At 50.4% G+C, this 57,096-nt stretch carries 58 protein-coding genes (2 of these 58 only partly in view); 19 read left to right on the top strand and 39 right to left on the bottom strand.

The features are described from left to right. Positions 1-120 carry the 3' portion of an N-acetyl-D-Glu racemase DgcA gene (gene dgcA / locus ABJU74_RS12835; RefSeq protein WP_348384659.1) on the top strand. 867 nt of this gene lie to the left of the window's left edge, so 120 of the gene's 987 nt are visible here — the last part of the coding sequence; the start codon falls outside the window, past its left edge; the stop codon is at positions 118-120. Positions 121-140: 20 nt separating this feature from the next. On the opposite strand, the gene ABJU74_RS12840 is transcribed toward dgcA, so the two are convergent. Further along, positions 141-929 (bottom strand): hypothetical protein, encoded by a 789-nt coding sequence (locus tag ABJU74_RS12840; protein WP_348384660.1) that lies wholly within the window; start codon positions 927-929, stop codon positions 141-143. A 176-nt stretch (positions 930-1,105) separates the two neighbouring features. Here ABJU74_RS12840 and ABJU74_RS12845 point away from each other — a divergent pair, with 176 nt between their 5' ends. The 3 genes from ABJU74_RS12845 to ABJU74_RS12855 all read left to right on the top strand — a co-directional run bounded on the left by ABJU74_RS12845 (position 1,106) and on the right by ABJU74_RS12855 (position 4,901). Then, a complete protein-coding gene (locus ABJU74_RS12845; protein WP_348384661.1) occupies positions 1,106-1,759 on the top strand; it encodes a response regulator transcription factor in 654 nt (217 codons plus the stop codon). A 7-nt stretch (positions 1,760-1,766) separates the two neighbouring features. Next, the gene (locus tag ABJU74_RS12850) at positions 1,767-3,653 is read left to right on the top strand and encodes an ATP-binding protein (RefSeq protein WP_348384662.1); all 1,887 of its coding nucleotides are present in this window, start codon (positions 1,767-1,769) and stop codon (positions 3,651-3,653) included. 84 nt (positions 3,654-3,737) lie between these two features. Continuing rightward, positions 3,738-4,901: a cupin domain-containing protein gene (locus ABJU74_RS12855; protein ID WP_348384663.1), complete on the top strand. Its 1,164-nt coding sequence runs from the start codon at positions 3,738-3,740 to the stop codon at positions 4,899-4,901. Positions 4,902-4,910: 9 nt separating this feature from the next. Here ABJU74_RS12855 and ABJU74_RS12860 read toward each other — a convergent pair whose 3' ends face one another. Then, positions 4,911-5,633 carry a L,D-transpeptidase family protein gene (locus ABJU74_RS12860; RefSeq protein ID WP_348384664.1) on the bottom strand — a complete coding sequence of 241 codons (723 nt, stop codon included), beginning with the start codon at positions 5,631-5,633 and terminating at the stop codon, positions 4,911-4,913. A 366-nt stretch (positions 5,634-5,999) separates the two neighbouring features. On the opposite strand from ABJU74_RS12860, the gene ABJU74_RS12865 reads away from it, so the two are divergent. From ABJU74_RS12865 to ABJU74_RS12875, 3 genes are read left to right on the top strand one after another with little or no spacing between them, the layout of a single operon-like run. After that, positions 6,000-7,211 carry an MFS transporter gene (locus tag ABJU74_RS12865; protein ID WP_348384665.1) on the top strand — a complete coding sequence of 404 codons (1,212 nt, stop codon included), beginning with the start codon at positions 6,000-6,002 and terminating at the stop codon, positions 7,209-7,211. Positions 7,212-7,229: 18 nt separating this feature from the next. Continuing rightward, positions 7,230-8,150 carry a cysteine synthase A gene (cysK, locus tag ABJU74_RS12870; RefSeq protein WP_348384666.1) on the top strand — a complete coding sequence of 307 codons (921 nt, stop codon included), beginning with the start codon at positions 7,230-7,232 and terminating at the stop codon, positions 8,148-8,150. Then, on the top strand, positions 8,147-8,860 hold the full coding sequence (locus ABJU74_RS12875) for a dienelactone hydrolase family protein (RefSeq protein ID WP_348384667.1): 714 nt from the start codon (positions 8,147-8,149) through the stop codon (positions 8,858-8,860). Before cysK ends, ABJU74_RS12875 begins: the two co-directional genes overlap by 4 nt. Positions 8,861-8,919: 59 nt before the next feature. Here ABJU74_RS12875 and ABJU74_RS12880 read toward each other — a convergent pair whose 3' ends face one another. The 5 genes from ABJU74_RS12880 to hisI all read right to left on the bottom strand — a co-directional run bounded on the left by ABJU74_RS12880 (position 8,920) and on the right by hisI (position 12,601). Continuing rightward, a complete protein-coding gene (locus ABJU74_RS12880; protein WP_348384668.1) occupies positions 8,920-9,198 on the bottom strand; it encodes a hypothetical protein in 279 nt (92 codons plus the stop codon). A 165-nt stretch (positions 9,199-9,363) separates the two neighbouring features. Continuing rightward, a complete protein-coding gene (locus ABJU74_RS12885; RefSeq protein ID WP_348384669.1) occupies positions 9,364-11,166 on the bottom strand; it encodes an acyl-CoA dehydrogenase C-terminal domain-containing protein in 1,803 nt (600 codons plus the stop codon). Between the two features lie 55 nt (positions 11,167-11,221). Continuing rightward, entirely contained in the window at positions 11,222-11,659 is a 438-nt protein-coding gene (locus tag ABJU74_RS12890) for a MerR family DNA-binding transcriptional regulator (RefSeq protein WP_348384670.1), read from the bottom strand. Positions 11,660-11,696: 37 nt separating this feature from the next. After that, positions 11,697-12,230 (bottom strand): hypothetical protein, encoded by a 534-nt coding sequence (locus ABJU74_RS12895; protein WP_348384671.1) that lies wholly within the window; start codon positions 12,228-12,230, stop codon positions 11,697-11,699. Further along, complete coding sequence (gene hisI, locus ABJU74_RS12900; RefSeq protein ID WP_348384672.1) at positions 12,227-12,601, bottom strand: phosphoribosyl-AMP cyclohydrolase; 375 nt, start codon at positions 12,599-12,601, stop codon at positions 12,227-12,229. Before hisI ends, ABJU74_RS12895 begins: the two co-directional genes overlap by 4 nt. A gap of 198 nt (positions 12,602-12,799) precedes the next feature. Between hisI and purF the strand changes: the two genes are divergently transcribed. Both purF and ABJU74_RS12910 read left to right on the top strand, forming a co-directional pair. Then, complete coding sequence (gene purF, locus ABJU74_RS12905; protein WP_348384673.1) at positions 12,800-14,293, top strand: amidophosphoribosyltransferase; 1,494 nt, start codon at positions 12,800-12,802, stop codon at positions 14,291-14,293. A gap of 27 nt (positions 14,294-14,320) precedes the next feature. Next, positions 14,321-15,022: an SDR family NAD(P)-dependent oxidoreductase gene (locus tag ABJU74_RS12910; protein ID WP_348384674.1), complete on the top strand. Its 702-nt coding sequence runs from the start codon at positions 14,321-14,323 to the stop codon at positions 15,020-15,022. Here ABJU74_RS12910 and ABJU74_RS12915 read toward each other — a convergent pair. The 7 genes from ABJU74_RS12915 to ABJU74_RS12945 form a co-directional block, all read right to left on the bottom strand. Next, the gene (locus ABJU74_RS12915) at positions 15,015-16,250 is read right to left on the bottom strand and encodes a serine hydrolase (RefSeq protein WP_348384675.1); all 1,236 of its coding nucleotides are present in this window, start codon (positions 16,248-16,250) and stop codon (positions 15,015-15,017) included. The two genes, ABJU74_RS12910 and ABJU74_RS12915, sit on opposite strands and share 8 nt — an antisense overlap. 15 nt (positions 16,251-16,265) lie before the next feature. Next, positions 16,266-17,537 (bottom strand): cyclopropane-fatty-acyl-phospholipid synthase family protein, encoded by a 1,272-nt coding sequence (locus ABJU74_RS12920; protein WP_348384676.1) that lies wholly within the window; start codon positions 17,535-17,537, stop codon positions 16,266-16,268. 67 nt (positions 17,538-17,604) lie between these two features. Further along, positions 17,605-18,387: an SDR family oxidoreductase gene (locus ABJU74_RS12925; protein WP_348384677.1), complete on the bottom strand. Its 783-nt coding sequence runs from the start codon at positions 18,385-18,387 to the stop codon at positions 17,605-17,607. A 163-nt stretch (positions 18,388-18,550) separates the two neighbouring features. Next, complete coding sequence (locus tag ABJU74_RS12930; protein ID WP_348384678.1) at positions 18,551-19,942, bottom strand: deoxyribodipyrimidine photo-lyase; 1,392 nt, start codon at positions 19,940-19,942, stop codon at positions 18,551-18,553. Further along, positions 19,939-20,967: a metal-dependent hydrolase gene (locus ABJU74_RS12935; RefSeq protein ID WP_348384679.1), complete on the bottom strand. Its 1,029-nt coding sequence runs from the start codon at positions 20,965-20,967 to the stop codon at positions 19,939-19,941. The genes ABJU74_RS12930 and ABJU74_RS12935 overlap by 4 nt, the downstream gene beginning before the upstream one ends. Positions 20,968-21,185: 218 nt before the next feature. Next, the gene (locus ABJU74_RS12940) at positions 21,186-22,214 is read right to left on the bottom strand and encodes a 2-oxoacid:ferredoxin oxidoreductase subunit beta (protein WP_348384680.1); all 1,029 of its coding nucleotides are present in this window, start codon (positions 22,212-22,214) and stop codon (positions 21,186-21,188) included. Beyond that, positions 22,211-24,100, bottom strand: a complete 1,890-nt coding sequence (locus ABJU74_RS12945; protein ID WP_348384681.1) for a 2-oxoacid:acceptor oxidoreductase subunit alpha — start codon at positions 24,098-24,100, stop codon at positions 22,211-22,213. The genes ABJU74_RS12940 and ABJU74_RS12945 overlap by 4 nt, the downstream gene beginning before the upstream one ends. A gap of 211 nt (positions 24,101-24,311) precedes the next feature. On the opposite strand from ABJU74_RS12945, the gene ABJU74_RS12950 reads away from it, so the two are divergent. From ABJU74_RS12950 to ABJU74_RS12960, 3 genes are read left to right on the top strand one after another with little or no spacing between them, the layout of a single operon-like run. Continuing rightward, positions 24,312-25,256: an alpha/beta hydrolase gene (locus ABJU74_RS12950; RefSeq protein ID WP_348384682.1), complete on the top strand. Its 945-nt coding sequence runs from the start codon at positions 24,312-24,314 to the stop codon at positions 25,254-25,256. Beyond that, positions 25,253-25,741, top strand: a complete 489-nt coding sequence (locus tag ABJU74_RS12955; protein ID WP_348384683.1) for an RNA pyrophosphohydrolase — start codon at positions 25,253-25,255, stop codon at positions 25,739-25,741. The genes ABJU74_RS12950 and ABJU74_RS12955 overlap by 4 nt, the downstream gene beginning before the upstream one ends. Positions 25,742-25,772: 31 nt before the next feature. Continuing rightward, complete coding sequence (locus tag ABJU74_RS12960) at positions 25,773-26,723, top strand: DUF481 domain-containing protein (protein WP_348384684.1); 951 nt, start codon at positions 25,773-25,775, stop codon at positions 26,721-26,723. Positions 26,724-26,763: 40 nt separating this feature from the next. Here ABJU74_RS12960 and ABJU74_RS12965 read toward each other — a convergent pair whose 3' ends face one another. The 5 genes from ABJU74_RS12965 to ABJU74_RS12985 form a co-directional block, all read right to left on the bottom strand. Further along, on the bottom strand, positions 26,764-27,288 hold the full coding sequence (locus tag ABJU74_RS12965) for a tetratricopeptide repeat protein (protein ID WP_348384685.1): 525 nt from the start codon (positions 27,286-27,288) through the stop codon (positions 26,764-26,766). Positions 27,289-27,372: 84 nt separating this feature from the next. After that, positions 27,373-28,551 carry an RsmB/NOP family class I SAM-dependent RNA methyltransferase gene (locus ABJU74_RS12970; protein ID WP_348384686.1) on the bottom strand — a complete coding sequence of 393 codons (1,179 nt, stop codon included), beginning with the start codon at positions 28,549-28,551 and terminating at the stop codon, positions 27,373-27,375. Beyond that, entirely contained in the window at positions 28,548-28,757 is a 210-nt protein-coding gene (locus ABJU74_RS12975) for a hypothetical protein (RefSeq protein ID WP_348384687.1), read from the bottom strand. The genes ABJU74_RS12970 and ABJU74_RS12975 overlap by 4 nt, the downstream gene beginning before the upstream one ends. Before the next feature lie 11 nt (positions 28,758-28,768). Then, positions 28,769-30,235, bottom strand: coding sequence for an IMP dehydrogenase (gene guaB, locus ABJU74_RS12980; RefSeq protein WP_348384688.1), 1,467 nt, complete (start codon positions 30,233-30,235; stop codon positions 28,769-28,771). A gap of 62 nt (positions 30,236-30,297) precedes the next feature. Then, a complete protein-coding gene (locus ABJU74_RS12985; protein WP_348384689.1) occupies positions 30,298-31,812 on the bottom strand; it encodes a M20/M25/M40 family metallo-hydrolase in 1,515 nt (504 codons plus the stop codon). Between the two features lie 102 nt (positions 31,813-31,914). Here ABJU74_RS12985 and ABJU74_RS12990 point away from each other — a divergent pair, with 102 nt between their 5' ends. Beyond that, entirely contained in the window at positions 31,915-32,874 is a 960-nt protein-coding gene (locus ABJU74_RS12990; protein ID WP_348384690.1) for an SPFH domain-containing protein, read from the top strand. Positions 32,875-32,892: 18 nt separating this feature from the next. Next, positions 32,893-33,351, top strand: a complete 459-nt coding sequence (locus ABJU74_RS12995) for an NfeD family protein (RefSeq protein WP_348384691.1) — start codon at positions 32,893-32,895, stop codon at positions 33,349-33,351. 26 nt (positions 33,352-33,377) lie between these two features. On the opposite strand, the gene ABJU74_RS13000 is transcribed toward ABJU74_RS12995, so the two are convergent. Both ABJU74_RS13000 and ABJU74_RS13005 read right to left on the bottom strand, forming a co-directional pair. Next, positions 33,378-33,758: a hypothetical protein gene (locus ABJU74_RS13000; protein WP_348384692.1), complete on the bottom strand. Its 381-nt coding sequence runs from the start codon at positions 33,756-33,758 to the stop codon at positions 33,378-33,380. A 22-nt stretch (positions 33,759-33,780) separates the two neighbouring features. Beyond that, a complete protein-coding gene (locus ABJU74_RS13005; RefSeq protein ID WP_348384693.1) occupies positions 33,781-34,353 on the bottom strand; it encodes a DUF937 domain-containing protein in 573 nt (190 codons plus the stop codon). Positions 34,354-34,590: 237 nt separating this feature from the next. Here ABJU74_RS13005 and ABJU74_RS13010 point away from each other — a divergent pair, with 237 nt between their 5' ends. Both ABJU74_RS13010 and ABJU74_RS13015 read left to right on the top strand, forming a co-directional pair. After that, positions 34,591-34,953: a DUF3597 domain-containing protein gene (locus tag ABJU74_RS13010; RefSeq protein WP_348384694.1), complete on the top strand. Its 363-nt coding sequence runs from the start codon at positions 34,591-34,593 to the stop codon at positions 34,951-34,953. A gap of 50 nt (positions 34,954-35,003) precedes the next feature. Next, positions 35,004-35,657: a uracil-DNA glycosylase gene (locus ABJU74_RS13015; RefSeq protein WP_348384695.1), complete on the top strand. Its 654-nt coding sequence runs from the start codon at positions 35,004-35,006 to the stop codon at positions 35,655-35,657. Between the two features lie 24 nt (positions 35,658-35,681). Here ABJU74_RS13015 and aguB read toward each other — a convergent pair whose 3' ends face one another. The 6 genes from aguB to ABJU74_RS13045 all read right to left on the bottom strand — a co-directional run bounded on the left by aguB (position 35,682) and on the right by ABJU74_RS13045 (position 42,733). Beyond that, positions 35,682-36,533: an N-carbamoylputrescine amidase gene (gene aguB, locus ABJU74_RS13020; protein ID WP_348384696.1), complete on the bottom strand. Its 852-nt coding sequence runs from the start codon at positions 36,531-36,533 to the stop codon at positions 35,682-35,684. Positions 36,534-36,682: 149 nt separating this feature from the next. Continuing rightward, the gene (locus tag ABJU74_RS13025) at positions 36,683-37,540 is read right to left on the bottom strand and encodes a methyltransferase (RefSeq protein ID WP_348384697.1); all 858 of its coding nucleotides are present in this window, start codon (positions 37,538-37,540) and stop codon (positions 36,683-36,685) included. A 59-nt stretch (positions 37,541-37,599) separates the two neighbouring features. Further along, entirely contained in the window at positions 37,600-38,460 is an 861-nt protein-coding gene (locus ABJU74_RS13030; RefSeq protein WP_348384698.1) for a hypothetical protein, read from the bottom strand. A 73-nt stretch (positions 38,461-38,533) separates the two neighbouring features. Continuing rightward, positions 38,534-40,054 (bottom strand): FMN-binding glutamate synthase family protein, encoded by a 1,521-nt coding sequence (locus ABJU74_RS13035; protein WP_348384699.1) that lies wholly within the window; start codon positions 40,052-40,054, stop codon positions 38,534-38,536. Positions 40,055-40,142: 88 nt separating this feature from the next. Continuing rightward, positions 40,143-41,120: an agmatine deiminase family protein gene (locus ABJU74_RS13040; protein ID WP_348384700.1), complete on the bottom strand. Its 978-nt coding sequence runs from the start codon at positions 41,118-41,120 to the stop codon at positions 40,143-40,145. 20 nt (positions 41,121-41,140) lie between these two features. Continuing rightward, positions 41,141-42,733: a M28 family metallopeptidase gene (locus tag ABJU74_RS13045; protein ID WP_348384929.1), complete on the bottom strand. Its 1,593-nt coding sequence runs from the start codon at positions 42,731-42,733 to the stop codon at positions 41,141-41,143. 275 nt (positions 42,734-43,008) lie between these two features. Between ABJU74_RS13045 and ABJU74_RS13050 the strand changes: the two genes are divergently transcribed. Continuing rightward, positions 43,009-44,967: a S9 family peptidase gene (locus ABJU74_RS13050; RefSeq protein ID WP_348384701.1), complete on the top strand. Its 1,959-nt coding sequence runs from the start codon at positions 43,009-43,011 to the stop codon at positions 44,965-44,967. A gap of 68 nt (positions 44,968-45,035) precedes the next feature. On the opposite strand, the gene rpsD is transcribed toward ABJU74_RS13050, so the two are convergent. After that, positions 45,036-45,650: a 30S ribosomal protein S4 gene (gene rpsD / locus ABJU74_RS13055; RefSeq protein WP_348384702.1), complete on the bottom strand. Its 615-nt coding sequence runs from the start codon at positions 45,648-45,650 to the stop codon at positions 45,036-45,038. Positions 45,651-45,881: 231 nt separating this feature from the next. On the opposite strand from rpsD, the gene ABJU74_RS13060 reads away from it, so the two are divergent. Next, positions 45,882-46,193 (top strand): chorismate mutase, encoded by a 312-nt coding sequence (locus ABJU74_RS13060; RefSeq protein WP_348384703.1) that lies wholly within the window; start codon positions 45,882-45,884, stop codon positions 46,191-46,193. A gap of 12 nt (positions 46,194-46,205) precedes the next feature. Here the strand turns inward: ABJU74_RS13060 and ABJU74_RS13065 are convergent, their stop codons facing one another. From ABJU74_RS13065 to ccmC, 11 genes are all read right to left on the bottom strand, one after another. Continuing rightward, positions 46,206-46,937 (bottom strand): RNA methyltransferase, encoded by a 732-nt coding sequence (locus ABJU74_RS13065; protein WP_348384704.1) that lies wholly within the window; start codon positions 46,935-46,937, stop codon positions 46,206-46,208. Then, a complete protein-coding gene (nrdR, locus tag ABJU74_RS13070; protein ID WP_348384705.1) occupies positions 46,934-47,410 on the bottom strand; it encodes a transcriptional regulator NrdR in 477 nt (158 codons plus the stop codon). Before nrdR ends, ABJU74_RS13065 begins: the two co-directional genes overlap by 4 nt. Before the next feature lie 14 nt (positions 47,411-47,424). Continuing rightward, complete coding sequence (gene glyA / locus ABJU74_RS13075) at positions 47,425-48,714, bottom strand: serine hydroxymethyltransferase (protein ID WP_348384930.1); 1,290 nt, start codon at positions 48,712-48,714, stop codon at positions 47,425-47,427. Positions 48,715-48,755: 41 nt separating this feature from the next. Then, complete coding sequence (gene rpiB, locus ABJU74_RS13080) at positions 48,756-49,193, bottom strand: ribose 5-phosphate isomerase B (RefSeq protein ID WP_348384706.1); 438 nt, start codon at positions 49,191-49,193, stop codon at positions 48,756-48,758. 124 nt (positions 49,194-49,317) lie between these two features. Beyond that, a complete protein-coding gene (locus ABJU74_RS13085) occupies positions 49,318-51,258 on the bottom strand; it encodes a potassium transporter Kup (RefSeq protein ID WP_348384707.1) in 1,941 nt (646 codons plus the stop codon). Between the two features lie 152 nt (positions 51,259-51,410). Continuing rightward, on the bottom strand, positions 51,411-52,064 hold the full coding sequence (locus tag ABJU74_RS13090; RefSeq protein WP_348384708.1) for a cytochrome C biosynthesis protein: 654 nt from the start codon (positions 52,062-52,064) through the stop codon (positions 51,411-51,413). Then, complete coding sequence (locus tag ABJU74_RS13095; RefSeq protein ID WP_348384709.1) at positions 52,064-52,489, bottom strand: cytochrome c-type biogenesis protein; 426 nt, start codon at positions 52,487-52,489, stop codon at positions 52,064-52,066. The genes ABJU74_RS13090 and ABJU74_RS13095 overlap by 1 nt, the downstream gene beginning before the upstream one ends. Next, positions 52,486-53,013, bottom strand: a complete 528-nt coding sequence (locus ABJU74_RS13100; RefSeq protein WP_348384710.1) for a DsbE family thiol:disulfide interchange protein — start codon at positions 53,011-53,013, stop codon at positions 52,486-52,488. The genes ABJU74_RS13095 and ABJU74_RS13100 overlap by 4 nt, the downstream gene beginning before the upstream one ends. After that, positions 53,010-54,947, bottom strand: coding sequence for a heme lyase CcmF/NrfE family subunit (locus ABJU74_RS13105; RefSeq protein WP_348384711.1), 1,938 nt, complete (start codon positions 54,945-54,947; stop codon positions 53,010-53,012). Before ABJU74_RS13105 ends, ABJU74_RS13100 begins: the two co-directional genes overlap by 4 nt. Continuing rightward, positions 54,944-55,393, bottom strand: coding sequence for a cytochrome c maturation protein CcmE (gene ccmE / locus ABJU74_RS13110; RefSeq protein ID WP_348384712.1), 450 nt, complete (start codon positions 55,391-55,393; stop codon positions 54,944-54,946). Before ccmE ends, ABJU74_RS13105 begins: the two co-directional genes overlap by 4 nt. A 124-nt stretch (positions 55,394-55,517) precedes the next feature. Then, positions 55,518-56,234 (bottom strand): heme ABC transporter permease CcmC, encoded by a 717-nt coding sequence (gene ccmC, locus ABJU74_RS13115; protein ID WP_348384713.1) that lies wholly within the window; start codon positions 56,232-56,234, stop codon positions 55,518-55,520. 247 nt (positions 56,235-56,481) lie between these two features. On the opposite strand from ccmC, the gene ABJU74_RS13120 reads away from it, so the two are divergent. Next, a protein-coding gene (locus ABJU74_RS13120) for an EAL domain-containing protein (RefSeq protein ID WP_348384714.1) crosses the window boundary here: on the top strand, positions 56,482-57,096 show its 5' end (the start). The gene runs 1,575 nt beyond the window's last position; the window shows 615 of its 2,190 coding nt (coding positions 1-615); its start codon is at positions 56,482-56,484; its stop codon lies off the right edge, out of view.

A 57,096-nucleotide genomic window follows, 5' to 3' on the forward strand; every position in this document is an offset into this window, starting at 1 on the left:
CTGGCGCAACGCGCTCAGTGGGTTGATTTGGATGGCCCGTTGTTGCTCGCCAAAGATCGTGAAAATCCAATGCATTTTGAGGATGGAATGGTGATGCCGGCTGCGCAAATCGGAAAATGATCGGCTGCCCACCATAATCTTTATTGCGGTGGTCCTCCGACCTTCAGCGCAATACCGTCAAATTTCCAATCCACACCTTCATAGTAAAATAATTGCCGAAAATAGATGGGAAAAGGTTCCACCGGATAGTGACCGCGGATTACCAGAACGTCGAAATCCTCCTCTATTTTGGAATTATCAATCACCGGTACCATTTTGCTGATTTCGGCATACCCATCCGCATATTTAAAAAATTTCTCAAAGGCTTTATCGAGATTTTCTAGCGACACTTCCTCCTGATAAGCGGCGGTACCGGTCTCCCAAAGCGCTCTCATACTCTTCTCGGAAAGAGATTGAGCAAAGATGGCAACCGTATCCTGAAACAGTTCCACTTGTTTCGCGGCAGGTGGAAGCGTTTGTCCCGAAGAAATGATTTTCAATCCGGCGCGTTCTTTTTCGATCGCATTAATTTTCCAACCGGATTCAGACTTAATCAAGCGAAGTTCCAATGGAATTTTATTGCCGCTCTGGGTGGTGACCGTTCCTTCCAATTGTCCTTTGCTGCCAGAAATTGACCGCGAATTCCATGACGTTTCCACTACCGTGTCCAGAGCATTTTTGGACAGAAATATCTTCAATTCCCGCTTCGAAACGCCGGCCTGAAAATCGTCAGATAAAAGTGCATAAGCCGCGTCCATATCTTCATTTTGAACGGCAATAAAAAAATCATCACCCGCTTTTGTTACATCGCCCGTCAGCCAGAATATTAGGCCAACCAGCACAAAAATGCCCGCCGCTATACCCAGTACAATTTTCATCCATTTTTTCATCGGAAATCCTTTCGTAAACAGCCATGAACCGACCCAAGCTATTGCCTGCTTCCAGAAATAGAACGGTGAGAGAATGACTCGCTATCCCCAATTCATGGGATGGTGAGCGGCGGTTCATTTGCATTATTCCCCGCAAGCGGTCATTCTTCACGGCATATTGATTTCGGAGATGTTCAATGCGACCCGGATTTTCCAAAGTAGCGGTTGTGGAGGATGACCCACCGGTAATGGCAGCCATATGCGCCGCTATCGAAAAAGCTGAGGATATGGACCTCGTCAATTCCGCGACAAATCTGACCACAGGTAAAAAACTTGTTCTTGGTGGCGGGTTTGATATTTTGGTTTGTGATCTCGGCTTACCCGATGGAGATGGTACAACCTTAATCCAAATCGCATCCGAACAATCGCAAGAAATTGACATTATGGTGCTAACCATGTTTGCGGATCACCAAAAAGTATTACAAGCGATCCGAGCGGGCGCACGCGGCTATTTGCTCAAAGATCAACCGCTCGAGAATTGTGTTGATGCGATCCGGGAAATCAGGTCAGGAGGATCGCCGATCAGTCCTATTATCGCGCGATTGGTACTCAAACAATTGCAACCTGCGCCCTTCCCGCAAGACAAGCTGGCAGAGCCCTTATCCAATCGAGAATTGGAAACACTCAATCTTCTCTCACGCGGCTTCTCCTATTCGGAAGCCGCTGACATCATGCATATCTCCGCGCATACGGTCGCGACCTATGTGAAGCATATTTATCGAAAACTCGAGGTCAACTCACGCGCCGAAGCTGTTTTCGAAGCATCCAGCCGCGGTATATTGGGGTCGTGATCTGCTGATGCCGCGATCCGTTTCTTTCATGATCGCAATGATTCTGTTGACGCTTTTTCAACCAATCTACGCTCAGATATTGCCGGCGGAGCAGAATTTTGTGGTGCAAGAAACACCATCGGGACAAATCGTTCATTTTACAGAAGCGGATTTTTCTTTTTCTCAAAATAACCCGACACTTGATGATTGGGAACGGCGCGCGCTGCCAGCTCTCTGGCTTTCTGATGAGGCGCGAAAATTGCAAAGCAGTCATATATCGGTGTCCGCAAAAGTCGATTTTGATGGTGAGACTTTAAAAGATCGCACGATTGCCATTTTCACCGAAAATAACCGCGAACAAGTAATTGTTTCAGTCAACGACATTCCAATATTCCGGAATTTTGTTGATAATGATCACTCAGTCATGGGTTGGAACCATCCCTATCTAATTCCCCTCTCGGACAAATTGCTCAAAGAGGGTGATAATTTCATCACGGTCGAAGCCCGTTCCAGCCGCGATCATGCGTTGGGGATCGGTTCCATAGCAATAGGTGATCTCGAACCCCTTAACGCGCAATTTGAGCGGCAATATTTTTTCAGGATAGACGCGCCAAAAACGATCAATTGGATCATGCTTCTGCTTTCCTTATTTGTTTTCATAATGTGGCTTGCGCGCAGACAAGAGTTGGAATTGCTTTGGCTATCGCTAACGGGCTTAGTTTGGTTCGTGAGAAATTATCATTTCTTTTCCCTTTCAGCACCAATAGATTTGCAGCTTTTCCAATATGTGACCTATTATTCCATTTATTTCGCCGTCGCAGTCACCTTGGCTTTTTGTGCTGAATTTTTGAAACTACCCCAACGAAAAATCATCATAGTTGCGATGCTCAGCATCGGTGTTTTGCTCAGCCTGTCTCGGTTATTTTTAATCTTTGCTAATCAGACAGACATGGCGAGCAGCTTGATGACGGTTATATTGTTCGGATCCTTTTTACTGATCCTAGCGCATCACGCTGTAAGAAATAAGTCTACCCCAGCTTGGTTGCTTTTGCTGTTGCTAACTGCCGCCGCGTTAACCGGTATCCATGATATTGGCAGAATTCCTAATATCAATTGGTGGAACGGAATTGGCTTTCATTTTCAACCCTATATCGGGTTTCTATTATTCCTGATCTTCATGCTTTCTCTCGCAAAACGTTTTCTCAATGCCTTGAGTTTGGTGGAAGAAACCAATGTTTACCTCGAAAAACGTGTGACCGAAGCAACCGATGCTTTGGCTGCAAGTCAACATGCACAAAGACAGATGGAAGTGGAACGTGCACTGGAGACAGAACGGGAAAGATTGATGCGAGAAATGCATGATGGCATTGGTTCAAACTTGGTGACCGCATTGGCGGTTGCACGTCAACGCAATTATCCCTCCGCGACAATTACGACGCTCCAAAAAGCGATAAGTGATCTGAAAATCACCGTAGATTCCTTAGCGCCAATTGATGGTGATGTCGTCACCCTTATCGCCAATCTCCGACACAGAATGGAACATGAATTGCAGCAAGCCGGAATTGCGAGTATTTGGAAAGTAGAAGAATGTGAACCACTGGTGTGGATGGATGCCGGCCATAGCCTGCATTTGCTGCGTCTGTTGCAAGAGGCTCTCAGCAATATTCTCCAACATGCAAATGCTGGTTCGATCATCTTATCTTGCCATTCTCAAGCGCGCGATAGCAAGGAAGGGATTCTGATTAGTATTATTGATGATGGTGTTGGCTTCACGGCTCAGGAAAAATCAACCAGCAAAGGATTGGATTTCATGTATCAACGCGCGGCTATTCTGAAAGGAGCATTGACTATTTCTAACGAGAAAGGTGGCGGCACTGCGGTGAGATTGTGGCTTGCTCAAAACCGTCAAGGCTAGGTCAGCAGGACTAGCAAAGTGATTTTCAGTACCTTCATACGATAAAATTGGTGATTATACCGCGGAAGTTCGTATAGGGTTCCGATGCGTTTCTCCGATTTCGATATTGACAATTTCCTACAGAATGACTGGCAACAGCAACCGGTTTTCATTCCCAATCCTTGGGACCATTGGCGTAATCCATTGGACGCCAATCTGCTGGCCGGACTGGCATGTGAAGACGGGGTGGAAGCGCGGCTTGTTTCTGGCAATTCCGATACAAAATGGAAATTGGAACATGGCCCCTTCCCGGAGCAACGATTTGCATCGCTGGGGAGGAAAGATTGGACTTTGCTGGTGCAGGCCGTCGATCATTATGTGCCAGAGGTTAACGCATTAATAGATTCCTTTCGATTCATACCAGATTGGCGGATCGATGATGTGATGGTGAGCTATGCTGCTAATGGCGGCGGCGTTGGACCGCATTTTGATCATTATGACGTCTTCCTGGTCCAAGGCGCGGGGCAAAGACGATGGAGCATCGGCGAAGTTTGTGATGAGAAGACAGCCTTAATACCGCATGATGATTTGCGTCTGCTCGCTGATTATCAGACGGTAGAAAGCTGGATCTGCAATCCCGGCGACATACTCTACATCCCGCCAGGATATGCCCATGAAGGCATCGCCATCGGCGATGAATGCATGACCTATTCGATCGGATGTCGCGCGCCATCCCGGAGTGAACTGATTGGCTATTGGGTTGATGATTTGCTGGCCGAGTTGCCGGAAGAAGAACGTTTTCAGGATCCGCGAATTCGCAAACAGCATAATCCTGGCGAAATTTCGGCCCTAGCGATTGATCAATTGCATCAAATGATAACCGAAAAGCTGGATGATCGGGAAGCCTTTGCACATTGGTTTGGGCAATATAGCAGCACACCCAAATATCCTGATTTGGACTGGAGTCCGGATGAACAAATAGACAGCGCAGGTTTGAGCGACCGATTGAATAGCGGCGGGAAACTCTTCCGCAACCCGGCCAGCCGGTTCTCCTTCATCGAAAAATCACAAACACAGGTCCAGCTATTTGTTGATGGGAAGCAATTTCTATGCAGCGAGAACAGCGCGGCCTTTGCAAAAAACCTCTGTCATCATCGGATGCAACCGATAGCGATGGAATGGATCCACACCCAAGATGCGATACAATTGGCCGTTCGACTTTTCAATCAAGGCAGTCTGGATTTTTTGCCGGAAGAAGAATCCGAGTGAGAGGAACTCTTAGCCGGCTACGATCGGATCACCCATATGAATGCGCTTGCCATTGGTAACAATCACCCGGTCACCCAATTTCACTTGCTCGAACAAAAGCCGAGCAAATTCATGAGGCACGCCAATGCATCCGCGCGTTCCGTGGCCCCATTTCACTTCAGCGGCATGTATCGCAATGCCATCATTGGTCAATCGCAGCATGTAAGGCATGGGGACGTCATATATATTAGAGATATGATCTTTGCTTTTTTGCGTGATCGGGAAAACGCCGGTTGGCGTCGGTTTTAACACATCACCAAATTTTATAACCGTCGCCCCAATTTCATAGCCGCCTTTGAATACGGACATGGATTCTGCTTTCAGATCCACGGTGATAACAATCTCACCATCGGGTACACCGGCATCGTCCCACTTATAATAGCCGTGCACAAAAGGTTCATCAATTTCCAGCACCCGTTTCACAACGAAGGGAGAAGCTGTTGCAGATGGCAAATCCTCTACAATCGATTCAGATGGTGCGGCAGCGACGGTAACCGCAGCAGATGCGCCGGGAATATTCACTGGAGCGATAGTTTCTTTCTCCGCTGCTGCAATGTCTGATGAGTCTGCTGGATCGATCGACCCCTCGGCAGCAACGGCGCGAATAGAGCCAGTGATCACCAAGACAAAAATAGCGATCCCGGCTAAAGCCAATATCGATTGACTTATCCGCATAGCAATTTGATGAGACATATCCGCTGCTCCTGAAAACTTAATCATTTGTTTACCAAAAGCAAAAGCGAGCAACCATCGCGGAATCTGAGCTGTGCCGCTAGGAGACGCCCACAAGAAGAAGATTAAAAAGCATCGTTAAAAATCGTGATCGACGCGAATTGGGAGAAAATCCGACAATATCCCATTGATTTTTCTCAAATCAGATTGGGAAACGAACAAAAAATGAAGAGCAAGTCATAATTTGCTGTCCTCGCAGTGCCGAGCTGGTTTACTGGTCTTTCAACTACCAGCTAGCAGAGAAATTAGAGCATCATCACGCAAGCCGCGCCTCATCCATTTTCAATACCCAATTATCGCTATTTGTGGTTTTCACGATTGGCGTCGATGTTTGCGCTTTATGCAATGATGCTCATCCTGGGATGGCAGGCTTATAATCTTGCTCGTGAGGATCTTGGCGTCGGAGCATCTGCCGGAATTTTGGGTCTTCTCGGGCTTTTGCAATTTGTCCCGCTATTTGTCTTAACGCCGGTTGTCGGCTGGGTAGCAGACCATTTAGACCGGCGCTGGATTGCGCGGATAGTCTTGGGCGCGCAAGCCGCCATCGCTCTTATTTTGGGACTAATGACGGTCAGCGAAGAAATTTCGCTTCTGGCCATATATATTATTGCGGTGCTGCTGGGAATTTGCCGAGCCTTCTTAGGCCCTGCAGTGACATCCCTTGCTCCAAATTTGGTCCCAAAAGAATCACTGCCTCGCGCCATAGCCCTGTCCACCATTGCTTGGCAGGTTGGGGTTATTGCTGGTCCTGGTATGGCTGGGCCATTATATAAAATTGCGCCTGCCCTACCCTATTTTGTCTGCGCAGCGCTTTATGCTTTGTCCATGATCTCCATTTTTATGATTGGCCCGGTTACGCGGAGCGCGATTGATCGCACACGAGGCCCGCTACAGCAAGTCATGGATGGCATGTCCTATGTCTGGACCAACAAACTGGTTTTGGGCGCTATCACGCTGGACTTGCTGGTGATGTTCCTGGCTGGTGCCACCGCTATGATCCCCGTCTTCGCAAAAGATATTTTGGGAGCGGGAGAGATTGGATTGTCCCTATTGGCCGCTTCGCCAGCGGTCGGCGCCGTGATTGTTGCGGGTATTTTTTCTTTTGCACCTTTGTCGCGCAATGTCGGCAATATGATGCTGCTGGCGATGATAGTCTTCGGTTTCGGTACGATAGGATTTGGCCTGAGCACTTCCCTTCCGCTTTCTATGGCTTGCCTTGCTCTATGCGGCGCAGCCGATATGTTTGGCGTCTATGTCCGCAGTTCGCTGATCCAATTACATACTCCCGATGACAGGCGCGGACGCGTCAATGCGGTGAGCCAGATGACGATTAGCGCATCCAATGAACTTGGCGACGCTTTGTCCGGCGGTCTTGCCGTTTTATTTGGTCCCATCGCAGCCATTGTCGCAGGCGGTGCAGGTGCTATAGTGGTCACTGGAATTTGGTCACGACTGTTCCCGCAACTCGGCGCAGCCAAGACTTTTGATCCGCCCAAGGATCTAGAAAAAGAAGAGAAACGCGAAACAAACACCACCTAAAGTCAGGAGAATGAAACAATGATCGCCGACAATATCCTTCAAACCATTGGAAATACGCCGCACATAAAAATGCAGCGCTTGTTCGGTGATGCCAATGTCTGGATCAAGTCCGAGCGATCCAATCCGGGTGGGTCGATTAAAGACCGGATCGCATTGGCAATGATTGAGGATGCAGAAAAGTCTGGAGCTTTGAAAGAAGGTGGCACGATTATCGAACCCACATCCGGCAATACAGGCGTGGGATTAGCCATGGTTGCAGCCGTCAAGGGTTATAAATTAATCTTGGTAATGCCCGAATCCATGTCTCTCGAGCGGCGGCGCTTGATGCTTGCTTATGGGGCCAGTTTTGATTTGAGCCCGAAAGAAAAAGGCATGAAGGGCGCGATTGAACGCGCGCAGCAGCTGATCGATTCAACACCAGGCGCTTGGATGCCGCAGCAATTTGAAAATCCCGCTAATTTTGAAGTGCACAAACGGACGACCGCACAGGAGATTTTGGCTGATTTTAAAGACAAACCGCTAGATGCAATTATCACAGGGGTTGGAACCGGCGGCCATATCACTGGTGTAGCGGAAGTCTTGAAACAAGAATGGAGCGGTTTAAAAGTCTTTGCCGTTGAGCCAACAGGTTCGCCAGTGATTAGCGGCGGACAACCCGGTCCACACCCGATCCAGGGCATCGGTGCTGGATTTATTCCAGGAAATTTGCACACCCAAAGCATTGATGGTGCTATTCTAGTTGATCCAGTGGATGCGAAAGCGATGGCCCTTCGCGCGGCAAAAGAAGAAGGGATGCTTATTGGCATAAGTTCAGGCGCGACCATGGCGGCCATTGCGCAAAAAATTCCAGAATTAGGCGAAGGGGCCAATATTCTTGGATTTAACTATGATACTGGTGAACGCTATCTTTCGGTTCCAGAATTTTTGCCTGAAGAATGAGCTCCATTGAAGTCAATACATTCACCTATCATCACGGTGATCTAGAACTTGCGGGCTATATGGCTCAGCCAAGTCGCTACCCTCGCGCCGGGATATTAATTGTTCCCACCATCGCGGGGCCGAACAAAATCATGTTCGAGAGGGCCCGATGGCTAGCAGCCCAAGGCTATTCTGCGATGGTCTGCGATCTTTATGGCCAAGGCGAAGTTACCGATCACAGATTGGCTTCAACTCTGGCCAATACGCTACGCGCCGATCCCGAAAATTACCGCGCAAGATTTCGCTGTGCGTTGGATGAACTGCGCACGCGGTCCAAACTCGCAAACCACCGGCTGGCTGCGATTGGCTATTGTATGGGTGGAGAGATTGTTTTGGAAATGGCCCGCGGCGGGGAAGATCTTGCACTGGTGGTGAGTTTTCACGGCCTATTGGCGACACCACTTCCCGCGAAAAGGGGCGCCATTAAAGCGCGGCTTCTGGTCTGCCATGGCCGGGCCGACCCCTTGGTTCCGCCAAAACAAGTCCGCGCTTTTCTTGAAGAAATGGACTTTGCCGGTGCTGATTGCCACATGCATACATATACAGGGGTCGTGCACGGCTTTACTGATCCCGCTAGTGACGGCAAACCATTAGATGCTGTTGCCTATAATAAGTCTGCCGACTTGCAAAGCAAAGCTGCCATGTTGAGCATGTTTGAGGAATTATTCTAAAAGGAACGCGCCGAGTGAAAGATTCACCCGGCGCGCTTGCGACCCTAAGGCAAAGAGGGTTAATCCGGCTTGCCATCACCATCATCATCGAGAAGATCCGGCTTGCCATCCGCATCTGTATCCCAAGCATCGGGCTGGCCATCGCCGCTGCGGTCCCAAGCATCCATGGTCCCATCGCCATCCGTATCGATGGTCGGGGCTGGAATTTCCGATTCCATAGGTTCTTCTTGTGTATCCTGAGCAGCCACCCCGCCTGCGGCCATCGAAAATCCGACGCCGACGGTGATTAGATAGGGGGTCATTCTCCGACGCGGCTTTATCGTTTCTTTGGAATGCATTGCATCTACTCCTAATGCAGATCATTCCCCTGTCGATTTCACTTATGCAAAACCGCTGCCCCTATCACAAGCAGGCAGCGGCATAGCGAGCCAAAAACGAGACTTTTTGGCGGTTTCTGAAAGCCACCGCAAGTCAGGCACTGCTTATCGCGGCGCATATTATGCTTAGGCGACGGCAAACATCTCCGGTTCTAGAGCCATTATGGCTTCACTACCGCCTTCAATTTTTCGACGCAAAGATCCAGCATCCGGGAAAAACCGTTCGCTATAATATTGCGCGGTGACGAGCTTGCTTTCGTAAAATTGAGCGTTGTCATCGCCGGCCTCTATGGCATCGGAGGCTGCTTTAGCCATACGCAACCACATTAAACCAAGGGCAACAATGCCCATGATATGCATATAATGATGCGCACCAGCTCCTGCATTATTGGGATTGGCCATCGCATTCTGCATGAACCACATTGTCGCCTTTTGAAGTTCACCCGAGGCCTTTTCGAGACCCTCGGCAAAGCCCTTGAGTTTTTCGTTGGCTTTCGCCTCTTCCACCTCACTGGCAATGACTGCAAACAAAGCTTGTACGCCGCGCCCGCCATTTTGTGCGAGTTTTCGGCCTACTAAGTCCATCGCCTGAATGCCATTGGTGCCTTCGTAAATCATCGCAATCCGTGCATCGCGCACATATTGCTCCATACCCCATTCACCAATATAACCGTGTCCGCCATAGACTTGCTGCGCATTAGTGGCGATCTCATAGCCTTTGTCGGTGCCATAGCCTTTGATAACCGGGGTTAACAGCGACAACAGGTCATCCGCCATTTGCCGGTCTTCTTCGCTTTGCGCTTTGTGAATCAAATCAGCTTGCAAGGCGCCCCATAGGCACAATGCACGCATTCCTTCGGTAAAGGCTTTTCCATCCAAGAGCATCCGGCGTACATCAGGGTGCACAAATAGTGTATCCGCCTTGGCATCAAGATCTTCCGGTCCCGTCAAAGCCCGACCCTGACGGCGATCATTGGCATAGTGAACGGCGTTTTGATAGGCGACTTCTGCTATGCCAAGCCCCTGTTGCCCCACACCCAGACGAGCAACGTTCATCATGATGAACATTGCGGCAAGGCCTTTATTTTCTTCGCCGACCATATAACCGGTCGCACCATCATAGTTCATCACGCATGTTGAATTGCCATGAATACCCATTTTATGCTCAATCGATCCACAGGATACGGGGTTTTTATCTCCCAACGATCCGTCTTCATTGACGATAAACTTGGGCACGATGAATAGCGAAATACCTTTTACGCTATCCGGCGCATCGGGGGTTTTAGCGAGCACCAAATGAATGATATTCTCAGCCATGTCATGTTCACCGGAAGAGATGAAAATCTTGGTTCCGGTAATTGCGTGCGAACCATCGGCATTGGGTTCCGCCTTGGTTCTGATTAATCCCAAATCCGTTCCGCAATGGGGTTCAGTCAAATTCATTGTTCCCGTCCACTCACCCGAGAGCATTTTGGGAACGAACTTGGCCTTCTGTTCATCGTTACCTTTTGCCAATATCGATGAAATCGCGCCATGAGTCAGGCCAGGATACATGGCAAAGGCCATATTGCCGCTAGCCATATATTCTTCAAATGCCATGGATACGATATGGGGCAAACCTTGCCCGCCATATTCTTCGGGACCTGACAAAGTCCCCCAACCTGCTTCGCAATATTGTTTATAGGCGTCTTTAAAACCGGTTGGTGTCGTGACACTGCCATCTTCGTGACGTGTACATCCTTCGGTGTCACCAACTTGGTTCAATGGGAAAAGCACATTTTCAATAAATTTGCTGCCTTCCGTGAGAATAGCATCAATCATTTCAGGCGTTGCATTTTCAAACCCAGGCAGGTTCGAAAATCGCTCTACATTGAGCACATTATTGATAATAAATTGGGTGTCACGAACGGGGGCTTGATAATTTGGCATTATCTCTACCTTTCTATAAATTTGGGTGCGGCCAGAATATACTGGCAATAATCCTCTATGCTTGCTGTGCTTTTGCCTCGGTCACGGCGTCCTGCACAATCTTAATAAATTCGGTAAGTTCTTTGATCGAACTGTCGATATCGTTGCGTTGTTTTTTCAACAGATCCACTTTTTCCTGACAGCGTTCCAAGGTCACCTCCATTTGCGTGATCCGTCCATCGCCTAGATCGTAAAGATCTATCATTTCACGAATTTCGGTCAGGCTGAAGCCGACATTTTTTGCGCGCATAATCCACGCGAGGCGAGCGCGATCACGCTTCGTATAAATCCGAGCCAGGCCCTTGCGATGTGGTGCAATAAGACCTTCGTCCTCGTAAAAACGAAGCGCGCGTGCGGTTACCCCAAATTCTTCTGACAAATCGGAAATTGAAAATGTTTCGCGATTCTTGAGGTCTGGCGTATCGATTTCTGCATGGTTGAGCGGTTTCGACATGCCTTACCTATAGCTTACGCTAACGTAAACGTCAATACTAACCGCCCGGACACAGATTCTCAATTTCGCGGCCACGGGTGGAACGCGCGACGGCATCCCCCTCGCCTACTAAAAAGAAGCTTACGCCACTAAATCCTGCCCGAGGAGTGCAATAGCTCGCGCAAGATTCCGGCAATTCGCCCGGTAATTGTAAAGCAACGCCATCAAAACTTGCGGTAAAAGTGCAGCGCTGTTCGCTATCCAATATTATGCTGATTTCTTCCCCATTACGAGTAGCAGCGCCCTGTCCTTCACATTTGCTATCAGGGCCGAATACAGCGATTAATCCAACTTGATATCCGCGCTCATCATTGCCCACCGCACAAAACCGATCTTCACCCAAGTCGCTTCGTCTTTCAAAAGCGCCCGACAGGCTGATATTGCGACTATCGGGGATTACTCCCGCTTCAATCGCGGCTTTTTCCAGCGAAGAAAGCGGCGCGTCAGCGGTGCCTGCGTTTTGGGTATCTTTGTCGGCCTCACTGCAGCCGACCAAAAGCAAGGATATCAAACAGAAAACGGCTGGTTTCATTCCACCATCTCAAGAGCGCCATTTTTTATAACGCGGTAGAAACAACTCGTCGCTCCGGTGTGGCAGGTTGGACCGGCGGGTTTAGCTTTGATCCAAACAGCATCCTGATCACAATCTATGCGCATTTCAACGATGCTGAGAATATTTCCCGATGTTTCACCCTTTTTCCAGAGTTTTTTGCGGCTGCGAGAATAGAAATGCGCAACACCCGTATCTTGGGACATTTGCAGTGCTTGGGCATCCATAAAAGCAATCACCAAGACCTCGCCGGACGAATCATCAGTGACCACGGCAGAGAGCAATCCATTCGAATCATATTTGGGTTTGAGGGTGGAACCGGTTTCCCGGTCGTCATTTTTATCACAAGTCATGCGGCTGAGTTAAACATCCCATGCGTCCCGCGCAACGCAAAACCGGCCTTTCTTCAAATGGGACGGTTACAGAATGACAAATATGATATTTTTATGACCAAGGGGGAAGACAAACCGGAGATTCAAACCTATATCCCTGCCATCTCCCTGAGGGTGCCGGTGCGGCGTCTTAAATTTGGGCAACAAACAAGGTGCGATATGCTGACAACCCACCCGTTTGAAGATGATAAGCTACGTGAAGAATGCGGTGTATTTGGTGTCGCCGGTATAGATGATGCCGCAGCGATGGTTGCACTTGGTCTTCACGCGCTGCAACATCGCGGACAAGAAGCGGCTGGGATAACCTGCCGCAACGGACGTGAATTTTACAGCCATCGTGCGCTCGGTCCGGTTGCGGGTAATTTCGACAGTGCCGAGGTTATGGACAAGCTTCGCGGCGACTATGCTTGCGGCCATGTCCGCTATTCGACCACCGGAGCTGGAACGCTAAGAAACATTCAACCGCTGGAAGCAGATCTCGCTTCTGGCGGTTTTGCTATTGCTCACAATGGCAATATTTCCAATGCGCAAAAATTACGCCAAGAATTGGTGCAAAACGGCTCTATCTTTCAATCTACCAGCGACACTGAAGTTATCATTCATTTGCTCGCGACATCAAAATATCGCACATTGTTAGACAAGTTTATTGACGCCTTGCGGCGTGTTGAAGGCGCATACTCATTAATCTGCATGACGCCAGATGGGATGATTGCTTGCCGCGACCCACTGGGCATCAGACCGCTGGTCATTGGTAAAATTGGTGATGCTTATGTCTTCGCATCAGAGACGGTCGCGCTGGATTTGGTCGGAGCAGAATATGTCCGCAGCGTCGATGCTGGAGAATTAATTGTCGTAACCAACGGCGAAATGCGTTCCCATCGTCCATTTGGGGAAACCAGCGCGCGGCCCTGCATATTTGAACATGTCTATTTTTCTCGTCCCGATTCCATCGTCGATGGGTCTTCGGTCTATAGTGTGCGTAAAGAAATTGGCGCGCAGTTAGCAATCGAAAATCCGGTGGATGCCGACTACGTAATCCCCGTACCAGACAGTGGAACTCCGGCAGCTATTGGTTATGCAGAACAATCGGGAATTCCGTTCGAACTCGGTATCATTCGCTCACATTATGTCGGACGAACCTTTATCCAGCCCGGAGATGGTGTTCGCCATCTCGGCGTAAAACTTAAACATAATGCCAATCGCCCCTTGGTCAACGGCAAGAAAATTGTTCTGATAGATGACAGCATTGTCCGTGGAACGACCAGCTTGAAAATCGTCCAGATGATGCGCGAAGCAGGTGCTGCTGAAGTGCATATGCGTATCGCAAGCCCGCCAACTATGCACAGTTGTTTCTACGGAGTGAACACTCCAAAACGGGAAAAATTGCTGGCAGCGATGAAATCGATTGAGCAAATGTGCGACTATATTCAAGCGGACAGTCTGTCCTTCATTTCGATTGACGGACTCTATCGCGCTGTTGGTGAAGATATGCGTGCAGAAGCCCAACCGCAATATTGCGATGCATGCTTCACCGGCGCTTATCCGACACCATTGACCGATCAAGAAGGTGAGCAGCAGCCAGATCAATTGACGATGTTGAACGAACAAGTCGCGGCGAAAGACGCGCCGATTTTGGTAGAACCAGTTGGCTAAACAATCTGTTGTAGGTGATAGTTTTCCATGAGCTTTGAAAATCAACTGGCATTGGTGACGGGCGCCAGCCGCGGAATTGGTGCGGCCACAGCCATTGCCTTAGCGGCCAAAGGGGCACATGTGATCTTGACCGCGAGAACTGCCGAGGCTCTGGAGGAAGTGGAGGATAAAATCCATGAAGCGGGAGGCAGTGCAACCATTGCCCCGCTCGATTTGACAGATGGCGATAGTATTGGCCGATTGGCGCAAGCCATTTCTGAACGTTGGGACGCGCTTGATATCATGATCCTCAACGCAGCGATGCTGGGTTCGCTGACACCGGTTCCGGCGATTGATGGCAAAGAATTCAACAATGTTTTGACTTTGAACCTAATCGCACAGCAAGCTTTAATTGCTGGATTTGATCCGATGATGCGTAAAAGCGATGATGCCCGGTTGCTCGCCTTGACCAGTAGTGTTGGCCGCGCACCCCGCGCATTTTGGGGGGCTTATGGCGCCTCAAAAGCCGCATTGGAAACCTTGGTAATCAGCTATGGCGAAGAAATGCGCAATCTCGCAAAATTACGCACAGCTATCATCAATCCTGGTCGTACGCGCACGGTGATGCGGGCAAATGCCTATCCCGGCGAAGACCCGCAATCCGTCAAATCACCGGATGTCGTCGCTGACCAAATGGTAGAAATTCTCGAGAGTAATTTCGAAACCGGAGAACGCTTCGATATTAGTTAGCCGACCGATCGCTAACCGGTTCTTCAACACTTTCCGTATCCAGATAGCTCTTTACCGCGTTGAAAAAGGCGATGCGCTGTGCACCCTGCTCTTCCGGCGTTGCGCTGGGCCAGTTGCCGTTGCTCGCAACGACCAATTTTCGTGCCGGGTCAATAAAAATACCTTGCCCGAAAATTCCTTGCCCCGCAAAACTGCCATCATCAAATGTCCACCATTGATAGCCATATCCACGGCCCGGAACATCAATATCGGCTTGCTTGGTGCCCGCTTTGGCAAACCAACCTTCCGGTACGATTGAATCTTCCCCAATCCGTCCGCCATCCATCGCAAATTGACCGAATAGAGCATAATCTCTGACGGTCGCTGAAATGCAGCAGCCGCCAATTTCCTTACCGCCTTCATTCAGCAGCCATTCGCCATCTTGTGACATGCCATAAGGCACCCAGACTTTTTCAGAGAGATATTCCGATATGGATTTACCAGTCGCTTTGGCCACCAAGACCCCGATTAAGTTGGTTTCTCCAGTGTTATATTGCCAGCGCGTTCCCGGCTCCGCTTCGTTTTCCAAGGTCTTCATATAGACAATGATCGGGTCCATGCCATCGACGGGTTGGGTATTGTTAAATTGGGCAACATCCGACTTGGGATCCGCATAATCTTCATTCCATTTGACACCGGACGTCATGGTCAACAACTGCTGAACCGTCACCCCGTCATATCCGCTGCCTTTGAGTTCGGGAATATAGTCAGTCAAAGGGTCATCAATAGATTGGATAAGTCCATCTTTAATCGCTGCACCCACCATCGTTGAGACCAAGGATTTGGCCACAGAAAACGAAGTCCAGCGGTCATCCTTGCCAAAGTCCATACGATATTCTTCAAGCCGGACTTTGCCGTCCTGTAAAATCACGATTCCGGCCATCCGCTGATCAGCCATATATTGATCGACAGAGAGTTTTTTGCCAGCAACGTCAAATTCTGTAGGCAAATCAGGCCCTTGAGAAAGCGCCTTTGGCTCGCCACCTGCAGCTATTGTGTTAGAGGGAACTAGACTATCCATCATTCGGAAAGCTTTGGCTCTTTGATCATCTGTCCAAAATAAAATATTCTTATCGGTGGGCAAACCCGCTGCATCTGCAGCGACTTCTTTTACTTTCTCACAGCCTGGAAGTGCGAGACACAATCCTACTCCGGTCATCGCTAATGTCAGTGTCTTGCCTAGTCCCATGATCCGCTCCTGTTATTATTCTTTAATTAAAGTCACTTGAGAAACATTTATACCGCCGCCCGTGAAGCCACCTTCGCAATAAGCGAAATAATAACGCCACAGCCGCACGAAATGCTCATCAAAACCGGAAGGCAAATTGCCCTGCTCCACTACAGCATCAAAACGCGCCCGCCATTGGTTCAGCGTTTTCGCATAGTCTGGTCCAAAATCATGTTGATCGGTCCATTGCAAGCCTCGTTCTTCTGCCAGCGCGCGAAAACGGCTTTCCGAAAGCAACATGCCGCCGGGGAAAATATAGGTCTGAATGAAATCAGCGCTCTGCGCATATTGACTGAATATATCGTCAGCTATGCTGATATATTGCAAAGCAGCCCGTCCACCGGGTTTGAGATTGCGGGCAATGCAGTCCAGAAAGTCTGGCCAATATTGCTGACCAACCGCTTCAACCATTTCCACACTGGCAATCGCATCAAATGCACCCTTGCCATCCTCACTCGAAACATCTCGATAGTCTTGGATCAAAAACTGGGCCTCAGGATGATGATCCCTTGCCCATTCGGTTTGCTCATCCGAGAGGGATATGCCGGTGACATCCAAACCATATTCACGGGCCATGATACCCGATAAATATCCCCAACCACAGCCAATTTCCAAAAGCTTTTGCCCGGGCTGCGGATTCAGACGCTTGGCGATGGCAGCCACTTTATTCGCTTGCGCATTTTCGAGCGATTCGTTGCGGTCATTTGCTGATTCAAAAAGAGCACTGGAATAGCTCATCGTTTCATCCAACCAGACCCGGTAAAAATCATTGCCTAAGTCATAATGATATTGGATATTCTGGCGTGCACGAGCCTTGTCATTATCGCGGCGCGCATGCCGAAGTTTCGCGATCAGCCGGAAAATACCAGACGCCCGGCCGGTATCCTTTAGGCCCGCTCTATTGCGTGTGAACAGATCAAATACCGGGACAAGATCGGGGCTTTCCCATTCTCCCAATTCCCAGGCACGATACCATCCAACAGAACCGCTGTTCACCAAACGCAACAGGGCATTCCAACTGTGAAGCGTGATTTCCGCCATCGGCCCTTCGCCTCGGCCGCCGACAATGCGGGTTGTCCCGTCCGGTAATTTACCCTCGAACGTCCCATAATCCAAACCGGCATCAATCCGATCCACAATCCGGTGAAATCCCGGTGCGGCCAATCTGGCAAGCAAACCACCGCCTGTCCCGAAGCGCTTTCGCGCGTCGAGCAGGTGGTTGCCGCGTTTTGGAGCTTCAGCATTCATTTGGACGATATGGACCAGCGATAAACGCTTGGCAATGCTTCACTATCTCTTGCCAAAACCAGATAGATCATGAACCGGGAGCGGCCGCTGAACCGGCCAATATTCCGCCATCGATGGTCATTTCGGCACCGGTAATATAGCTGGCTTCATCGGAAGCCAATAACAGAGCGACCGCAGCAACTTCTTCCGCTTCTCCGAACCGCCGCAATGGGGTATCTTTCACCAAAGCGGCCATCGCATCCTCTCGCTGTTTGCCTTCGCCTAGCATCGGTTCCCACATGGGCGTCATTATCGCAGCCGGGTGGATCGAATTACAGCGTATTTTCCAACCAAATTGCGCACAATATAGCGCAACCGACTTGCTGTGATTGCGAATACCGGCCTTGGATGAAGCATAAGCTGCTGCGCCCGGAATCCCAACCATACCGGAGCGCGAGGAAATGTTGATAATCGATCCAGTGCCTTTTTCTTTCATGGCGCGAATGGCATAACGACATCCCATGAAAGTCCCATCAAGATTGACTTGATGCACCGCACGCCAATTTTCTAGCGATGCATTTTCCGGGTCGTGCGGCGCGATCCCTGCTTCAAATCCAGTGATACCGGCGTTGTTTACAACAACATCGGCGGTTGGATAACGGTTAGCTAACTGATTCCAATCGGCTTCTTTCGCCACGTCAAGAACCAGCGTTGAACAATTTAACTCTTCGCCGACTTGCTTTAGAGTGCCTTCATCGCAATCGGTCAGGAGCACCGTAGCTCCTTCGTCTACAAATGATTGTGCAATGGCTTTTCCTATGCCGCGCGCAGCACCGGTAATAACGCAAAATTTTTCTGATAATCTGTGCATAAAAGATCCTGAATAATAGGTGTCAAAATAATCAGCCTGTGCGGCTGAACGCTAAAAATTTTGAAAATGCCCAACGGCAACCTAGTTATTCATCGACCTGATATCCTTCTTGCAGATGTCCGGATCGATAAGGGAAAATATCTGTGTTTGCAAACTATTTTCCTTATTTCACTTCGGCATAGGCGGCCAAAGCCCGCATTCTCGCCGCTTTATGGTTAATAATTTTTGATCTATAAGATGTTGGTTTTGCGCCACTTTCTTCGGGGTCATGAATGTAAGGATCGGAGATGTCGGAAAGTTCCGGAACCCATTTACGAATATAGTCGCCTGCGTCAAATTTTTCGGACTGAGACAGCGGTGCCATGATCCGAACGAACATATTGCTGTCGACACCAGTGCCAGACACCCATTGCCAATTCACGCAGTTAGAACCGAAATCTGCGTCCAATAATGTGTCCCAGAACCATTTTTCTCCTGCGCGCCAATCGATCAACAGATGCTTGATCAAAAAACTCGCAGCAATCATTCGCACCCGGTTGTGCATCCAGCCAGTTGCCCATAATTCCCGCATGCCGGCATCCACAATCGGATAGCCTGTCTGGCCATGACACCAAGCGTCATAGTCCTTTTGCACGGTCGGGTCGGCCAGATCACGCCAGGGAAAGGCACGGAATTTCTCGCGATAGCTTTCGCTGCCATATTGCGGAAATTGGGTGATGACATTTTGCGCATAATCTCGCCAAACAATCTCTTTTAGATACGTTTCGGCCAGTGCCCCTTGGTCAGCGAGACGATGCCAAATTCTGGTGGGACTAATTTCACCAAAATGCAAATGAGGTGAAAGACGAGACACCAACTTTTCTGATGGCAGATTACGCCCATGATCATATTGGTCGGCGATATCCGCAAACCGTTCAAGACTATTTTGCGCACCGCTTTCCCCCGGATGCCATTCGGCATCAAAGCCGCTCGCCCAGTCCGGCTGAGAGGGCAATAGCTGCCAATTTTGCAGTTCCTCACTTGCCGGCCATTTAGCAGGAGCTGACAAGATATTGGGCGCTGCTATTGTCGGTGCCGGTGGCATACGTTCGCGCAACGATTTCCAGAACGGAGTGTAAATTTTATAGGGGCCGCCACTGCCCGTTTTTAGCAAACCTGGGGGCAACAAATAGTTGCCGTGATGCAAGATGAGTTCGCCGCTACCCTTCAACTGGGCCCGTAAATCTCTCTGCGCATTGAGCCACCAGGGCTCATGGTGATGTATGGCATGAATCTCTCTGGCACCGGTTTGCTGTGCCAATTCAGTCAAAATTTCAGATGCCCTACCACGCCGCAAAATGAGTTGTGATCCTCGCGCGCGCAAGTCTGTTTGCAAAGACTGGAGACTCTTGTGCAGCCACCAACGCGAGGCTCCTCCCATTTTGCGGTGTTTAGGTGTTTCATCATCCAGAATATAAACCGGAATAATGGGTCCTTTTGTCGCCGCAGCGGTGACTGCTGCTTGATCGGCCAACCGCAGGTCGCGGCGAAACCAGATTATTGTGGGAACTGTCACTCTTCGCCGATTTCGGTTTCGGTTTCGATTTGCTGGTCGTCAGAATATCCCGGTAATCTAGCCTGCAAGGAGAATCTATCGGCAACCAGAGGATCACGAAAACGCATGTCCGAAAAATCTACGATAATATCTGTATCGTCCCCTGTTGATTCCATTTGTTGCAATATTGGCATGCGCGACCAGAACAGAAAAGCGTCGACATCGGAATCGTTTTCCCGCACTTTAGCAATTGTTTCCGGCGGCACATTATTTTCGATAAGTTCACCATTCCATTGGACGGGTTCGCTGCGAAACAAATCAAATTTGCCTTCACCATATTGATAGCCCGATGGGCCCACCAATTGCCAAATCATATCGCGACGCCAAAAGGTAACCGGCACGGGATTTGCCACCACTTGTTCAGGGCGCGATCCCGTTCTGTATTCTACGGCCAATTCGGTATCTTTTTCGGCTTTGCCGGTGATCAAACCATTGGCAATAATATAGGCGCAAATCGCTGCAAAACTTATCCAAGCGGGCCGCTGCCAGTCGGCCCTTCCTTTTTTCTCACGTCGTCGAGAAATCCAGACACCTGCAATTAACGCGGCCCAAATCCAAATATCAATGATGAAGATTGTGTCGCCATAATACCATTGCGAAGAAAAAGGTTCGAGTAACCGCACGCCATAGCTGTTCAACCAATCTAAGGCGGGATGGCTAAGCGTGCCAATATAAGCCAAGGCCAACAGCCAACCTTTATGTACCGGTAGACGATCTGAGGGCCGCTTGTTGCCCCTTGTCTGCCAACCATCAAACCAGATCATTATGCCCGTCAACATGAGGGGTAAGACGAGCATGGCAATAGGGCCGTGGGTAAAACCGCGGCGGAGAGCCAAATGCTGAAATCCACCCAATAAGGTCGCAAACGCATCAATGTCAGGAATATTCGCGGCGATGATTAAGGTGGCCATGCCCAGGCCAGTTTTCTTTTTTAAACCCAGCTGCCCCAACACAGCGCCAGCGAGACTATGGGTTAGATTATCCAAGACACTCTATCCTTGCTTTCTTTTTCGGCAAAACCCGCCCAAAGTTCACAGTGTTCACAGCCCTTGTCCAACGCCCTGAATCTATATTAAACTCTTGTTTTTCAACATTATTTTAGGCATCAAAATCAAGTGCCACCATTTTTTCAAGAGGAATAAACGATCGTCATGCTGGCAAACAAAAGACTATATTAACAGCGCCTTATTCGGAACGATAAACCCTATAATTGCGGACCATCCTCGGTAACAGTCCAAGTCTGCCCCTTGTTCAGCAAGGCCTGTAGATCCGGTTTTTTACCCTGAGATGCTTCGGTATTTTGAGCCACAACCGCTGCCTCAAAAGTCGGTCGCGGATCATCATAAAGCACACCAATGGCCATTGGAAATTCTCCAAATGGCATTTCGATTAACATATGTGCTACTGACCGATTGGTCACGTCATGGACGATGACATCAGCAGATTCCCAATCGCCATCGACGACGTTTACGACTTTGAGCGATAAAGTCTCACGATCCAAGGTGATCCCTTTTTCGCCTTTTTCGAACAGCATCGGTTCGCCATTAGCCAGGAGCAATTGGGTCGATGCCGCGGTCTTTTTGGCGGCAAATTCGTCAAAAACATCTTTGTTATAAACGATGCAATTTTGGAAAATCTCGATAAAGGCTGCCCCTTTATGCTTATGCGCCGCCTTCAACACGTTGGTGAGGTCTTTATGGACATCAATGCCACGCGCAATAAACCGCGCGCCGGCACCCAATGCGAATGCACAAGGTGATGCCGGCCGATCAACCGATCCATAAGGTGTTGATGGGCTGCTTGTTCCCACCCGAGATGTGGGAGAATATTGCCCTTTAGTCAGGCCATAAATTTCATTGTTGAACAACATGATCTGGCAATCGAGATTGCGCCGGAGCAAATGCATTGTGTGATTGCCGCCGATAGACAAAGCATCTCCATCGCCCGTGACGATCCATACATCGAGATCCGGATTGGCGAGCTTGGCACCAGTCGCCACCGCTGGCGCACGGCCGTGGATGGTATGAAAACCATATGTTTCCATATAATAAGGGAAACGCGACGAACAACCTATGCCACTGATAAACACTGTATCTTCAGGACGAACGCCGAGGTCAGGCATAGTGCGCTGCACGGCCTTGAGAATCGCATAATCGCCACAACCGGGGCACCAGCGCACTTCTTGGTCGGTTTCCCAGTCTTTCAACGTTGTGATTTTTGTCATCTCGTTCATGAGAGATTCTCCTCAATCGCCGCATCAATTTCGGCAATGGTAAAGGGCTGTCCGGACACTTTGTTCACCGGTTTGGCGTCGACCAAATACTGGTCACGCAAGACCGTTTTCAATTGCCCGCTATTCATTTCCGGTACGATTATCCGGTCGAAGCTTTTCAGCAACTCACCAAGATTTTTAGGCATCGGCCAGATATTTCTGATGTGGATATGGCTGACATCTTTTCCGGCTTCCACAGCTCGGCGCACCGCTTGATGGATCGGGCCAAAAGTAGAGCCCCAACCTACAACCGCCAATTTACCACCTGCTTGGCCCAATGCTACATCTTGATCAGGAATGCTATCAGCAACGCCCAACACCTTGTCCCGGCGAATTTCAGTCATTTTTTGGTGATTGGCAGCGCCGTAATCAATATGACCGGTATCAATGCCTTTTTCGATGCCGCCAATCCGGTGCATCAAATCGGGCGTGCCTGGCTTGATCCAGGGGCGCGCCAGCTTTTCATCACGGGAATAGGGTTTCAATCCACCTTCCGGCATGGCCTCGAGGAAGCTTGTCGGGAAAGGTTCCAGACTGTCGACATCGGGAATTTTCCAAGGCTCAGCAGCATTAGCGATATACCCATCGGTAAGCAGCATGACTGGTGTCATATATTGCACTGCTGTGCGCACCGCTTCTATCGCACATTCAAAAGCATCACCGGGCGAACGCGCTGCGATCACCGGCATCGGTGCGTCACCATTACGGCCATAAATCGCTTGATACAGATCCGATTGTTCGGTCTTGGTTGGAAGCCCGGTCGACGGACCGCCGCGCTGCGAATTGATGATGACCAACGGCAATTCTGTCATGATCGCCAGCCCCATCGCTTCGCCTTTCAGGGCGATTCCGGGACCAGAAGACGACGTTATTCCCAATTTGCCGGCATAGCTTGCACCAATAGCCGCCGCGATAGCCGCTATCTCATCTTCGGCTTGAAAAGTTGTGACACCAAATTCTTTCAGCCGTGACAAATGATGCAATATAGCTGAGGCAGGCGTAATCGGATAACCGCCGAAGAACATCGGGAGGTCAGCAAGTTGCGCGCCAGCCACCAGGCCAAGGGACAAGGCTTCAGCGCCGGTAACCGTCCGATATTCACCCGGTGCTGAAGGCGCAGCGCCGACTTTACGGGTCGTCAGATGACCGCTGCCCAAACCATCTCCGGATAGTTCAGCTGTTTCGCCATAAGCATGGCCGGCATTCAAGGCTGCGATATTGGCACCCGCCACATCCGGTAACTTTGCAAATTTGGATTTGAGCCAATCGATAATCGGCTCGCGCTCGCGCTCAAACATCCAGAGCGCAAGACCCAAGGTCCACATATTTTTACAGCGCAACGCTTCTTTATTGCCAAGACCAAAGGGTTTTACGGCTTCCAATGTCAGGGCGGAAATATCCAGTTTAAGCAATTGCCATTTGGCGAGCGACCCATCTTCCAATGGATCATTTTCATATTTTGCTTTGTCGAGATTGCGTTTTCCAAATTCCCCCGCATCGGCAATGATCAAACCGCCATCCCGCAATGCATCGACATTGGTTTTAAGGGCGGCTGGATTCATCGCAATCAACACATCTGGTTGATCACCTGCAGTTTCAATCGCGCGGCTACCAAAATTAATCTGAAAAGCCGATACTCCGAATAACGTGCCTTGCGGCGCCCGAATCTCTGCAGGAAAATCGGGGAAAGTTGCAAGGTCGCTGCCCGACAATGCGGTCGACAACGTAAATTGACCGCCGGTGAGCTGCATGCCATCGCCGCTGTCCCCTGCAAAGCGAACAACCACATTTTCCGCATTTTCCGATTGATTGTTGCCGTTTTCGTCCTGCTTAAGCGCCGTTGCCATATATAAATTCCGTACCCATCACTCTTTAGAAGAAGCGATAAAGCACTTCTCACCTCTGCTTCAAACCATAAAAACTACTAGGGATAAAGTTTTTGTTTGAAACGAACTGTTTTCTATACCGTAACCGAGAATAGAACTTGCTTAGTGAACCCCCGCTGATCTACTCGCAATAGACCACCGATAACAACGAAAAACAGACGGAGAAACAAGGATGACACCGGCATATATACGCCCCGATGTACAGGCTATGCTTGCGATGCTCGAAACCGCGGTAGAAGTTCCGATGGATCAAATGGAGCCTGCGGCGGCCCGAGAAGTTTATGTCGGCATGCGCTTTCTGGTCGATGCCGAACCTACTCAACTGTCTGTAATCAAAGACTTAACCTGCCCCGGTCCAGGAGGCGATATCAAGCTGCGCTATTATGACAAACGGGAAACGCGCGAAAAAGGCCCGGCGATAATTTTTTATCATGGCGGCGGCTTTGTGATCGGAGATCTGGAGAGCCACCATCCCTATTGTACCGAGATGGCAGCGCAAATGGATTTGCCGCTTATTGCGGTTGACTATCGACTCGCACCAGAGGCCCCATTTCCAGCCGCGCCCGATGATTGTGAAGCAGCGACCCGTTGGATTGCAGATAATGCAGCGGATGTGCTGGGCATTGAAATTGACGGATTAATTCCATGTGGCGACAGTGCTGGCGGCAATCTCGCGATCGTCGTGGCCCAAGATCTCGCCAAAAATCCCGCGGCGGCTCCGGTGATTGCCCAGGTTCCGATTTATCCGGTTGTTGACAGCAGCGCCTCTGAAGGCTCAATGGCGGAATTTGCCGAAGGCTTTTTGCTCACCAAAGACTCGATGGATTATTTTCAAGGCCATTATGCTGGTACAGCCGGAGATATCCGCTGCGATCCGATTTTTGCGGACTTGGCAAACAGCCCGCCCACCGTGTTGATTACCGCTGGTCTTGACCCTCTGCGCGATCAAGGACGGGCCTATGGTATCAAGTTGATTGATGCCGGAGTTCCGGTCACGTATTTTGAAGCCAAAGGCAATGTCCATGGCTTGATCTGTTTGCGCAAAGGCATTCCATCTTCGCAAAAAGATGTCGATGGTATTTGCAACGCACTGAAAACGACTTTGGCCGCTTTATGACCGACTACAGCGCGCTTCCTTATCGGCCCTGTGCTGGCATCATGTTGGCCAACACCAAAGGTCAAGTTTTTGTAGGGCAAAGGCTTGATGCAAAAGACAGTGATTTTCCCGACGCGTGGCAAATGCCGCAAGGCGGGATTGATAAGGGAGAAGACAGCGAAGCAGCCGCGCTGCGAGAGCTTTGGGAAGAAACCGGTATTGCGAGCAAACATGTTGATATAATCGCACGCAGTCAGGATGAACATTATTACGATTTGCCCAGTGAATTATTGGGCAAAATCTGGAAAGGCAAATATCGGGGTCAGCGCCAATTTTGGTTTCTGATGCGGTTTACAGGGGATGATAAGCATGTCAATATTGCCACTGACCACGCCGAGTTTTCGGCTTGGAAGTGGGCTGACCCGTCAAGCTTACCGGATATGATCGTTCCCTTTAAACGCGATTTGTACCGCGCAATATTGACGGAATTTGCACCACTAATCTGAATGTGAACCCCCATTTTCACAGGATTATAGTATGTTACATAAATTTCTTTGGTCTCTTCCTTTAGTGGCTGTTGGCCTGTCGTCTCCTGCTCATGCCGCATTGCCAGAACCAGTCAAAGCGATGATCGACGCTGCCATCGCAAATGGCAAAAAAGAGGAAGTTGCATCGATCATCAAGTTCGCAAAACTGTCCAATCCGGATGAAATTGACGAACTTGACGCCATCCAAAGCGCATATAACGCAAAACAAACACAGTTGGCAGCAGAAGAAAAACGCGCCAAAATGGAAGCGCCTTTTTTTGAAAATTGGACCGGTGAAGGAGAATTGGGCGGGTTTCGCAACACCGGCAATTCGAGTACTGTTGGGCTTAGTGGCGGTATAAGGCTCCTTAAAGATGCGGTAAAATGGCGCCTGAAGTTTCGCGCCAGAGCCGACTATCAGCGCAGCAATGGTGTGACCAACCGCGAACAATATGCCGCTGCGATTGAACCGGAATATAAGATAAATGATCGGCTTTTTACTTATGGACTGGCCCAATTTGATCGCGATGCGTTTCAAGGGTTTTCAGCACGCTACACGGTATCAGGCGGTATTGGATATTCGGTACTCAAGGAAAAACATATTAATCTGGATTTGAAAGCGGGGCCTGCTTGGCGTCTCACCGAATTTTCCGATGGCGGATCTGACAGCAGCCTGGCCGGCCTAATTGGATTGGATCTGGGTTGGACGATAGCCAAAAATCTAAAACTCTCCCAAGGCGCTGGCGCCACCTTAGCCTCTGATGCCAGCAGTTTAACAAGCGCCAATGTCATTTTCTCTTCGGGCAATAATACGTTGACAACCACCACCGCGCTGGATGCCAAGATCAATGGCAAATTGTCAGCGCGTTTTTCTTATGCGGTCGAGCATGAAACCAACCCGCCTGACGGACGCGAAAAAACCGATACGCTCAGCCGCGCAACATTGGTCTATGATTTTTAGAGAAGAAGGCTTTGCGATTAATCCGGGACAAGCCCAACGATCAATTTGGCGCTACGGCTTCATCTTTGACTTTTGGCTTTGGTGTAACCGCTTGTGCTGACAATATCGGTGATTTTTCCGATGCGTCGATCACGGTCGACAGTTGTGCCGTTTGCGGGCATCGCGTGCGACAAAGAGTTTCAATTCGCGACAAGTTGATCTTTGCTTTTTCAACCGCTCCGCGCTGCACCAAGGCTTCTCCCTGACCAGCCAATGCATCCAGATTGTTCGGATCGAGGATCAATGCCTCCCGATAAAAGCGAATGGCCTTACCAGGTAATTTTTGTGCACGGGCAATTTGAGCCAAAGCGATAAAAGCTGACCCATTGCGCGGATCAACCGCCAAAGCGGTTTCATACAGGTCGGTCGCAAGATCCAGATTACCCTTTTTTTGCGCCGCTTCGCCTTGGGCCATATAGGCCACTGACCGCGCTTTTATTTCCACATCAGCCGTCTGACCAAAACCAGCGCTAGAAACCGTGGCAAAAACGAGGGACATAGCAATGGCGGCAGGTGAAAAACGCATAATTAGCTCCAATAAAGACTCAGGCTTTTTAGCAGGGTTACCTGCACGTTCGGTGAACATGCCGGCACCCGTCATCTTCTGCTATCACAATTTTTCGAGACAGGTAAAATAAAAGCCATCCGTTCCGTCTTGATACGGGGTGAGTAGAGTTCCTTTACGATATGGACGTCCAATCGGCAAATCAACCTCTATATCCCGCCAAGCGGAATGCCGGTCCAGAAACGTTTCGGTTTGATCGCCGCCTTCCGCGTCAAGCAGCGAGCAAACGGCATAAACCAATCGCCCTCCCGGTGCGACCATTGTGCTCGCCAGCGCGAAAAGGCGCGCTTGCAATGCAATGGTCTGTTGCAGTCTTTTCGGTGTCATTCGCCAACGCAATTCGGGATTGCGCCGCCACGTTCCAGTGCCCGTACAGGGGGCATCGACCAAAACCAAATCGCATTGGGACTTGAAGGAAGTGAGCGCTGCATCTTCCTGATTGGGCGAGAGCAATATGGTTTCGATATTATCGGCACCCGATCGGCGCAACCGCGGTTCGATCCGGCTTAACCGTCCACGATCGGTATCCGCTGCTACGATTTGAACATCATCGGGCAATTGTGCCGACAAGCCTAAAGTTTTCCCTCCGGCCCCGGCACACATATCCAATATTAGCTTTGGCGCGCCTGGTAAGCAGGCGGCAATAATGGCCTGACTGCCCAAATCCTGAACTTCAATCTGACCGCCATTATAGACTTGGCTATTTTCTATATTGGTTCCGGTCGGCAGCCGATAGGCATTGTCCAACGGCAATGGTTCGGCCTCCGGCCATGTTGCCCCCATCAGATCGGCGTCACCTTTTTTGAGATTCAGCCTGATGTCCAAAGGCGCGCGTTCAAATAATGCAGTGCGCTCTTTAACATCAACCGGCGCGGCAAATCTGTCGTTCAGCCAACTGGCTATGATCGAGCCGGAGGCACGCGGTTCGTCGGGTTGCAAGGCGGCTGGCCCATAAGTGGATCCATCGAATAATGCCTGCAACTCAGGTGTTTCCTCAGCCAAACCGATCATCGCCGCCCGTCCGTTTATAGGTCGGTCGCCAAACCGGCGAATGGCGGCATAGACATGCGCGCGCACCGCGCGGCGATCTTTCGAACCGGCATAGCGCCGGGCTTTGAAGAATTTCTTAGCAATATTATCCGCCGAAGCGCCATTGTCCCGCGCCGCGATAATTATCTCATCAAGCAGCTCAATGGCGGCTTGCAGGCGTGCGGAAGGGGTCATTCCTGAATGCGACTATCTTTGTTCAGGCAATGAAACTGCGAGGCCACATTGGTACCATATTTTTCCACTGCATCGGCAATGATCAAAGCGGCATAATTCTCGCATTCAGCCACGGTTGCGAAAGGCTCTCCCGTCCATATAGGATTGGCTTGATCCTGTCCGTCCGGCCAAATCATCAAGATCAACAATATTTTCAGTTCAACCATTGTCTCGCCTTTCAGCGCGTCGGATAATTGGGAGCTTCGCGCGTTATCGAGACGTCATGGACATGGCTTTCCTGAAGGCCAGCATTGGTAATTCGAACAAATTCGGCGCGTTCACGCAATTGTTCCAGCGTCGCAGAACCGGTATATCCCATCGCCGCTTTTACCCCGCCCACCAATTGGTGAACAACATCGCCAGCGGGTCCTTTAAACGGAACCTGCCCTTCAATACCTTCCGGCACCAATTTCATTTGATCCGATATATCCTGCTGGAAATACCGATCTGCAGATCCGCGAGCCATCGCGCCAACAGAACCCATGCCGCGATAGCTTTTATAGGCGCGGCCTTGATAGAGAAAAGTTTCGCCCGGCGCCTCTTCGGTACCAGCCAGAAGCGAGCCGACCATGACGGAAGATGCGCCCGCAGCCAAGGCTTTGGCGACATCTCCAGAGGTCCGTAAACCGCCGTCGGCGACAATTGGAACAGATGATTTTGTAGCTTCTTCAGCGCAATCCATAATCGCGGTGAGTTGCGGCACCCCAACCCCGGCCACGACCCGCGTGGTGCAAATGGATCCGGGACCAATCCCCACTTTAATTCCATCAGCACCGGCATCAATCAAGGCCCGGGTTGCCGCCGCAGTTGCGACATTACCTGCTATAATCTGCGTCTGATTAGAACGCTTTTTCACTTCTTCCACCGCTTTGGCCACCATTTGGCTATGCCCATGGGCCGTGTCGATGACCACCAGATCACATTCCGCATCGATCAGCGCTTCGGTCCGTTCCAAACCGGCATCACCGACAGTAGAAGCAGCCGCTACGCGCAAGCGGCCAGAACTGTCTTTCGTTGCATTGGGGTAAGTCACCGCTTTTTCGATATCCTTGACGGTTATCAGTCCTACGCAGCGATAGCGATCATCAACGACCAGCAATTTTTCAATCCGTCGCTGATGCAACATCCGGCGGGCTTCTTCCTGGCTCACACCCACTGGGACGGTCACCAAATCATCTTTGGTCATGAGTTCGGAAACCGGTTGCTTGGGGTTTTCGGCAAACCGGACATCCCGGTTGGTCAAAATGCCGACAAGCTTGCCGCTGCTTTCAACAACCGGAATGCCGGAAATCTTATTTTGTGCCATTACCGCCTCGGCATCAGCCAATGTCGCATCGGGAGCGATAGTGATCGGATTGACTACCATACCCGATTCAAATCGCTTCACTTGACGGACCGCTGCGGTTTGCTGTTCCAATGTCAAATTGCGATGGAGCACGCCGATCCCGCCCATTTGGGCCATCACAATCGCCATATCGGCTTCGGTAACCGTATCCATGGCCGACGATAGAACCGGAATGTTCAAGCCGATTTCCTTGGTCAACCAAGTCTGGGTATTGGCTTGGCTAGGGACAATGTCAGATGCACCAGGTTGCAGCAAAACATCGTCAAATGTCAGGCCGGTTCGGATTTCTTTGCTGCTCATGAAAGGCCACTTTCTAATTGGGTAAATTGATTCTGTGGCGGCCCATGTAATCAGTTCTGTAACTATTCGCCAGAACTAATCGGCGCTGTCTTTGCTTCGGAGGATGCCGCATAGCTATCGATAGTGCCAAAATAGCGGCCCAGTTCGACATGAAAATTCGCATCATCCCGCGCGCCGCCCAGCAAAAGCGAATCATCCAGCTCATCGCCGACATCATGATAACGGCCATTTAAATAGTCATCGAGGCGTTTTTGATCAGAAAATGCGCTCGTAATCATGAAAGACGGAATACCGCGTTTTAGAAAAACATAGGCATCTTGTCTTTTGATAAAAGCATTGGCTTTATCGCTTTTGTCAATTTCCCGGTCATGCGCGGCCGCTAGTTTTTCAATATCGGAATCGAGCTGCGTTTCTCCGCGACCGACGATAGCCAATAATTTACCATTGGGAGCCAGTGCGACCGTATCTGCGTTGAACACCGCAACCAGCCTGTCTAATGCCACGCTTGGTGCAGCAACAAAGGCACGCGCGCCCAACAGGCCGCTTTCTTCTGCCGTTGTCGCTAGAAAATAAATATCGCGGTCGAGCGGGGCTTTGGCCAATTTTTTTGCCACCTCGATCAACAGGGCAATGCCGCTCGCATTGTCTACCGCGCCATTGCATATCCGATCCTCAGCTGAATCGCCGCGACACACACCCAAATGATCCCAATGACCGAGAAACAAGACAGCACCAGATTGCGGTTTGCGGCCGTCTATTTTGCCAATCACATTATGTGAAACATAGCGCCGCACTTGTGTTTCGAGGACAAAGCTACCCATGATGTTGGTTTCGAGGATCGCAGCGGCTTCGTTCTTGAATTTTTCTTGCCAAAATACATGGTCAATTCCGGCTTTACGAAGCAGCTTGTCTGCCGCTTCGCCGAACATGATCGCTTCGACTGGTGCATGCTCCCCGGACTGATCAAGACTAGTGCTATTCCTTTGATAGCGCCTGACCGTGCGGTTATAGCGCGCCTGATTTGTTATGATCGAGATAACACCCGCGGCGCCCGCTGCCACTATTTTGGCTTTTCGCACACGGTAGCTCGGAAAATCTTTCGATCCTGCTGGAGCCGCTAGAAACATCATCGCAACCTTGCCCGATATGGCCGCTTGCAACTGCTCAGCACTTTGGTTGCCGTAACCGACATGGACCAGCGGTTGATCCATCAATCGGGTTTGCGCATCCGCGCCCCGTGCTTTGATTTGATCGCTCCCAATGCGCACGGATTTGCGCTTATTACCCTTCATATAAGCGAAGGATATCGCCTGTTGCAGCGGTGCACGATCGACCAGCGCGACAGGGGCATACCAGGAATCGGTGCCAGTGGCGGATGACAATCCCGCCCGCATCCAGGCATTGGCAATATATTGGACGGTCTTGTTTTCACCGATCGTGCCCGGTTTTCTCCCTTCAAAATCATCGCTGGCCAAAATTTCGATATGATCGCGCAAATTTTGTTCCGATATGTCTTGTGCAAAGGCACTACTCGAGAACGAGAAGACCAACATGATGGCGTAAATGAGAAAACGCATGGAATATGGTAACCTTGTTTCGGAGGGGAAAATTTGCTTTTTTCTTGGCATTTTGCTGAGAATAATCAATGATGCTCTCAACTTTTTGGAGGATGGCTGGACATGGAATTTGTTTTATTGCTCATATTGATCGTGGTGATCATTTATCTTTTTGCAAGCATAAAAATTGTTCGACAGGGCTATGAATATACAATTGAATATTTTGGCCGCTTCACCACCATCGCCAAACCCGGCTTCAATTTCTTTCCCGCATTCCTCTACCGTGTTGGCCGCAAGGTTAACATGATGGAGCAAGTTCTGGATATTCCAGGGCAAGAAATCATCACCAAAGACAATGCGATGATCTCAACCGATGGCGTTGTCTTTTTCCAAGTGCTGGAAGCAGCAAAAGCGGCTTATGAGGTCAATGATCTCTATAATGCAATTTTAAATCTGGTTACGACCAATTTGCGGACGGTCATGGGGTCAATGGATCTCGATGAAACCCTGTCCAAGCGCGACGAGATTAACGCGCGGCTGCTCACCGTCATCGACGATGCCACGACACCTTGGGGCATCAAGATTACTCGCGTTGAAATCAAAGACATCCGGCCCCCTCAAGATATTGTCGACGCGATGGCCACGCAAATGAAAGCCGAGCGTGAAAAGCGTGCAAACATCCTCGATGCGGAAGGCGCACGTGCATCAGAAATTCTGCGGTCTGAAGGCGAAAAGCAGGGACAAATCTTACAAGCCGAGGGGCGACGAGAATCGGCTTTTCGGGATGCCGAAGCGCGCGAACGCGAAGCGGAAGCCGAAGCCAAAGCCACGCAGATGGTGTCTGAAGCTATTGCATCCGGCAACGCTCAAGCGATCAACTATTTCGTTGCGCAAGACTATGTCAAAGCTGTCGAAAAATTCGCGGTTTCACCAAATGCCAAGACCATATTATTCCCCGTGGAAGCCACTCAGCTTATCGGCACTTTGGGCGGCATCGGGGAACTGGCCAAAGAAGCATTGGGCGACAATGCTGCGGCTGCCTCGGCACCCAAGCCCCGGCGCAAGGGACCGTTTGAGCAATAATCACACAATAGGCACGATATGACCGAAATATTTTCCACCAATCCCGCCTATGTCTGGCTGACGCTCGCTGCGATCCTTGCTTTGGCGGAGATTTTCGTACCGGGCGTTTTTTTAATGTGGGTGGCGGCAGCGGCTGCAGTGACCGGAATAGCCAACACCTTTATCGAACTGACCCTGGCGGGTCAGCTGACGCTTTTTGGCTTGTCTACTATTGCAAGCGTATTGCTAGGACGGCGCTGGTATTTAACCAATATCGTGAAAAGCGAAGACCCGCTGCTCAATGACCGGGCGGCACGAATGATTGGCACGACCGTTACAGTTGTCAAACCGGTGGATGCCACATCCGGACGCGTTAAAGTTGGGGACGGCATATGGTCAGCGCGCGGCCCCGCTCTAAAAAAGGGCGAAACCGCGCGCATCGTTGATGTATCTGGCAGCATATTAATTTTGGAAGCAATGCCCGACCAGCTCACTTGAGTGTCAGACATAACCCGCGATGCTGTCTATTTTTTGAAAAAGCCTTTGGCCATATCGGTAATATCATTGAGGGGATTACCGTCGCCATCACGGTCCAGAAAACCACCCACTTTACCCAAGAGTCCGTCTTCACCACCCAGCTTGTCCATGAGACCGCCTTCGCCATCAAGTCCGGCTTTTTCGGCCATAGCGGGCATCAAGCCTTTGAGTTTTTCTGCATCAACGCCAGCTTCCGCCGCCGCTTCTTTAATCGCAGTCGCTTTATCAACACTGCCATCCTGCAATTTGGTGAACAAAGCTTCGCCACCTGATTTCAATTCTTCTGCAGACATGCCCACTTTTTCAGCCAGGCTGTCCAAGTTCACATTGTCGGGCAGCATTCCGAGTGCACTATCTAAAAGTCCCATAATATTCTCCTTGCGTTAATCGTTAGCGAGTCAATTTCCCGGCCATTCCAATAATATCATCAAGCGGGTTTCCATCACCGTCAAGGTCAAGCAAAGAGGCCAGGCCTCCCAAGCCGCCTGAAGAGGCTTTGGATCCACCACCGAGCAGCCCGCCAATCAGACCGCCCAATCCGCCGCCACCGGATGTGTCGCCGCCTTGCTTGGCCATATATCCCGCGACCATCATCGCAACGATGGGAAGCATTTTCTTGAGCAAGTCGCTGCTTATCCCGGTTTGTTGTTCGGCGCCTGCAGCCACGGTTCGACTGACTTCTTTGGACCCGAAAATCTGACCCAATATTTCATTGCCTTGATTTACTGGAGTCGGCTGTGAGCCCAACACGCTGTCGAGGAGCCCCCCCCCGCCTAATTGTCCAAGCAACCCGCCTAGCCCGTCTAAACCACCCGGTTGCGCCTGGGTTGTCTTTTTAAACCCGCCCAAGATCGAAGGGAGCAATGCCGCTGCTCCGGCTTGTGCCACGCTTTCATTCACCCCAAGTTCGCGCGCCATTGTTTCAATGCCACCGGATTGCTGCAATATTTCCAAAATACTCAAGAGCCTTCTCCTCTGGCCCGGACGGGCCTTTTCCTGATTCTAGTGTTCAGCGCACACTGTAACAGGTTTTAGCCCTCAAAACGGTCCATATAGAAAGCTTTACAAGTCTTTACACTGTTAGACAGGTTATCGCGATGAAAAAGGCAATCGTTTGTTTGACTCCCGCTCCTGTAAATCCGATTACAGTATTTAAGGGTTGGATTGCAAACCCGAGGAGCAACCAATGAGGAGCAAATCATGAGTATTTTTGGAAAGATTAAAAGCGCAATTTTTGGCGGTGAAGCCAAGGCTGCGGAACCAGAAGCAGCACCTGTAGCAGAAGCGGCGCCAGCTGCCCGTGCAGCCATTACCGAAGTTGATGTGACAGCGCGGTTGAACAGTATTCCCGGTTCGGACAAATTGAACTGGCAATCCTCGATCGTCGACCTGATGAAATTGGTTCAGATTGACGCGAGCTATGAGAATCGCAAAGCGCTCGCCCAAGAATTGGGCAATGCCAGCTATGCCGGTTCTGCGGAAGACAATATCGCTTTGCACAAACGGGTTATGTCCGAAATTGCAGCCAATGGCGGCATCGTCCCAGCAGAATTGAAAGACTAATATTTCAGCCCTTTGCTGGACGAATCGTCTAAATGATCTAGGTGGGGGCTATGCGCAATCATAGCCCCCTTCCTTTTGCCGAAGCGCCGCATAATTGCCGGCGGTGTCCGCGCTTGGTGCAATTACGAAAATCTCTTCGGGCGGAAAAACCGGATTGGTGGAATGCCCCGGTTCCGGCCTTTGGCGACCCACTTGCCTGGCTCGCTATTGTTGGCCTTGCCCCTGGAAAAGAAGGTGCCAATCGCACCGGCCGTCCGTTTACCGGAGATGCATCCGGCGATTTGCTCTTTGCAACATTGGCAAAAATAGGATTATCGACCGGGATATTTCAATCCCATATTGATGATGGCGTCGCTTTGGACGGCACAATCATTCTCAACGCCGTTAAATGCTTGCCACCGGAAAACAAACCCACTGGTCCGGAAATTACCAAATGTCGGCCTTTTATGAAAAAGGCGCTTAAGGGCTTGCCGGAATTGCAGGTCCTCCTTGCGCTGGGCAAAATTGCCCATGACAGCGTGGTTCGTATGACCGGAGCGAAATTGGCAGACTATAAGTTTGCCCATGGAGCAGAACATCTATTGCCGGGCGGTCTTGTGCTCGTCGACAGCTATCATTGCAGCCGGTATAATGTGAATACCAAACGCCTTACGCCGGAAATGTTTGAAGCTGTTTTTCGTCAAACATTGGCAAAAAAGCCATGAAACCGGGCTTTCTACAATATCCGATCAGACATCGGTGACAAGCCGCCCATAAAGTTCCGGTCGACGATCGCGGAAGAATCCCATGCCCGCGCGATGTTTACGCGCTTGATCAAGATCAAAGTTGGCCACCAACACGCCTGACTCTTCAGCGCCATATTCCAACACCAAATCTCCCCATTCATTGGCGATGAAACTATGCCCATAAAATGTCTGATCCCCTTCGGCACCGATGCGGTTACTGGCCACGACCGGCATGCAATTGCTCACGGCATGGCCCTGCATGGCCCGTCGCCACATCCGGCTGGTATCGAGATCAGTATCATAAGGCTCTGATCCGATGGCCGTGGGGTAAAATAATATCTCCGCTCCCATAAGAGCCATCGTGCGGGCGGTTTCCGGATACCATTGGTCCCAGCATATCCCCACGCCAATGGTGGTCCCGCAAACCTTCCATATTTTAAATCCGCTATTGCCCGGCCGGAAATAAAATTTCTCTTCATAACCCGGACCATCGGGAATATGGCTTTTGCGATAAACACCCAGAATGTCACCGTCGGGACCGATCATCGCGACGCTGTTATAATAATGGTGCCCATCGCGTTCAAAGAAACTCGCCGGAATGGCGACATGAAATGTCTTGGCCATTTTTACCATGGCGTTCACAGCAGCGCTGTCCTCAACGCTTTTGGCCAAGGCAAAAAGCGCTTCATCTTCCGCTTTACAAAAATACGGCCCCGCAAAAAGCTCCGGTGGCAAAATAATCTGAGCGCCCTGCCCTGCAGCCTCGGCGACGTGATCGCAAACCGCTTCAATATTTTCGGTTTCATCACCGGACAAGCTGAGCTGCAAGGCGGCAACGGCTAGTTTCTTGGTCATGTCATTCTCGTAGCTTGATACCGAAACGCTCCCGGAAACGCCCATTCGGACCGGCCATCAAAAACAAGACACGGTCCCGGCCGAATGGGGCTTTGCGAAAAAATACCGTCATTCCGAGCCAAAGGATAGCCCGGAACAGAGTTCAAAAATCAAGGAAGCTTTTTGAACAATAATGTCATGCGATCCGATTCTCCAATGGCGGTATATTTGGCTTTTTCTACATCACCCTCGGCATAGCGCGGCGGCAAGGTCCAAACCCCTTTGGGATAGTCGGCTGTGTCCTTTGGATTGGCATTAATATCTGATTTACTGACCAGCTCGAAACCCTGCGATTCCATAAATTTGACAACCGTATCGGTCAATAAGTAGCCTTTATTTCCATCGGCATAACTAAAGGGTGTGCCTTCTTTTGCGCGATGTTGGATAATCCCAACCAGACCGCCTGTTTTGAGCATTTTGCGCATCACACGGATTTCGCTATCGGCAACATCCCACCGCATCAAATTATGCATCATGCGCGGTATGATCACAAAATCAGCGGTTCCGTGAACCTCTTCAGGAACGGCATCCGCTGTATAAGCCGATATTGTATCTGCCGGCAGCCCAGTCCATTCCGCAACATCATTCGGGAACTTGGCTGGAAAACCGCGAATACGCTCTTTCGCTTCATCACCAAAGGGCAGCGGATCAGGCGCGAAGGTCAAACCGATAAACTTGCCTTTGCTGCCGACATAGGGCGCCAGAATGCGCGTATACCAGCCCCCACCGGGGACATATTCCACCACCGTGTCACTCTCTTTGATGCCAAAGAAGCCTATGGTTTGCGCAGGCCGCCGATATTTGTCGCGGGCTTTGTCATCCGCGCGGCGCTCGTGAGTGACGATCGTACGCAAGTTCACTTGCTTGGCCATATCGTCTTTAGCATGATGCTTCGCGGCAACGGGTACCATAAACCCTGCACCAAGCGCGCTCAGCGCACCGATTATCAACAGTTTCTTTTTCATCATCCATCCTTTCGCCCAAAAGGCTTGCTCAGTCGACTTCTCTACGACCAGCTTATAACCGATTATGCACGCTTCTTGAACAATAATGTCATACGATCGGATTCCCCTATGGCTTCATATTTCGCTCGGTTCTCATCCTTGTTGGTCAATACCGGCGGTAAGGTCCAAACGCCTTTTTCGTAATTTTTTTCATCCTTGGGGTTAGCATTTATTTCCGACTTACCCACCAGATCAAAGCCGTTAAGTTCAAACAGCGCGATTACCGACGCCTCTTTCAAATAGCCCTTGGTGCCATTGGAAATCGCATAAGGAGCATTGGCATTAGCGCGGTGTTGTACGACCCCGATCATACCGTCATCTGCCAATATTTCCCGCAAAGCCCGCAATTCGGAATCCGCGCGATTGCCATTCAGCATACCATGAAGCGAACGGAAAATGACGATCCGGTCCACTTTACCCTTATAATCATCCGATACTTCATCACTTTCGAAGGCGGCTATTTTATCTGCTGCGACACCGGTCCACTCTGCCGCCGCATCTGGGAAGCGCTCCGGCCAGCTTTTGAACCGCGCTTCTCTCGCGCGATTGGAAAAGGTGATGCTGTCGCTATTTCCGTTCACCGCAAGATATTGTCCGCTGCTGCTAATATAAGGCAATAAGACCCGCGTATACCAGCCACCACCGGGGCCGTATTCGGCAACAATATGTGAGGGCTTAATCTGAAAAAATGCCAAGGTCTCGGCTGGATTGCGATAGATATCACGAGGCTGGTCCGCTTTGCGGCGATCATGTTTGATAACAGCAGCCAGATCAGCATCTTTGTGCGCCGCACCGTCTTTGGCATGATGGTTTGCCGCGACGGGGCCAGCCACTAAAGTGAGCAAGGCGGTCGCCAAACCAGCGGAAAAAATCTTCGTCTTCATTATAGGAACCTTTCAGATGGGGAATCTCTTGGTGGCGAAGACATAAATGACCTTCACCACCATGCAAAGCTGTTTATCCAGAGACTGGCTCTATCGCTTTGAATTGTTTCAAAATCTCTGGTCTTGGATAGAGTATATCGAGCGGCAAAGATTTGCCATTATCCTGAACGATCCGGACATGTTTGCGGCCCAATTGTCGCGGTTCGTCAACCCCGCAGCTATGCGCCAGCACCTCCACTTCATGCACTAGGCTTTTGCAATAATTTGCAACTTTGACCTTTTTATCGGTTGGATCAAGCCCTCGCTGCAATCGCGGATCATGTGTGGTTATGCCCGTTGGACAGGTATTTTTATTGCATTTCATCGCCTGGATGCAGCCCAGGGAGAACATGAAACCGCGCGCACTGTTGACGAAATCGGCGCCGGCACAAATAGCCCATGCCACTTCGCTCGGCGTAATCCGCTTGCCTGACGCGATGATGCGCACCCGTTCGCGCAAACCATATTGGTGTAAGATATCGGATAGCATCGGCAAGCTTTCATCCAGTTGCAATCCGACATTGTCCATCAACGGCATAGGCGCGGCCCCGGTTCCGCCGTCGCCGCCATCCAATGTGAAAAAGTCCGGTGCGCTCTCAATTCCGCGTTTGTGAATTTCTTCACATAATTCAATCAACCAACCATATGCGCCAACAACCGCCTTGATACCCGTGGGCTTGCCGGTAACAGCCCGAACATGGCTAACAAAGTCCAGCATATCGCCGACCGAATTAATTTCGGGATGACGATTGGGAGAAATGGACGGCTCGCCTTCGGGAATGCCGCGGACTGCTGCGATGGTTTCCGTGACTTTTGCGCCCGGCAAAATACCTCCCTTACCGGGCTTGGCTCCTTGCGACATTTTGATTTCAAACATGCGCACTTGTTCATGGGCTGCAATTGCACGGAGCTTTTTATCACTGAGACTGCCATCGGCGTTGCGCACGCCATATTTCGCCGTACCAATTTGAAAGACAATGTCGCAGCCGCCTTCAAGATGATAGGGCGACAAACCCCCTTCCCCGGTATTCATCCAGCAGCCCGCCATTTTTGCACCATGAGACAAAGCGCGCACGGCGGGTACAGACAAAGCACCAAAGCTCATCGCCGAAATATTGAACAAAGACTGGGCTTCATAAGGGGTCTCGCAATAAGGCCCCAAAATGCATGTCGCCGTTTCCGCAGCATCTTTTTCCAATGTCGGGAAAGGACAATTGACAAAAATAGGTGTGCCGGCCGGATCCAGATTTTTGGTCGATCCAAAAGCAATTGTATTGCCGGTGCCTTTAGCGGCGCGGCCGACCCATTCCCGCTCCGCCCGGTTAAAAGGCATTTCTTCGCGGTCCATCGCAAAGAAATATTGCCGGAAAAATTCACCCAAGCTGCTGAACAAATGGCGAAAGCGGCCAATTACCGGATAGTTGCGGCGGACAGCATCCTGCTTTTGGGTGATATCGACGATGAAAAATATCACCACCACGGCCAATCCCAGGCCAATTAGAAACACCAAAATATATGTCAATGTGCTCAATACACTCAAGATACTATCGGCCATGCATTCTCCTTAAAACTCGCGGACGCAATCTATCACCATGCTTCCGTCTCGCATAGTTCGCTGGTTTATCCCGGGACGTTACATATTTCTAGCTGGCGGGCACTTGCTGAGAAATGCAATGGAAACTACCACCACCGCGTAACAAAGCTTGGCTGGAGAGGCCGATAACCGTCCGACTGGGAAAATAGGATGCTAGCGTCTCTATCGCTCGCCCATCATTTTTGGTACCATATTGCGGAACAACAACCTGATTATTGCCGATATAAAAATTCAAATAGCTCGCCGGAACCAATGCTCCGTCTTGCTCATATTTTCCTACTGAAGGCATTCGCAACACATGCAATTCCGCCGCTTCCGCAAGCTCGGCTGCAAGATCGAAAATTTCGCCATTAGGGTCGTCAGCATCCTCCGCTTGCGCGATAGTTACAGTTCCAGCAGCAACAAAACGAGCGAGGTTGTCCACATGTCCGTCCGTGTGATCAGCGATAAGCCCATCACCAAACCAACAGATTGACTTTACCCCTAGCGCGGCTTTCAGTCCGGACTGAAATTGCATTTTGGTCAAAGAGGGATTGCGGTTGGGATTCAGGACACATTGTTCGGTGGTGATCAGCATGCCTTGCCCATCGCCATCAATGGCTCCGCCTTCCAAAACCCAGTCATGGTGAGTAACGGCAAGGCCCATTTCGTCAGCCAGACGCCGACCGATTTCCTGATCACCGGCCATGTCAAATTTCCCGCCCCATCCGTTAAATCCGAAATCCTGCGCCCAGCGCTGAATCGAATTTTTGGCGATAATCGGGCCGGTATCGCGTAACCAAATATCACCAAAAGGGTGAATGACAATCTTAATGCATGCATCCACATATTGCTGCGCTTTTTGGCCATCTTCGGCATTGCGGCAAACCAACAGCACTTGCTCACCGCGACCCTGATCGCCGACAATATTGGCGAAGGCGGCCACTTCTTGTTGTGCCTCCGCCAGATATTCAGGCCATTCTGTCGGATTACCAGGAAAGCCGATCCACACCGCCTCATGCGGTTCCCATTCGGCGGGCCATCTCATCGTCCGTCCCGACCGAAGGCCTAGCTGTCGGCCAAGCTCTTGTCCCGAATATCGCGAAATTCATCGCCTTCGTTCCAATTTGGCCAATCTTCCGTCATCGCTAACATCCGAGCGACGGTATAATAGACTTTCAGATCTGCCATAACGCCGTCCCAATTCCAGTTTGGATCAAACTCGTCCTTGGGGCCATGATAACGATTTTCGGTATAGTCTTTGCTCACCGCTTCGCCAGCAGCACGGCCGCCTTCGATCAAATCTTCACCACCATCAAAATAGATCATCGGAACGCCCAATTTCGCGAAACTGAAATGGTCCGACCGATAATAAAACCCTTTTTCCGGGGTGGGCTCGGCCTCGGCCACACGTCCCTCTACGGTCAAAGCGCCTTCAAGATAGCGGTCAAGCTGCGATTTGCCCTTGCCGACAACCACGATATTTTTTGCCGGCCCGGCCATTGCAAAGGCGTCCATATTAACACCGCCGACCGTCTTGTTCAGTGGATAGATCGGATTTTCGGCATAATATTTCGATCCCAATAACCCCGATTCTTCCGCGGTCACAGCAAGAAACAAAATGCTGCGATCAGGCGTTCCGGCTTTCACATGCGCTTCAGCCAGTGCAACCAAGGCGGCCGTGCCGGTGGCATTGTCGACAGCGCCGTTGCAAATATCATCGCCATCTGGTGCCGGTTTACAGCGGCCCAAATGATCCCAATGGGCGGTATAGAGAACATATTCATCTGGCCGGGTTTTACCCTTGATCATCCCAATGACATTCTTGCTATTCATCTTGCCAATATCATTCTCAAAAGACATGGATGCTGTCAGTCCCAACGGCACAGCTTTAAAGGCCTTGTTGCGAGCCGCGGTCATCATCTGGTCGAGATCCTGACCGGCACTGGCAAATATTTTCGCCGCAACCTCTTTTTGGATCCAGCCATTGGCTTTGGTCTGGTCCGCACCGCCATTGGCAGATTGCGCATAAAATTGCGGGCCGCTCCAGCTGGATTCCACGACATTCCAACCATAAGCAGCAGGCGCTGTGTCATGAATGATCAATGCAGCAGCGGCACCCTGACGCGCCGCTTCCTCATATTTGTAGGTCCAGCGCCCATAATAGGTCATCGCCCTGCCACCAAATTCACCTTCCAGACTTTCCGTTCCGAAATCAGGGTCATTGACCAAAATCACGACCGTTTTGCCTTTGACGTCTACGCCGTCATAGTCATTCCATTCCCGCTCGGGCGCGTTAATGCCATAGCCGACAAAGACCATTTCACTATCCGTCACATCAATTTTCGCTTGCTCTTGATAGGATGTAATCACCATTTCAGGACCATAAGCAAAATCCATCGCTTCAGCGTCGCCTTTGACCGTCAGAGCCGAAACATTCTTCGCTTCAATGGAAACCAGCGGAACATCTTGATACCAGCTGTCACCATTGCCCGGTTCAATCCCAGCTTCAGCAAATTTCGCAGTCAAAAGCGCCAAGGTTTTTTCTTCTCCTACCGTTCCCGGCGCCCGCCCTTCAAACGCATCCGACGATAATTCTCTTGTAATGTCGCGCATTGTGTCGAGAGACAATTCCGGCGCAGCCACTTCAGGAAGCTCCATTGCGGCTTCGTTTTTGTCCACTTGCACCACACAGGCCGTCAGCGCCAATGCCGGCAACAGCGAAAATGCCAACCTTTTTATTTGCATTTCAAATCCTCTTATCGATTACACTTTTTTGGCTATTGCAGGTTTAGTGGCAGAGACCTGAGGCAAGCGCAAGCCATGCCCAAAAGACAATCAGATAGAAATATAGATTCCCTCTTGCGTTCTATATTACACCTGCAGATACTGTTTCTGTAAATCAGCTTACAGTATTGTAACATTAGGGGGCATAATTGTTGAAATTTTCCAAGCCGCTCGCTGCGGCCTCTATTTTCGTTTATTCGATTTCGGTACCGGCTTTAGCGAACGATCAAGCCACAATATTTGGTTCCATGCCTTCGATTCAAGATATTAGTCTTTCGCCTGATGGAACCAAAATTGCGTTTGTTTCTCCCGGTCCAGGATTACAGACCGATCTTTATTCTATTGATTTGACCAAAGGAAACGAACCGGTACGGGTTACAACCACCTCTGGTGAACCAGAAAATTTATTCTGGTGTGGGTGGGTTTCAAATGAAAGACTCGCTTGTCAGACCGGCGGCTTAGAAAAATATGCCGGAAATATATTCGGTTTTTCGAACATGTTTGCGGTCAACGCAGATGGCAGCAATCCCAAGCTGTTGAGCAAGAAGCAACCGCGTAATGCCATCGGCTTCAGTTTGCGCGGTGGCTATATTATCGATTGGCTCCCGCTTGAAGATAATATGGTCTTGATGGCACGCAATCATCTGAAAGAAGCAAATGTTAACACGCGGATTAGCAAAAGCAGCAGCGGCTTGGCGGTCGAAAAGATAGACACGCTTACCGGTAGATCCAAAATGATGGAACGCCCAAAAAAGGAAGCCACAGAATATATTACAGATGGTTTGGGTAATGTCCGGGTTAAAGGCAGCCGCATCAAAAAAGGCAGTACAGAACTCGATAGTGGCCAAATTCAATATTTTTATGAATCTGACAATGATTGGGTCTCTTTGGGAAGACTAGATTATGCCAATCGCACTGGATTCAACCCCTATGCCGTAGATCCAAAAACTAATCGTGTATATGGATTTGGACCTCATAATGGTCGCCAAGCACTTTTATCGGTCGCTTTGGATGGCAGCGCCGAAAAAAAAGTCGTGTATTCACATGATGAAGTTGATGTTGATGGGTTGATAAGAATCGGCCGTGAACGACGAGTTGTTGGCGTCAGTTACGCCACGGAGAAACGTCATGGAGTCTATTTTGATCCAGCACTTGATAAATTGGCATCCGCTCTTGGAAAGGCTTTGGGGCCAGATTATTCAATCCAATTTGCCGACGCCAGTCTAGATGAAAATAAGCTGCTCATCTGGGCAGGATCCGATGTTGATCCAGGACAGTATTTTTTGTTTGATAAGACAAGCAAACAATTGCGTCCACTGCTGGGCGTGCGCCCTTCCGTAGAGAATAACAAACTGGCGAAGGTAAAGCCGGTCACCTATCCGGCCACCGATGGCACAATGATACCTGGATATTTAACCTTGCCAGTGGGCGGAACGGGTAAAAACTTGCCGGCCATTGTGATGCCGCATGGCGGTCCCGAAGCACGCGATGAATGGGGATTTGATTGGCTCGCTCAATATTATGTCAGTCAAGGTTTTGCCGTCTTGCAGCCAAATTTCCGCGGTTCATCTGGCTATGGAGAACAATGGTTCCTTAACAATGGCTATAAGTCCTGGCGCACAGCTATTGGTGATATTTCAGCCGGCGGCCAATGGCTGATCAATGAAGGTATTGCCAAACCGGACGCGCTCTCCATTGTCGGGTGGTCCTATGGCGGCTATGCCGCGTTGCAATCATCGGCGACTTTTCCAGATTTGTTTAAAGCCGTGGTAGCTATTGCTCCAGTGACGGATTTATCACTCAAAAAACGGAACAATAACAATTATTATAACAGTGCAGTGGCTGATGATCGCATTGGGAATGGGCCGCATATCAAACAAGGTTCTCCGGCGCAGAATGCCGCTGCAATAAAAGCGCCCGTCTTATTGTTTCACGGCGACTATGACACAAATGTTCGAATCAACCAATCCAAGCTCATGGAGAATAAGCTTCGGGATGCTGGAAAATCCGTTACGTTGATCGAGTATAAAGGGCTAGCGCATAGTCTCTCACGCTCCGATGTCAGGATTGATATGCTGAAGAAATCTTCGGAATTTCTTCCCAAATAGCGAAACATTCGTAAAATAAAAAAGGCGGCTCCAATGGGCCGCCCTTTTTAGTAAAATGGAAATGATGATTAGCGTGAGTAAAACTCGACAACCAGGTTGGGTTCCATCGTAACCGGATAAGGCACTTCATCCAGCGTAGGTACACGCACATAGGTTACCTTATCGGTACCATCGGGCGTAACATATTCAGGAATGTCACGCTCTGGCAGGCTTTGCGCTTCGATCACCAGCAGCATCTCTTTGGCTTTGTCGCTCAAGGAAACCACATCATTGGGTTGGACTTTGCGTGATGCAACATTACATTTCACATCGTTGACGCGAATATGACCGTGGCTGACCAATTGGCGGGCTGCAAAAATTGTTGGTGCAAATTTGGCCCGGTACACAACCATATCCAAGCGTTGTTCAAGCAATCCAATAAGATTTTGGCTGGTATCGCCTTTCATGCTCGAAGCTTCTTTATAAGCACGCTTAAATTGTTTCTCGGTCACGTCGCCATAATAGCCTTTCAGCTTCTGCTTGGCGCGCAGCTGAATACCGTAATCCGACAATTTGCCTTTGCGGCGCTGGCCATGTTGACCGGGGCCATAGTCGCGGCGATTGACGGGTGATTTGGGGCGACCCCAAATATTTTCACCCATGCGGCGATCAAGTTTATATTTCGAGCTGGTACGTTTCGTCATTTCTATGACTCCTTAATTTGCTATCGATAGTCGTCCCGGAATGCACCGAAAATCCTTGGGGATTAACGCGGCTACCGCTTCACCGGGGTGCGGAGCCAATTGCAAGACGCGGCCTATGACGATCTCCGGCGAAATTGTCAAGCACCTCCCGTGTCAAATTTCTGCGGAAAATTGCATTAAAGTAACTCTGTTTACTCGACTTGCACGGCGCCACCGATTAAAGGCGCTCTCATGACCAATTTGACGACGCTTCCCACCATGGAAACCATGACCGATGTCCGCGAACAAGTGGACCGAATTGATAGCGAATTAATCGCCCTGATGACTCAGCGATTTGCCTGTATGGATGCGGCAGCGCGGATCAAGCAGGATCGGGAAGCGGTGCGGGATGAAACCCGCAAGGCCCAAGTTCTCGACAATGTTAAACAGCTCGCAGCCGAAACCGGCATTCCAGTGCCGACCATGGCGGCGATTTGGGAATTGCTGATTGAAACATCAATTAGCTATGAGTTTGAAAAATGGGATCAATTGCGCACACGCTAACAGCGGCACACGCTATTTTTTTACAAACGGCTTTTCCAAAGAGCTTAAAACGCCGCGCCAGGTTTGCACTTCTTCATTGGTCCAAGCTGGTTTAGTAATCATATTGCGCAAAGTGACCTTGGTTGCCGGTGCCCTATCCGGCGGATAAAAATAGCCCGCCTCATCCAATGCCCGTTCAAGATGCTCATAAAAGCGATCCAATTCCAATTGCGGTGCGGGTTCGCGTGGTTTTGCTTCCAGCGTTGGCTGCACCAACCCGGCATCATTTTGCTTCGACAGTTCATACGCGATCAAGACAACCGCTTGCGCCAGATTTAGCGAACCAAATTCCGGATTAATCGGCACCGTTATAATTTTGCGCGCCAACTCGACATCAACAACTTCCAGACCTGAGCGCTCTGGGCCAAATAATATCGCGCATCGGCCACTCGCCGTGGCCATGTCATCAGCGGCTGCCGCAGGGGTAAGCACTTGTTTGGTCATCCCGCGTTTGCGGACCGTCGTGGCATAGACATGGGCACAATCCGCAACAGCCGCAGCTGTTGTATCAAAAAGCTCGGCCTGCTCGAGCACGATATCTGCCCCGGCTGCAGTTGGTCCGGCTGCCGGATTGGGCCAACCATCGCGGGGATCCACAATCCGCATTTCGGTCAAACCAAAATTCAGCATCGCCCGCGCTGCTTTGCCGATATTCTCGCCCAATTGCGGCTTCACAAGGACGATGATCGGATTGCCGCTGCTCATTTGGACTTGGCGTCGGTAATCGCAACATCTTTCACGCTACCGGCAAATTCCTCGAAATCCTTGGCTTCGGTAAAATCCTTATAGACGGAGGCAAAGCGAATATAGGCAACGCTATCTAGCCCCTTCAGGCCATCCATCACCATTTCACCAATCCGCTTTGATGGAATTTCGGTTTCACCGCTGGTTTCCAATTGCCTTTGAATACCGGATACCAATTGATCCATTTGCTCTTGGGCAATACCCCGCTTCCGGCAGGCGAGAGAAACCGATAGATCAATTTTTGATCGGTCAAATGTTTCTCGGCGATCTTCGCTTTTTACCACTGTAATCTCGCGCAATTGAATACGCTCAAAGGTGGTGAAACGGGCGCCGCAGCCTTCGCATTGCCGGCGGCGGCGGATGGTGGTCCCATCCTCCGTCGGGCGACTATCTTTTACCTGGCTGTCGTCAAATGCACAAAAGGGGCAACGCATTGTTTAAGGTTCGCTTATTCTGGATAAATCGGAAAACGCTCGCACAACGCCTGCACACGCTGGCGGACATCGGCTTCGACCGCGGGATCACCATTTTCTCCCTTTTCGCGCAGGCCATCAAGTACATCAGCGATCATATCGCCCACCATCTGAAACTCCGCCGGCCCAAATCCCCGGGTCGTTCCGGCAGGCGAACCCACCCGAATTCCGCTGGTTTTCATCGGCGGCTGCGGATCGTTCGGAATGCTGTTCTTATTGCAGGTAATGCCAGCTCGTTCCAAAGCTTCATCGGCATCGCGGCCGGTAATTCCAAGTGGCGACAAATCGATCAACGCCAAATGCGTGTCTGTTCCGCCAGCGACAAGATTAGCTCCCCGTTCCTTTAGTCGGGCCGCAAGAACTTTGGCATTTTCAATCACCGCGGCAGAATAGCTGGCAAATTCTGGTCTCAAGGCTTCGCCAAAGGCGACGGCTTTGGCCGCGATGACGTGCATCAGAGGACCGCCTTGCAGGCCAGGGAAAACCGCTGAGTTAATTTTTTTGGCAATCGCCTCATCATTGGTCAGCACCAAACCACCTCGCGGTCCGCGCAATGTCTTGTGGGTTGTCGTGGTCACGACGTCCGCATAGTCGAGCGGGCTGGAATGATAGCCAGCGGCAACCAATCCAGCAAAATGCGCCATATCGACCATGAAAATAGCGCCAACACTGTCTGCAATTTCACGGAAACGCGCAAAATCAATTTGTCGTGGATAAGCGGAGCCGCCAGCAATGATCAATTTGGGCTGATGTTCTTTTGCTAAAGCTTCCACTTCATCATAGTTGATCAAGTGATCGTCTTCATTCACGCCATATTGGATCGCGTTAAACCATTTGCCCGATTGCGCTGGTTTCGCGCCATGGGTCAAATGCCCGCCTGCATCCAGAGACATGCCCAAAATGGTATCGCCAGGCTTGGTCAAAGCTAGCATGACTGCCCCATTGGCTTGGGCCCCGGAATGCGGCTGAACATTGGCAAAACCACAATTGAACAATTTTTTGGCACGCTCAATCGCTAGCGTTTCGACATCATCTGACGGTGCGCAGCCCTGATAATAGCGGCGACCGGGATATCCCTCTGCATATTTATTGGTGAAGACTGATCCTTGTGCCTGCAATACAGCTTTCGAAACAATATTTTCAGATGCAATAAGTTCGATCTGATTCTGCTGCCGCGACATTTCACTGTTAATCGCTTCCGAAACAGCCGGATCGCTCTCATTGACTGAGAAATCGAAAAACCCGGTGGGCCGGATATCCTGCATATCTGCTACATTACTCACGCCTATTCTCCTTCGATCCGTCTTTACACTTGCGGGTCAGACAATTTGTCCACACGGCGCTGATGCCGATCCCCACCAAATTGAGTTGTCAAAAATTTATCCAAACAATGTTTTGCGGTCTCCAAACCGATCAAGCGTGCGCCCATGGCGATGATATTGGCATCATTATGCTCACGCGACAATTGCGCCGAGAGGCCTTCAGAGACTAAGGCGCAACGACACGCGGGATTGCGGTTTACCGCCATCGAAATGCCAATGCCCGATCCGCACAAAGCCACACCGCGTTCGGCGCGTCCGGAGGCAATTGCATCTGCCAATTTATAGCCATAGTCCGGATAATCGACACTGTCGGCACTATTTGGTCCCAAATCATCCACATCATGGCCCGCTTCACTAAGCCATTCTACCAATGCAGATTTCATCTCTAATGCAGCATGATCAGAAGCAATGGCGATGCGCATAGTTGGTTTTCCTTGGACCAAGAGGAGAATCGATGATCCGGTATCTAGTGGAGCCAATTGGCTTAGGCCACAAAATATTGCGCTTTTCAGTGAAAAAATCGGGAAGCTGGAATAATCGGGAAAATCAGATTTCCATTTGACTGCCCAATTCAACCACACGGTTGCTCGGCAACTTGAAAAACTCCATTGCGGTCGCCGCATTGCGGAGCATCCAGGCGAATATTTTTTCACGCCAGATCATCATTTTCGGCTTTTCTGATGGCAATAATGTTTGGCGCGACAAGAAGAAGCTCGTGGTCATCATGTCAAACTCCATGCCACATTGAGTCACTTTTTTCAGCGCTGCAGGTACATCAGTTTCTTGCATGAAACCATAGTTGAGAATGAGCCGATAAAAACCGTCGCCGAGATCTTTCACCTCGATACGATGTTCAAACTCAACATAGGGCACATCTTTGATATTAACGGTCAGCACCACGACACGGTCATGAATAATCTTGTTATGCTTGATATTGTGCAGCAATGCCGAAGGAACGCCGACGGAATTGGAGGCCATGAAAATCGCGGTTCCGGGCACGCGCGTCGCACTGTTCTTGGCTGATTTCGTGAATATTTCGATGGGCATGGCTGCCTCGGCCATATTTTCCCGCATGATCTTGCGGCCCTTTGCCCAGGTGGTCAGCAGCAAAAAGGCGATTCCTCCAACCATCAACGGGAACCACCCCCCTTGCGGGACCTTGGTTAGATTAGCGGCAAAATACGCACCATCGACCACAAAGAATAATGCAATGAGCGGGACCGCATACCACCATTTCCACTTCCACAAAGTGAACACCAGCACCGCCAATAGACAAGTATCGATCAACATCGCTCCGGTAACTGCAATGCCATAAGCCGAGGCCAAGCTGCTGGAACTTTGGAAGGTAAGAACCAAAATCAACACGGCAATCATGATTGTCCAATTGATCACCGGGATATAAATCTGTCCTGCTTCCGATGCACTGGTATGTTTGACCGTCAAGCGTGGAATGAAACCCAATTGAATGGCTTGATGGGTAACCGAAAACGCACCGGATATAACCGCTTGGCTCGCGATAAATGTCGCCATTGTGGCCAGAATCACCAACGGCAACCGCAGCATTTCTGGAGCGAGCAAGAAGAAAGGGTTTTGAATAGCGGCAGCCGCATCGGACTGATCCAGACCGATAATCATCGCCCCCTGTCCGAAATAATTGCAAAGCAAAGCGGGCATGACAAAACCAAACCAAGCAATCCGCATCGGTTTGCGCCCAAAATGCCCCATATCGGCAAATAAAGCCGCTGAGCCGGTCACTGCCAAAACAACAGACCCCAAAGCCAAAAAGGCCTTAAAACCGTCAATCAGGAAAAATTGCACGGCATACCAAGGATTAAGAGCCAATAAAATTTCCGGCGTTTGCACGATCTGGGTTAATCCCAAAATGGCAATAACAACAAAATAGACAAACATGACCGGCGCAAAAAGCGCGCCAATTTTTGCCGTTCCGCGGGACTGAATGACGAATAAGAAAACCAGCAATCCCACGGCAATGGGAATGACCATCGGTTGTAATCCGCTATTCACAACGGTGAGGCCTTCGACCGCCGACAATACCGAAATCGCGGGCGTAATCATGCTATCGCCATAGAAAAGCGAAGTTGCAAACACCCCTAATAATATCGCCACCCAGCCAAATTTTGATCGTCGCAATGCCCCGGACAACAAAGCCACAACGGCCAGAGAACCGCCCTGCCCTTTATTATCTGCGCGCATCAAGATGGTGACATATTGAATGGCGACAACCAAAGTCATCGACCAAAAGATCAAACTGACAACGCCGAGAACATGCAATCTATCCAGTTCCAGCGGATGGGCGCCAACGAATGTTTCCCGAAAAGCATATAGCGGACTGGTTCCAATATCACCGAAGACAATCCCAATGGCACCAGCCGCCAACTTGGCAACGGCGCTACCTTCTTGGCGTGAGCCATGCGGTTGGATGACGCGATTGCGTTTCCGTTTTGGTTGTGGCGTCGATTCAGACATTGGTTGCCGTTTTAGCGGTCCCCTGATTGGGTCGAACCAAAATCGCTGTGACTGCGCTTCTGATCGGACAAGCGCGCGCGATTAGCATGGGGCTTTATAGCACGCAACTAAACCGACAGCTATGGCATTCAAATTGCTGGAATCATTATATTTTACTTCGGCGGTTCAGCGGATTCGGAGGCCGGAAGCGATGGCTGCATTTGCTCCATAGCGGCCAAGCGCGACTCGAGATCTTTACGCCAGGGCGCCTCTTCTGGACTGCGTTCCAAAAGCTCGGTCCAAATCACACGCGCCTGATCGATCTTGCCCGATTGTGCAAATGCCATGCCCAGGAAAAACGGTGGACCGGGATGTTCGGGCGAAATATCCGCAGCTTTTTGAAAGGCAAATTGTGCGGCCGGTGTGATCACACCATCGGCGTGCACAACCAATGCATTACCCAATCCGACCCATAGATCGGGATTATTGGGATGCTCCTTCACTCCATTGCGCAGATAATTGGCCGCGCTGCCATGTTTACCGCTCCGGTTCAATGCATCTGAAAAGGTCAGCCATTGCTGCGCGCTGCCAAAGCGTTCTCCCATTTCCTGACGCGATTCAATATTTTTTTCGTCAAAACTATTTGGTTTTTCGCTGGGTTCAACCGACACACCGGCCATGCCTGGATTGGCTTGCCAAGCATAGCCTGCGACCCCAAGCAACAGCGCAGCCGCCGTCAACTCAAAAGCGGTACGCGGGAGTTTTCCAAAGTAAATCAGCAACCCAAAAAGGCATAAAACCATGGCAGTCAATATAATCCAGCCCATTAGCCGCTTTCCTTTTCGCTTTTATTCCGGCGCCGAAACAACCCTCGGGCAAGCCAAATTGCGAGGATAAGCAAAATGATCGGAGCGATCCAAAGCGGACCAGTTACCGCGTTCACCGGCGGCTTATAAGTCACCCAATCGCCATAGCGATCAATCAACCAACTGCGCACTTCTTCGGGCGTGGCTCCGGCGGCAATACGTTCGCGCACTTGGCTGCGCATATCACCCGCCATCGGCGCATCACTGTCGGCTATGGATTGGCTTTGGCATTTCAAGCAGCGCAACTCTTCCATCAGGCTGCGTGCTTGTTCTTCTTTCGCTGGATCCTCGAGCTGTTGATGCGCATAGGGCGATGCTGGCAAGGCATTTTGCGCCGCAGCGGGAACAGCACCGAGAAGCAGCAAAAATGTCAGCAGACGCATCATTGGGCTTTCTCCAGTATCTCAAGCAAATCTGCGACATCATCTTTGCGAATATCGCCAATATGCTGATGGACGATCACGCCATTACCATCGATAACAAATGTTTCTGGTACACCCGAAGAGCCGAGTTCCAACTGGACGGCACTGCGCACATCCGTTCCGATCCGTGTGTAGGGATTACCCCATCGGTTGAGAAAATTCGCGATGTCCTGCGGCGTGTCACGGCTCGCAATGCCGTTAATCTCAACGCCGGCTTTTTCCAATGCAAGCAATTGCGGAGCTTCAGCGATACAAGGCACACACCAGCTAGCAAAAATATTGAGCAATTGCGGCTTACCATTTGCAAGATCGGCGGTCGCCAAGGCCGGCCGCTGTTCAATTGCCGCCGGGAGAACAAATTCCGGCATCGGTTTGCCGACCATTTTTGATTCTATAATATTGTCTTTCGGCCGCATCAAACCGCCCGCTACAATTGCGAAAAACAAGGCAAAAATCACCAAGGGGATCCACAAGAGCCAACGGTTCATAGCACCAGCTCTGCATAAGCTCGTTGTCGTTTCTGCCGGACCGCTCGGCGCAGGCGACCGATCATAGCGAGCAAGCCGCCCAGGGCAACCAAGACGCCGCCATACCAGATTAACGTGACAAATGGTTTCCACCAAATCCGCAACTGCCAGCGTCCTTGATCATCGCTGTCGCCTAACACCACATAAAGTTGACCATTCCAGCGTGTCAGCAAAGCCGCTTCACTGGTTTGCATTTGAGCAGCGGCAAACATGCGATTCTGGGGAGCAATTTCGTGAATGGATTCTGCTTGATATTGCGCGGTTAGCCTCGCTTCCAGAGCGGTCCAATTTGGACCTGCAACCGGTTCAATCGCGAGAAATTTTACTTTCCAATCATTGACGATAATCTCGTCTCCAGGCGCTGCTGCGACCAGTTTTTCTTCGGTAAAGCTCGTTTCAGAAGCCATGCCGACAAGCGCCACAGCTATTCCGAAATGCGCGATGATCATGCCGTAAATATGCATCGGTGTTCGGCGAAGATTCCGCTTCCACAAAGGCGCAAAACTGGCGACGGCAACACCGGCAGCAAGAGCAAGCCCCAATAAAGGCAGCGGGGTCATTGATGTGGTCAACAGGACCAGTGCGAATAAGGCAGCGGCGGACAGAAAAACCGGAATGGAAATGCGGTTGAGCAACGCCTTTGCGCTATCGCGCCGCCAGCGCAACAACGGTCCTGCCGCCATGATGGCCACCAAGATCAATGCAATGGGCCCGGTTGCGAGATTAAAATAAGGCGGGCCAACCGAAATTTGTTCGTCACTCATCCCCTCAACAAACAGCGGATATAGCGTGCCGATAAAGACAATCCCTAAAATCGCCGACAACAGAAGATTATTGGCAACCAATGCCCCTTCCCGGCTGATCGGTTCAAATTGCGAACCCTCTTTGACGGCACCGACGCGCAGCGCAAATAGGGCCATCGCACCGCCAATATAAAGCGCCAGCAGCGCCAGAATAAAGCTACCGCGCGTAGGATCGACGGCAAAAGCATGAACACTGGTGAGCACGCCGGATCGGACCAAAAAAGTACCGATCATCGACATTGAAAAAGCCACAACCGCAAGCATCAAGGTCCAGGCCCGCAAACCATCGCGGGTTGCCAAAACGGTCACCGAATGCAGCAAGGCTGTGGCAGCCAGCCAGGGCATAAGCGATGCATTTTCAACCGGGTCCCAGAACCACCAGCCGCCCCAACCCAGCTCATAATAAGCCCAGTAACTGCCTGCGGTAATGCCCAGAGTCAGAAACACCCAGGCGCCCAGAACCCATGGCCGCATGGCTTTGGCAAATTCCGGCCCAACATCGCGCGTAATCATGGCTCCGACAGCGAAGGAAAACGCCACAGACAAGCCCACATAGCCCACATAAAGCGTGGGTGGATGCAGCGCCAAACCGACATCCTGCAAAAGCGGATTCAATCCTTGACCATCTGCAGGAACTGGAAATATCCGTTCGAACGGATTGGAAGCCATAAGCAAATAGGCATAGAAACCGATGCTGATAAAGGCCTGAGCGCCCAATGTGGTGACAAGCGTCTTGGTCTTCAAATTGCGTTCAAAAATTCCGATACAGGCACCCGCAACCCCCATGATCGCTATCCACAACAGCATCGATCCTTCATGATTGCCCCATGCACCGGAAATCTTGTAGATAAGCGGTTTAATCGCAACGCTATTGGCGACCACCAGTTTGACCGACATATCGGACCGGACAAATAGCCAAACCAGCAGCAAAAATGAAATCGCCACCAAAATACCCTGTGCAATGGCTACAGGACGGATGGCAGCGAAAAATTCTTCCTGCTGTTTCGCCAAACCAATGGCACATAGCGCAAATTGCAGTACCGCCATACTGGCGGCCAACCACAGCGCAATAAGACCGGCTTCTGCGATCATTCGACCAATGTGTCCGCTGGTGTCATATTGCCAGTCATATCAATGCCTTCCAATTCACGGGGCACATAATTTTCATCATGTTTGGCAAGCAAACTATCAGCGACAAATAAACCATCACTGGTCAATTTTCCATCGGCCACTACTCCGGATCCTTCGACAAATAAGTCGGGGGTGATTCCAGTATAGATAACTGGCTGGCGCGCGCTACCATCATGCACAATAAAGTTAACCGTCACCCCATCAGCAGCCTGTTGGATAGACCCCTGTTCCACCATGCCGCCCAAACGGATGGATTGACCCGCAGCCGGTTTTTTGGCGACAATATCAGCTGGCGTATAGAAATAATTGGCCTGATCTTGCAGCGCGAACATGGCCAGCAAACCTGCACCGATCAAGGCGACCAATGCGAGAATGGCTAGGGATAGTCTTTGATGTTTCGCCTTCATTTGCGTTTACTCAATCTCGCGGCTCTGGCTTCGGAATTTCGCATCGCCACATAGCTGCCTACAATTACAATCGCTGTGCCAATCAGCACAATTGCGTAAGATGCAATGACAAAGGGCCAATGATTCATTCTGCCGCCATCCTTTTCATACGCGCTTCAACTTTGGTATCGGCCAAAATCGCTCGCATGCGCATCAACACTATCGCGCCGAATAGCAAACTAAATCCAATAACATTGACGATCAGCGGCCAGAGAAAAGCGCTGTCGATAGAGGATCCGCCCACCGTGATACTGGCCGGCTGGTGGAGGCTGTTCCACCATATTACCGAACGATTGATAATCGGGATATTTATCGCGCCGACAATACCAAATATCGCGGTTACCCGGGAGACGCCGCTTTTCTCGCTGCTGGCGTTGGCGAGAGCAATATAAGCGAGATACAGAAAAAACAGGACCAGAACCGAAGTCACGCGGCCATCCCATACCCACCAGGTGCCCCATGTCGGCCGCGCCCAAATGGATCCGGTCAAAAGTCCCAATGCGGTAAAAAGTGCGCCGGGTATCGCGACAGCCCGTGCAGCCACAGCAGCCAAAGGATGGCGCCAAGCAATTTGGACAATGCTGGCTATAGCGATGGAGGTCCATCCCCCCATGGCCAACCAGACTGTGGGCACATGCACATAGAGAATCCGCACACTATCGCCCATCAGACGATCCGCTGGCGCATATAATATTCCATAGGCAGAACCCAGCGCAACCAGCACCAGACCAAGGATTAAAAACCAAAGAGTCAATGGTCTGGCGAGCGAAAGAAAGCGAGTAGGATTTGCGTAAGCGTGCATTTAAAAAACGGTATTTGCCTCTAGCTACTGAGCGACCAGTAGGAAATTGGCTTTTTGATGGCAGAACTGTTGCGCAGCGACAAGTGTTTTTGTCGGCCAGATGCATTCCGACCTTTCGTCGAGCATATTTAACTTTTTACCCAAAGATAAATCAGCCGCGTTAGCGCAATAGTAACCATGAACCGCTACACTTGGCAGCAACAGGACCAGAATTAACTCTGAGTGGGGCTGAGGTTAAAAATTTTCTATGGCTGTAAAAGGTTTACTCAAGGCATTTGCAAGCGATTCATCTCATGAATCGCACTCTAGTCATGCATCGCAAAATCAAGCGAAGCGGCTGGAAGTACTCGATGATTTTGAACAAGCAGGGATTAATTGGCTTTGGGCAACGGATGCAGAAGGGCGATTCGTTTATCTTTCCGAAAAGGCCGCTGAAAATCTGAATATGCCGGTTGATGATATTCTGCAAAAACCACTTACGGCCTTGTTTGAAAATGATCCGGACAATCCCGATGAAAAATCAGATCGACCGCTCCACTATCAATTGAGCAGACGGAGCAAATTGCACGATCTCGTTTTGCGCCGCGTACCCACAACTTTGGGCGACAAAGATCGACCGACATGGTGGATGGTTTCCGCTCACCCCAAATTTGATGCCGCTGGCGAGTTTCAAGGCTATCGGGGCAGTGCCAAAGATGTGACGATTGAATATCAGCGCAAGCTGGAAGATTCGCGGCTTGCGGAATTTGATTCTTTGACCGGCCTGTCCAATCGACACCGTATGGACAATCAACTGAATGGCATATTGGGCGCGTTTAAAGCAGCCGGCCGCAGCTGTGCGATCATGATGCTCGATCTTGAC

The organism is Parasphingorhabdus sp. (assembly GCF_039982415.1).
In the GTDB taxonomy this organism is placed as follows: domain Bacteria; phylum Pseudomonadota; class Alphaproteobacteria; order Sphingomonadales; family Sphingomonadaceae; genus Parasphingorhabdus.

Coding starts and splice junctions, on each gene's coding strand:
- ABJU74_RS12940 (WP_348384680.1), bottom strand. CDS start 22,214: ATGAACGAGATGACAAAAATCACAACGTTGAAAGACTGGGAAACCGAC.
- ABJU74_RS13095 (WP_348384709.1), bottom strand. CDS start 52,489: ATGATGCGTCTGCTGACATTTTTGCTGCTTCTCGGTGCTGTTCCCGCT.
- aguB (WP_348384696.1), bottom strand. CDS start 36,533: ATGACCAAGAAACTAGCCGTTGCCGCCTTGCAGCTCAGCTTGTCCGGT.
- ABJU74_RS12865 (WP_348384665.1), top strand. CDS start 6,000: ATGTTTGCGCTTTATGCAATGATGCTCATCCTGGGATGGCAGGCTTAT.
- rpsD (WP_348384702.1), bottom strand. CDS start 45,650: ATGACGAAACGTACCAGCTCGAAATATAAACTTGATCGCCGCATGGGT.
- ABJU74_RS13025 (WP_348384697.1), bottom strand. CDS start 37,540: ATGATGAAAAAGAAACTGTTGATAATCGGTGCGCTGAGCGCGCTTGGT.
- ABJU74_RS13105 (WP_348384711.1), bottom strand. CDS start 54,947: ATGATCGCAGAAGCCGGTCTTATTGCGCTGTGGTTGGCCGCCAGTATG.
- guaB (WP_348384688.1), bottom strand. CDS start 30,235: ATGAGCAGCAAAGAAATCCGAACCGGCCTGACATTTGACGATGTTTTG.
- ABJU74_RS13010 (WP_348384694.1), top strand. CDS start 34,591: ATGAGTATTTTTGGAAAGATTAAAAGCGCAATTTTTGGCGGTGAAGCC.
- ABJU74_RS12975 (WP_348384687.1), bottom strand. CDS start 28,757: ATGGTTGAACTGAAAATATTGTTGATCTTGATGATTTGGCCGGACGGA.
- ABJU74_RS13040 (WP_348384700.1), bottom strand. CDS start 41,120: ATGAGATGGCCCGCCGAATGGGAACCGCATGAGGCGGTGTGGATCGGC.
- ABJU74_RS13035 (WP_348384699.1), bottom strand. CDS start 40,054: ATGGCCGATAGTATCTTGAGTGTATTGAGCACATTGACATATATTTTG.
- ABJU74_RS13100 (WP_348384710.1), bottom strand. CDS start 53,013: ATGAACCGTTGGCTCTTGTGGATCCCCTTGGTGATTTTTGCCTTGTTT.
- ABJU74_RS12885 (WP_348384669.1), bottom strand. CDS start 11,166: ATGCCAAATTATCAAGCCCCCGTTCGTGACACCCAATTTATTATCAAT.
- nrdR (WP_348384705.1), bottom strand. CDS start 47,410: ATGCGTTGCCCCTTTTGTGCATTTGACGACAGCCAGGTAAAAGATAGT.
- ABJU74_RS12910 (WP_348384674.1), top strand. CDS start 14,321: ATGAGCTTTGAAAATCAACTGGCATTGGTGACGGGCGCCAGCCGCGGA.
- ABJU74_RS12990 (WP_348384690.1), top strand. CDS start 31,915: ATGGAATTTGTTTTATTGCTCATATTGATCGTGGTGATCATTTATCTT.
- ABJU74_RS12890 (WP_348384670.1), bottom strand. CDS start 11,659: ATGTCGAAACCGCTCAACCATGCAGAAATCGATACGCCAGACCTCAAG.
- ABJU74_RS12925 (WP_348384677.1), bottom strand. CDS start 18,387: ATGCACAGATTATCAGAAAAATTTTGCGTTATTACCGGTGCTGCGCGC.
- ABJU74_RS12955 (WP_348384683.1), top strand. CDS start 25,253: ATGACCGACTACAGCGCGCTTCCTTATCGGCCCTGTGCTGGCATCATG.
- ABJU74_RS13085 (WP_348384707.1), bottom strand. CDS start 51,258: ATGTCTGAATCGACGCCACAACCAAAACGGAAACGCAATCGCGTCATC.
- ABJU74_RS12855 (WP_348384663.1), top strand. CDS start 3,738: ATGCGTTTCTCCGATTTCGATATTGACAATTTCCTACAGAATGACTGG.
- ABJU74_RS13015 (WP_348384695.1), top strand. CDS start 35,004: ATGCGCAATCATAGCCCCCTTCCTTTTGCCGAAGCGCCGCATAATTGC.
- ABJU74_RS12945 (WP_348384681.1), bottom strand. CDS start 24,100: ATGGCAACGGCGCTTAAGCAGGACGAAAACGGCAACAATCAATCGGAA.
- ABJU74_RS12845 (WP_348384661.1), top strand. CDS start 1,106: ATGCGACCCGGATTTTCCAAAGTAGCGGTTGTGGAGGATGACCCACCG.
- ABJU74_RS13090 (WP_348384708.1), bottom strand. CDS start 52,064: ATGGGCTGGATTATATTGACTGCCATGGTTTTATGCCTTTTTGGGTTG.
- ABJU74_RS12970 (WP_348384686.1), bottom strand. CDS start 28,551: ATGACCCCTTCCGCACGCCTGCAAGCCGCCATTGAGCTGCTTGATGAG.
- hisI (WP_348384672.1), bottom strand. CDS start 12,601: ATGACTTGTGATAAAAATGACGACCGGGAAACCGGTTCCACCCTCAAA.
- ABJU74_RS13030 (WP_348384698.1), bottom strand. CDS start 38,460: ATGAAGACGAAGATTTTTTCCGCTGGTTTGGCGACCGCCTTGCTCACT.
- purF (WP_348384673.1), top strand. CDS start 12,800: ATGCTGACAACCCACCCGTTTGAAGATGATAAGCTACGTGAAGAATGC.
- ABJU74_RS12920 (WP_348384676.1), bottom strand. CDS start 17,537: ATGAATGCTGAAGCTCCAAAACGCGGCAACCACCTGCTCGACGCGCGA.
- rpiB (WP_348384706.1), bottom strand. CDS start 49,193: ATGCGCATCGCCATTGCTTCTGATCATGCTGCATTAGAGATGAAATCT.
- ABJU74_RS13000 (WP_348384692.1), bottom strand. CDS start 33,758: ATGGGACTTTTAGATAGTGCACTCGGAATGCTGCCCGACAATGTGAAC.
- ABJU74_RS12895 (WP_348384671.1), bottom strand. CDS start 12,230: ATGAAACCAGCCGTTTTCTGTTTGATATCCTTGCTTTTGGTCGGCTGC.
- ABJU74_RS12880 (WP_348384668.1), bottom strand. CDS start 9,198: ATGCATTCCAAAGAAACGATAAAGCCGCGTCGGAGAATGACCCCCTAT.
- ABJU74_RS12995 (WP_348384691.1), top strand. CDS start 32,893: ATGACCGAAATATTTTCCACCAATCCCGCCTATGTCTGGCTGACGCTC.
- ABJU74_RS12985 (WP_348384689.1), bottom strand. CDS start 31,812: ATGCGTTTTCTCATTTACGCCATCATGTTGGTCTTCTCGTTCTCGAGT.
- ABJU74_RS13060 (WP_348384703.1), top strand. CDS start 45,882: ATGACCAATTTGACGACGCTTCCCACCATGGAAACCATGACCGATGTC.
- ABJU74_RS12875 (WP_348384667.1), top strand. CDS start 8,147: ATGAGCTCCATTGAAGTCAATACATTCACCTATCATCACGGTGATCTA.
- ccmC (WP_348384713.1), bottom strand. CDS start 56,234: ATGCACGCTTACGCAAATCCTACTCGCTTTCTTTCGCTCGCCAGACCA.
- ABJU74_RS12860 (WP_348384664.1), bottom strand. CDS start 5,633: ATGTCTCATCAAATTGCTATGCGGATAAGTCAATCGATATTGGCTTTA.
- glyA (WP_348384930.1), bottom strand. CDS start 48,714: ATGCAGGATATCCGGCCCACCGGGTTTTTCGATTTCTCAGTCAATGAG.
- ABJU74_RS12850 (WP_348384662.1), top strand. CDS start 1,767: ATGCCGCGATCCGTTTCTTTCATGATCGCAATGATTCTGTTGACGCTT.
- ABJU74_RS12915 (WP_348384675.1), bottom strand. CDS start 16,250: ATGGGACTAGGCAAGACACTGACATTAGCGATGACCGGAGTAGGATTG.
- ABJU74_RS12840 (WP_348384660.1), bottom strand. CDS start 929: ATGAAAAAATGGATGAAAATTGTACTGGGTATAGCGGCGGGCATTTTT.
- ABJU74_RS13065 (WP_348384704.1), bottom strand. CDS start 46,937: ATGAGCAGCGGCAATCCGATCATCGTCCTTGTGAAGCCGCAATTGGGC.
- ABJU74_RS12965 (WP_348384685.1), bottom strand. CDS start 27,288: ATGCGTTTTTCACCTGCCGCCATTGCTATGTCCCTCGTTTTTGCCACG.
- cysK (WP_348384666.1), top strand. CDS start 7,230: ATGATCGCCGACAATATCCTTCAAACCATTGGAAATACGCCGCACATA.
- ABJU74_RS12960 (WP_348384684.1), top strand. CDS start 25,773: ATGTTACATAAATTTCTTTGGTCTCTTCCTTTAGTGGCTGTTGGCCTG.
- ABJU74_RS13045 (WP_348384929.1), bottom strand. CDS start 42,733: ATGGAGCTTCCTGAAGTGGCTGCGCCGGAATTGTCTCTCGACACAATG.
- ccmE (WP_348384712.1), bottom strand. CDS start 55,393: ATGAAGGCGAAACATCAAAGACTATCCCTAGCCATTCTCGCATTGGTC.
- ABJU74_RS12950 (WP_348384682.1), top strand. CDS start 24,312: ATGACACCGGCATATATACGCCCCGATGTACAGGCTATGCTTGCGATG.